Raw genomic sequence first — 56,807 nt, 5'->3', positions numbered from 1 at the left:
CTATGATGACGTCGACGTCCAGAGGCTTGCCATTGCGGATCACCGAGATGGTCAGCTTGGTGCCGGGGCGGCTCTCGACGATCTTGTCCATCACGGGGCGCACGCCGCTGATGGCCTCGCCGTTGATCTTGAGCAGCACATCCCCGCGCCTGAGGCCGGCCTTGGTGGCCGGTCCGTCGGGATCCAGACTTTCCACCACCAGACCCTGCAGATCCCCGAGATTCATCATGCGCGCGACTATGGGGTTGATCTCGACGCTGGAGATGCCGAGGTAGCCGCGAATGACACGGCCATTGGCGATCAGCTCGTCCATGATCCGCTTGGCCAGCTTGTAGGGGATGGCGAAGCTGATGCCGTAGCTCTCCTGATTGCCATTGAGGTGGTAGGCGGCGGTGTTGATGCCCACCAGGTCGCCACGGCCATTGACCAGGGCGCCACCCGAGTTGCCCTCGTTGATGGCTGCATCGGTCTGCAGCAGATCCTGCCGGCCGTTGCTGTCCGGCCCCATGCTGGAGAGACCTATGCGGCCGGTGGCACTGATGATGCCCTGGGTGATGGTCTGGCCGACGTTGTAGGGGTTGCCGATGGCGAGCACCACATCGCCCACGTCCGGTAACCGCTCCGGATCCTGCGGTATCACCGGCAGGTTGTCCGACTCTATGTAGAGCACGGCGAGATCGGTCAGCTTGTCGGTGCCGACCAGCTCGGCGCTGAAGACCCGGCCATCCTGCAGCGCGACTATGATCTGGTCCGCATCGGCGATGACGTGGTAGTTGGTCAGCACATGACCGCGCTGGTTCATGATGACCCCTGAGCCCAGCCCCTGTGGCCTCAGCTCTGCCTTCTCGCCGCGATTGCCGGCGAAACTGCGGGTGTAGATGTTGACGACGGCAGGACCGGCGCGGTGGGCGGCATAGGAGAAACTCAGCTCGCGGGCATTGGTGATGAGACCCGGCAGGGGGGCGCCGCCCCGAAAACTGGGGAACAGCAGCAACAGGAGCGCAGCCACGGTGAGGCCAAAGCCGACAGACTTGCCCAAGTAACTGATCAAAGGTGGGATTTTCATGTCATTCTCGTCCGTACATGCTGCGCGCAGAGAATAACATTATCGGTGGATAAAAATCACCCGCGGCGGTTGCCGCGGGTGTGAGGGACTTAACGGATCACCAAATAGAGCGAAGAGTCGCCGCGCTGTATGTTCAGCGCCAGCACTTCCGGCTTGTTCTTCAAGGCCTTGGTCAGCTCATCCATGGAGTTGATGCGCAGACGGTTGACCCCGATGATGATGTCGCCCTTCTGCAGGCCGGCAGCGGCGGCAGGGGAGCGCGGATCTATGTCGGCCACAGCTACGCCGGTCACCGGATCCGAGGTGGTGCTGAGCTTGGCCCCTTCCAGTGCCGGGTGCAGGGCGCTGGCGAGGATCTCGCTGTCATCTGCCTTCTTCAGGGTGACCTTGACGGTCTGCTCCTTGCCATCACGGATGAGGCCGAGTGCAACCTGCTTGTCGGCGCCCATGGTGGCGATCTTGGCCCGCAGTTCACCGAACGAGCGGATGGGCTTGCCATCTATGCTGATGATGATGTCGCCGGCCTTGATGCCCGCCTTGGCGGCGGCGGAGTCAGGCATGACCTGATTGACGAAGGCACCATCCTTCTTGTTGTAACCGAAGGACTTGGCGATGTCGGTGGTCAGCTCTGTGCCAGTGATCCCCAACTGGCCACGGCGCACTTCACCGTATTTCACGATCTGCTCGGACAGGTCGCGCACCATGTTGGAGGGGATGGCAAAGCCGATACCTATGTTGCCGCCGTTCGGGCCCAGGATGGCGGTGTTGATGCCGATAAGCTCCCCACGCAGGTTGAGCAGGGCGCCACCCGAGTTGCCCGAGTTGATGGCCGCATCGGTCTGGATGAAGTTCTCCAGGTTCTCGATGTTGAGGCCGCTGCGGCCCAGGGCGCTGACGATACCCGAGGTGACGGTCTGACCCAGGCCGAAGGGGTTGCCGATGGCCAGGGCATAGTCACCGACCCGCAGCTCGTCCGAGTCGGCGAACTTGATCTGCACCAGGTCCTCCGCCTTGATTTGCAGCAGGGCGATGTCGGACTGCTTGTCTTCACCTATCTTCTTGGCCGCGTATTCGCGGCCGTCTTTCAGGTTGACCTTGATCTCGTCCGCTTCGTGGACCACGTGGGCGTTGGTGATCACGTAGCCCTTCTTGGCATCTATGATGACGCCGGAGCCAAGGGCCTGGAAGGGCTGCTCGCTCACCTGCTCATCGGGCATGTTGGGGCCGAAGAAGAAGCGGAATTGTTCCGGCAGGCGCTGGCGGGTGATCTTCTTGCCAGAGACGGAGATGTTGACCACGGCAGGGGTCACCTGCTCGAGGACGGGGGCCAAGCTCGGCATATCCTGGCTGTTGCCCATCAGGGGCAGGGCGGCTTGTGCCGGCGCTGCTGACAGGGCGATACCGACACTGAGGGCTAACACACTGAATACAGAAAGAGATTTACGCATATGAGAAACAGCTCCCAGAAAAAGTTGCAATGCAATCGTCAAGGTCTGACCACGATAAGGCGTAATTAGTTCCACCAGAGGCTAACCGGGCTGCTTGAGCAGGCCGGAGGCACCGGCGTAGTCACGGGGCGGCTGGCCCGGCTCCTCGCTGGCGGAGTCAGCGTTGCCTTCTTCCACCTGAGGTTCGCGGAACAAGGGCTCCTGCGCCTTGGCGAGGAACTTGCTCTGTTCGGCCATGTGGCGATAGAGGGTCTGGTATTGATCGGCCAACTGCTCCATCAGGGCGGCGCTGTCGGCGAAGTGGGTGGTGATCTGGCCCTGGTAGCTTTCCAGCTCCTTGTGAGCCTTTTTCAGCTCCTGTTCCAGGCGCCCGGCATCCCGGCTGCGGACAGTGAAACGGCCGATCAACACGCCGATGATCAGGGCGGCTACCGCCAGCAGGATCCCGTTTAACAGAGTCATAGAAGCTCCTTGTTACAGCTAAATCGATGAGTTTGAGGCGGCCGGATTGACCGCGATGCCTCGTTGGCACTATACCGTGCACCCCGAGAGCGTGATACCATTTTGTCCCTCATTCAGGGACTTGGAGGCGGTTTACAGGATGACCCCGCAGCAAAAATACCAGCAGGATTTGCAGCGTCCCGGCTTTTTGGCCGACCCGGCCCAGGCGATGGCAGTGACCCGCCTGGAGCGACTCTATCAGGATTTGTGCGCCAGCCCGACTCCGACCAGATCCCGTGGCCTGCTGGGCTGGCTGCAAAAGCCGAAAGCCCGCGAGCCCATCCTGGGTCTCTATATGTGGGGCGGAGTGGGCAGAGGCAAGACCTGGCTGATGGATACTTTTTTCGACAGCCTGCCGGGGGAGCGCAAACTGCGCGTCCACTTCCACCGTTTCATGCATCGGGTGCACGATGAACTCAAGGGGCTGACCGGTCAGGCCGATCCGCTCAAGCTCATCGCCAGCAAGCTGGCCGGCGAGACAGACATCATCTGCTTTGACGAGTTTTTCGTCTCCGACATCACGGATGCCATGCTGCTGGGCACCCTGTTCCAGGAGCTATTTGGTCATGGCGTTGTGCTGGTGGCCACCTCCAACATCCCGCCCCGGGATCTTTATCGCAATGGACTGCAGCGGGCCCGCTTTCTGCCTGCTATCGCCCTCATAGAGCACCACTGCGAGGTACTCAATGTGGATGGTGGCGTCGACTACCGGCTGCGCACCCTGGAGCAGGCGGAAATCTATCACTTCCCGCTGGATCAGCAGGCCAAGTCCAATCTGGACCGCTATTTTGGGCAACTGACCGGGCTGGGGCAGATCGCGGCCGCCACGCTGGAGATCAACCATCGTCAGCTGAGCGCGCTGAGCGTGGGGGAAGGGGTGCTTTATATGGAGTTCGAGCAGCTCTGCTGCACCCCGCGATCCCAGGGGGACTACATAGAGCTGGCCCGGGAGTTTCACACCGTCCTGCTGGCCAACGTGCAGCCCATGGGCACAGGCACGGACGATGCGGCGCGCCGTTTCATCGCCATGGTGGACGAGTTCTATGAGCGGCACGTCAAACTCATTCTGTCGGCGGCGGTGCCCATGGCTGCGCTCTACGGAGATGGCCTGCTGAATTTCGAATTCAAGCGCTGTCTTTCGCGGCTTCAGGAAATGCAATCGCACGAATACCTTGCAAGAGTGCACCTTCCTTAGTCACAATACCGCGCCTGCCAGTCGGATGGGCATCTGCGGCAGGTAGGGCCGGGCGACATTTGCTAGCTTCATGGCAGTGAAATTAGCAGGTGATATTTAAGGCAACTTCACTTATAATCGCCCGGCCCACGTTACAGCTGTCGATAAGACAGCAACACTTTAAGCTTTACTTGTATTCGAAGGGGTACAGGTAGGCCATCGTTTGTTGTTTGTGGGAGAGCCCCCATAAGCAATTGGGTCTGTAACAGGTAATTGGGTTTAACTTAATGAAAACTTTCGTTGCCAAGCCAGAAACCGTAAAACGTGACTGGTACATTGTGGACGCAGAAGGTAAAACTCTGGGTCGTATCGCAACCGAGATCGCTGCTCGTCTGCGTGGTAAGCACAAAGCTGAATACACTCCGCACGTTGACACCGGTGATTACATCATCGTTGTAAACGCTGAGAAGGTACACGTAACCGGTAAGAAATTTACCGACAAAATGTACCATTCTCACTCCGGTTTCCCGGGTGGTATCAAGTCCATCAGCTTTGACAAGCTGATTCAGCGCAAGCCGGAAATGGTAATCGAAGCTGCCGTCAAGGGCATGCTGCCGAAGGGTCCGCTGGGCCGTGCCATGTTCCGTAAGCTGAAAGTTTACGCAGGCGCAGAGCACGCTCATGCTGCTCAGCAACCTCAAGTACTGGATATCTAACGGGAACTGGCAACATGGCAGAAAATCAATACTACGGTACCGGCCGTCGCAAAAGCTCCACTGCTCGCGTCTTTATCAAAGCGGGTAGCGGTAAAATCGTAATCAACCAGCGCTCCCTGGAGCAATACTTCGGCCGTCCGACTGCCCGCATGGTAGTTCGTCAGCCGCTGGAACTGGTTGAGATGACCGAGAAACTGGATCTGTACATCACCGTTAACGGTGGTGGCATCTCCGGTCAAGCTGGTGCGATCCGCCACGGTATCACTCGTGCTCTGATGCAGTACGACGAGACCCTGCGTGGCGAACTGCGTAAAGCTGGCTTTGTTACTCGCGATGCCCGTAAGGTTGAGCGTAAGAAAGTCGGTCTGCACAAAGCGCGTAAGCGTCCGCAGTACTCCAAGCGTTAATTCGCTTTTGGTACGCACTCTCACGAGTGTCAAAAAAGCCTGGCCATGTGCCAGGCTTTTTTTATTGGTAATATTACATACGCCAATGCTAACCATACGTCACAAAAGACAAAAATTTGTGTATTTATTGTTTTTGCCCATCGCTTCTCTTTCTTGTCAAATTGTTATCTTTTCTTTAAAATTTCCATGGTCTTTCTGTGTCAATTGCCACTCCGCTTCCGCCGCAGTTGTCAGAGGGAGAGGAGATAGGAAACGGGGACACTATAAGAATGAGCGGAGTCCACATGGGAGAGTTTTTGGATGAGCAATGCGCCAGTTGATACCGGTCGCCGCAGATTTCTTACCTGGTCAACGGTTGCCGTTGGCGGTGTAGGAGCTGCTTTTACCGCAGTGCCGTTTATAAAGTCATGGAATCCGAGTGCCAAAGCCAAAGCGGCCGGGGCACCGGTAGAGGTGGATATCAGCAAGTTGGAGCCGGGCCAGCTCATTCGCGTCGAGTGGCGCGGCAAGCCGGTCTGGGTGGTGAAGCGCACCAAGCAGACCCTGGATGCCCTGGCCACGCACGATGACAAACTGCGCGATCCGGCCTCCGATGAGCCACAGCAGCCGGACTATGCCCACAACGGCTACAGATCCATCAAGCCGGAGATCTTCGTGGCGGTCGGTATCTGTACCCATCTGGGTTGCTCCCCCTCCTACCTGCCGGACAGCTTCGGCGAGCAGGTGCAAGGGGTGACCTCCGGCTTCTTCTGCCCATGCCATGGTTCCAAGTTCGACATGGCCGGTCGAGTGTTCCAGGGCGTGCCCGCACCGCTGAACCTGGTCATTCCGCCATACCAATTTCTTAGCGACACCACCATTCTGGTCGGTGCCGATGGCAAGGAGGCCTGACCATGTTTGCCAAACTCATGGGCTGGATTGACGATCGTTTCCCGCTCACGGCCATGTACAACGACCACATGGCCAAGTATCCGGCTCCCAAGAACCTGAATTTCTGGTACTTCTTCGGTTCCCTTGCCATGTTGGTGCTGGTCAACCAGATCATCACCGGCATCTGGCTCACCATGAACTACAACCCGTCGGCGGAGGGGGCCTTTGCCTCCGTGGAATACATAATGCGGGACGTGGACTACGGCTGGCTGCTGCGTTACATGCACTCCACCGGCGCCTCCGCCTTCTTCGTTGTGGTCTATCTGCACATGTTTCGCGGCATGATCTACGGCTCCTATCAGAAGCCGCGCGAGCTGCTGTGGATCTTCGGCATGCTGATCTTCCTGGTGTTGATGGCCGAAGCCTTCATGGGTTACCTGCTGCCCTGGGGACAGATGTCGTTCTGGGGGGCCCAGGTCATCATCTCGCTGTTTGGCGCCATTCCGGTCATAGGTGACGATCTGACCCTGTGGATCCGGGGTGACTACGTCATCTCGGGGGCTACCCTGAACCGCTTCTTCGCGCTGCACGTGATCGCCCTGCCGCTGGTGCTGGTGATGCTGGTTGCCATGCATATCCTGGCGTTGCACGAAGTGGGCTCCAACAACCCGGACGGCATCGATATCAAGAAGCACAAGGATGAGAAAGGCTGGCCGCTGGATGCGGTGGCATTCCATCCCTACTTCACTGTGAAGGACATGATAGGGGTGGCGGGCTTCCTGTTCCTGTTCTGCGCCATTATCTTCTTCAAGCCGGATATGTGGGGCTACTTCCTCGAGAAACCGAACTTTGAAGTGGCGAACGGGCTGAAGACGCCGGCGCACATAGCCCCTGTCTGGTACTTCACCCCCTTCTACGCCATCTTGCGCGCAGTGCCGGACAAGCTGTTGGGGGTCATCATGATGGGGCTCTCCATAGTCGTGCTCTTCCTGCTGCCCTGGCTGGATCGCTGCAAGGTGCGTTCGGTGCGCTACCGCAGCACCCTGCACAAGCTGAACATCGCCCAGTTCGTGGTCTGCTTCGTCATCCTGGGTGTGCTGGGCGTTCTGCCATCGACGCCTATGCTGACGCTGATCGCGCAGCTCTGCACTCTGGGTTATTTCGGGTTCTTCGTCCTGCTGTTCTTCTACAGCAAGAATGAGAGCACCAAGCCGCTGCCGGAGAGGGTGACATTCAAATGAAAAGAATAATTTTTGCAGTGCTGGCCCTGCTGCCCGGTCTGGTATTGGCCGCTGGCGGTGGCTTCCCCCTCGACAAGGCAGAGTACGATCTGAGTGACAAGGCATCCCTGCAACGGGGGGCTGCGACCTTCATGAACTACTGCGCCGGCTGTCACTCCACCCAATACCAGCGCTATAACCGGGTGGCCGCCGACATCGGCATTCCGGAAGAGCTGATGAGGGAGAACCTGGTCTTCACCGGCGCCAAGATTGGCGATCTGATGAAGAGCGCCATGTCCGAGAAGGATGCGGCGCGCTGGTTCGGGGCGCCGCCACCGGATCTGACCCTGGTGGCCAGGGTGCGGGGCGCCGACTGGATATACACCTATCTGCGTTCTTTCTATGTGGACGAAACCCGGCCATTTGGTGTGAACAATGCGGTCTTCCCGTCCGTGGGCATGCCCCACGTATTGGAGCCGTTGCAGGGGACTCCCCGTGCCGAGTTCGAGACGCACACCCTGGATGGAGTGGAGATGCAGCAAGTCGTCAGCATCAAATCTGACGGCAATGGTGAAATGAACAACGAAGAATATGATCAGACGGTACTGGATCTGGTAAACTTCTTGGTCTACTCGGCTGAGCCGGTGCAGCAGGAGCGCGAACGCATGGGCTTCTGGGTGCTAGGTTTCATCGCAATCTTCTTCATCTTCACTGTGCTGTTGAAGAAGGAATTCTGGCGCGACGTTCACTAAGCGACCAGATCGGAGTAATATGACGCACGGCAATGGAGATCAAGATGCTTCATTGCCGTTTCTGCTTTTTAATGACGGGAGGGTTCAATGGCTGTAGCTGCCAATAAGCGTTCGGTAATGACGCTGTTTTCCGGTGCCAACGATATGTTCAGCCATCAGGTGCGTATTGTCCTGGCGGAGAAGGGTGTTAGCGTGGATATCTGCCAGGTTGACCCGAGCAACCTGCCGGACGAGCTGGCCGAGCTGAACCCGTACAACACTGTACCGACTCTGGTGGATCGCGAGCTGGCGTTGTACACCTCGCGCATCATCATGGAGTATCTGGACGAGCGCTTCCCGCACCCGCCCCTGATGCCTGTCTATCCGGTGGCTCGCGGCAACAGCCGTCTGATGATGCATCGCATCGAGCTGGACTGGTACTCGCTGGCCGACAAGATCATGGCGGGCACCGATACCGAAGCCGCCCGTGCCGAGCTGCGTGACAACCTGCTGGCCATAGCGCCGATCTTCGGTGAAATGCCCTACTTCATGAGCGAAGAGTTCGGTCTGGTTGACTGTTACATGGCTCCGCTGCTGTGGCGTCTGCCGAGCCTGGGCATCGACTTCACCGGTCGTGGTGCCAAAGAGCTGAAGGCTTACATGGTCCGCCTGTTCGAACGTGAATCCTTCCAGGCCTCCCTGACCGAGGCTGAACGCGAGATCCGTGCCAGCGTATGAGTAGTATGGAACCGACCATGACACCCAGTCGCCCCTATCTGTTGCGGGCATTTTTTGACTGGTTGCTGGATAACGACTTGACCCCGCATCTGGTGGTCAATGCCAATATCCCCCATGTGATGGTGCCGATGCAGTTCGTGCAGGATGGGCAGATCGTCCTGAACATAGCGCCTCGGGCCGTGGGCCAGTTCCACATGGATAATGATGCCGTCAGCTTCAGCGCTCGCTTCGGTGGCGTGTCACAGCAGGTCTACATTCCCATGGCGGCCATATTGGCCATTCATGCCAGGGAAAACGGCGTGGGAACCCTGTTCCCGCCCGAGCCTGGCTACGATCTCTGGCTGGAGCAGGCCGAGGCGCCGGTAGAACCCGAGCCGGAGCCACCGCGCCCGACGGGTCGTCCGACCCTGAAAGTCATCAAATAAAAAACGCAGCCAACTGGCTGCGTTTTTTTATCCCATCATTGCCCGCTTAGTTCTGGGCAAATTCGAAGGCCTTGATCACCTGCTTGACCCCGCTGACGTGGCGGGCGATCTCCACTGCCTGATCCCCTTCCTGACGGGTCACCAGGCCGATGAGAAACACCTCGCTGTTCTCGGTGACCACCTTGACCTTGGTGCTGTCGAAGTTCTTGGTGCCCAGCATGTCGGCCCGTACCTTGGAGGTGATCCAGGTATCGTTGCTGCGTACTCCTATGCTCACCGGCTTGCCGAGGCGCAGCTCATTGTAGACATGACGAACCCCTTCGATCCGGCCCACAATCTTGCCCGCTTCCTGCTTGTAAGCGTCAGACGGTGTCTGACCGACCAGCAAGACACGGCCGTTGTTGCTGTAGACGCTGATCTTGCTGGAGGCGCTCAGCGACTTGTTGTCGGCCAGCAGATTGGCCGCTTTCAGCTCTATGGTCTGATCGTCCCACTGGGCACCCAGGGTGCGACGATCCCCGGTCGCCTTGGCGGTACCGGCTGCACCACCCACTACCACGGCGGCACAGCCTTGCAGCAGCAGGGCGCCGGTCAGCAGGGCGAGTGCGAGAATAGGCTTCTTCATGGTTTCAATCTTCCTGTTGCGGGAAAAGTGTCTGGTCGATGAGATCACAGAGGCAGTGCAGGGTCAACAGATTCACTTCCAGAATGCGAGGACGGCGGGCGGATGGCACGCGGATCTCCACGTCATTGGGCCCGAGCAGGCCGGCTATCTCACCACCGTCGCCCCCCCCGAGCACTATGATGGTCATGTCGCGGGAGAGTGCCGCCTCAGCAGCCTTGATCAGGCTGCGGCTGTTGCCCGTGGTGGTGAGCACCACCAGGATGTCGCCGGGTTGACCCAGAGCCTTGATCTGCTTGGCATAGACCTCTTCGAAGCCGTGATCGGTGGCGATGGCGCTGATGGTGGCCATGTCGGGGGTCAGGGCCAGGCCGGGCAGAGAGGGGCGTGGTGTCTCGTAGCAGTTGACCAGCTCGGAGATGAACAGCTGTGCCAGGGCCGAGGAGGGGCCATTGCCGCATGCCATGACCTTGTGGCCATTGAGCAGGCAGATGGTCAGCATCTGGGCCGCGGTGTGGATGGCGTCCGGCAGCGCCTCGGCGGCGGCTATCTTGGTCTGGATGCTTTCGGTGTAATTCTCTTTGATGGGATCAGTCATGGGGTCCTCTTAAAAAGCGTTCTGGATCCAGTCTGGCTGGTCGCCCTCGAACGCGATCACATCGAATCGGCAGGCCTGGCTGGCCTCGTTGATGGCATGTTGCTTGAAATAGTGGCGCGCGGCCAGCACGATCTTGTGCTGCTTGCGCCGGGTGACCGAGCTGGCGGCTCCGCCATGGCTGGCCCGAGCGCGATATCTGACCTCGACAAACACCAGGGTATCCCCCTGGCGCATGACGAGATCTATTTCACCACCACGGCAGCGGTAGTTGCGGGTCACGGGTTGCAGGCCGCGGGCCTGCAACCAGCATTCCGCTACTTGCTCAAAGTGCTGTCCCTTGTTCGTCGCTGCCGACGGCAACAGGTTCAACCACTGCTGGTGCAGTTGTGCCAGTAGCCTCTTCATGGGTAGCGTCCTCCAGCTGGGGCACGGCGCTGTCGCTGACCAGCTTGCCGTTCTGGTAGGTGGCCCAGTCCAGCATGCGCACTATGTTGCCCTGGGGATCCACGCTCAGTTGCCCGCTCATGCCCGGTTGCTGCATGGCATTGAGCTTGCGCATCTGCGGCAGGTTGCCGGCCAGGCTGACCGCATCATAGCCGAGGGCAAACAGGCGCAGCAGGTCACCTTGGGTCTGTGGCCAGAGCAGGGCTATCTGTTCCCGTTGCTGCTCATAGCCTCCCAGCAGCAGCGGCATGTCGGAGATGTGCATGCCGTTGAGTTCGGAAGCCACCTCGGTTGCCCCGCTGTCATAGCCTCGCGAGCTGCTGTAGATGGGCAGGCTGCCCATGGGATTGACCGAGATGTCCACATAGGGCTTTATCATCCGGGTCTCCAGGCTGTTGGCCACCACATAGACGGCATCTATGCTGCGCGGCGCCGCATCAGAGAGCTGCACTATCTCCCCGGCCCGGGCGGTGGAACGACCACTCAGGGCATTCTTGACCATGCCCTGCACCTCGTTGCGCGCCCCGAAGGTGGCGACCACGGGTTTCTCCTGGCTGACGCCGGCCCAGGCCTGCTCGAATGCCTTGATGCTGCTGTAGCCAATCCGGCCTTGCGCCGCGATCAGCAGCGGCTTGCGGTAACCCTGACCATAGAGGTACTGGGCGGCCTGGCTCGCATCGGCGGCGGCGGAGAGGGAGAAGTAGAAGGTGTTGTCGTTGATGACTGGCTTGTCCAGCTCGTTGAGCGCCAGCACCGGCACGGCCGGGTTGGCCTTGAGCAGCTCCTCGACCTGATCTTTCAGCAGCGGGCCTATGATCATGTTGGCCCCCTCCTGGATCGCCTGCTTGTAGAGATCCCCCATCGCCTTGCCCTGAGTGTCATAGAAGTTCAGGGTGAATTGCCCCTGATTCTCCTTGTAGGACATCAGCATGCCGTTGCGGATGGCGGCGCCCTGCGCCTCCAGGTTGCCGGAGAGCGGCAGGAAGACGGCGACCTGCTGCAGTGCACCTGTATCCGTGGTGGCGAGATCCCCGAGGCCAGCCGGCATGTCAGTCTGGGCCGGGTGGTTCGGGAAGCTCTGCTTCCAGCCTGCGAGCTGGCGCGCGAGTTGACTTGGCTGGGCGCCAAACTCGTTCACCAGTGCCGCCAGTCGCAGCCAGCCGGTGGTCACGTCGGGGGCCGGCGCCTCTTCCAGCGCCTGCAGGGTGGAGGGGGTCATGCTTTTCAGCAGTGACCAGATCTGCTGGTGGTTGGTGGCCAGCTCATTCTTGGCCAGGTAAGGCTCCAGCAGGATCAGCGACTTGGCTGCACCAAACTTGTTGTTGATGTCCAGTTGCAGCACCACCCGCTGGCGATACCAATCCTTCTGGGTATCGGCATCGAGGGCCACTTCCGGCTTGCCTTCCAGCAGGATCAGCGCCTGATTGGCATTGCCCTGGGCCAGCAAGAGATGTGCCTGCAGCAGTTGCAGTTGTGCCTGCTGCACCGGGTTGCCGGCCTGCTTCTGCAACTGTTGATACAGGGCGGCGGCCGGTTTGGCCTGGCCGAGCGCCAGATAACTGCGCGCCGCCATCACCTGCCAGGTGAAGGCCTCGGCCGGTTTGGCGGGATCCACCTGCTCCAGATACCACTGGGCATTCTTGGTCAGATCCGAGAACGCCGACGGCATGCCGGGCTCCGCGGAAGATGGGTTGGGCTCCGACGCACAGGCGGCGAGCAGTACTGCCGCGAGTATGATGCCGAAGAGTCGTGATACACTTAGCTGCTTTGTAACCCGGTTCAAGTTCATTCCCCGACCAGTGTTGAAGTTCTCCATAGTGTAAACGGGCCAATATGGCGACACAATTGTCGGGACACTCGGAGATCCCATGAGTGACACCCCAACCCTGTATATAGTCCCCACTCCCATCGGTAATCTGGCGGATATCACCCAGCGTGCATTGGACATTTTACGCAGCGTCGATCTGGTGGCCGCCGAAGATACCCGGCACTCCGGCATCCTGCTCAGCCACTACCAGATCTCGGTGCCGACCTTCGCCCTGCACGATCACAACGAGCAGCAGAAGGCGGATGTGCTGATCGGCCGGATCAAGGAAGGCAAGAGCGTCGCCCTGGTCTCGGATGCGGGCACGCCGCTCATCAGCGACCCCGGCTATCACCTGGTCACCCGCTGTCGCGAGGCCGGGGTCAAGGTGGTGCCGCTGCCGGGCCCTTGCGCCGCCATCACTGCACTCTCTGCTGCCGGTCTGCCCACAGATCGCTTCGCCTTCGAAGGGTTTCTGCCGGCAAAAGCCAAGGGGCGCGACGACAGGCTGCAGGCCGTCATCGAGGATACCCGCTCCCTGGTGTTCTACGAGTCGCCGCGCCGGGTGCAGGATACGGTGGAGGCCATCGCTCGCATCCTCGGTGAACGCCAGGTGGTGGTGTGCCGCGAGCTGACCAAGACCTTCGAATCCATCCACGGTCTGCCTGCCTCCGAGATGCTGACCTGGCTTGGGGAAGACGATAATCGCTGCCGTGGCGAAATCGTGCTGGTGGTCGCCGGTGCCAGCAAGGTGGATGAAGAGCTGCCCGCCGAGGCTATCCGCACCCTGGGGCTGCTGGTGGCAGAGCTGCCGCTGAAAAAAGCGGCGGCCTTGACCGCCGAGATCCACGGCGTGAAGAAGAATGCCCTCTACAAATACGGTCTCGAGCACCACTGAGCCGTGCAAGCAGGTCAAATGAGCACCGCCAAGGCGTAAAAATAGGCAAAATGAGAGCGTTCTGACTGGTGCAAGCCAGGGGGCCCGCAAGAGTGGGCCCGGCTGGCAGGGGTTGGTGCACTATTAATTGCTGCAAACGGGAATTGCCGGTTTACCCCACTGTGTCACGAGGCTATAATCCGCGCCTCGGAGTCGGCTGGGCAATCGCTGCTTCGTCGTTGTGTCCCTCGGGACAGACGGGCGGAGGGGAGGAAAGTCCGGGCTTCATAGGGCAGGGTGCCAGGTAACGCCTGGGAGGCGCGAGCCTACGACCAGTGCAACAGAGAGCAAACCGCCGATGGCCCGCAAGGGATCAGGTAAGGGTGAAAGGGTGCGGTAAGAGCGCACCGCGCGACTGGCAACAGTTCGTGGCACGGTAAACTCCACCCGAAGCAAGACCAAATAGGCCCCTATTGGCGCGGCCCGCGTTGGGGGCGGGTAGGTTGCTTGAGCCAGTGAGCGATTGCTGGCCTAGAGGAATGATTGCTACCCGGGGCAACCCGGTACAGAACCCGGCTTACAGGCCGACTCCGACCTATTCCTGAAGAGCCTTGCGATTTATCGCGAGGCTCTTTTTTATAGCGGTAGAAATAGTAAAAAATTGAACGGCGATACTGGCCGACATGAGGAGCTTATAAAAATACCTTATAAATCAAGTTGTTGTTTTTTGTTTGCATACTTTTGTCATACACTAGTGTGTAAAAAGAGGGGAGACTCCAGCATGATTTACTTCTTTCACATTGTTCATTTTAAAAATGTTCGCAATTAATCCTATGGCTGTTAACACAAATAACTTGTGGAAAATCAACTCATTTAATCTGTAGCCTCCCCGCGCTGCGTCAATATGTTCCCCATGCCCGAGATCCTTGCTTGAAAAGCCCCCTGCTCGTCCTTAAACTTCATGGTGGAGAAAAGTGGATCAAAGTGGTTTTATTGGGCAATTTGCCTCCATAACTCACCTTCGGGGACTGCAATTTGTTGCGTGGCGCTCACGCCATCAGCCTGGACAGCAAAGGGCGACTGGCGATTCCGACCAAATATCGAGATTGGCTGCGCTCCGAGCGCGACGGCCAGCTGGTCTGCACCATCGACATAGCCCATCCCTGTCTGCTGCTTTACCCCCTGAGTGAATGGGAAGAGATAGAGCGCAAGCTCAAGACCCTTTCCAGTACCAATCCGGCGGAACGCCGCCTGCAGCGCATGCTGCTCGGACATGCCACCGAGTGCGAACTGGACGGCAATGGCCGTCTGCTGCTGAGCCAGCCACTGCGTAGCCACGCCGGGCTGGACAAGAAGATCATGCTGGTGGGCCAGCTCAACAAGTTTGAGTTGTGGGATGAAGCCCGCTGGCAACAACAGATCAATGACGACATCCTGGGCCTGCCCGAGGACGACTGGGCAAGTTCACCACGACTACAGGATTTTTCTTTATAAATGACCCAAGCCGCTGAACACATCACAGTGCTGTTGCACGAAGCCGTCGAAGGGCTGGCCATCAAGCCGGACGGTATCTACGTCGACGGTACCTTTGGCCGGGGTGGTCACTCTCGTCTCATTCTCCAGCATCTCGGTCCGCAGGGTCGACTGATCGCCATAGACAGGGATCCCCAGGCCATTGCCGAGGCGGCCAAGATCCAGGATCCCCGCTTCGAGATAGTGCACGGTCCCTTCTCCGGCATCACCACTTACCTGAGTGATCGCGGCCTGCTCGGCAAAGTCGACGGCTTCCTGCTGGATCTGGGGGTCTCTTCTCCCCAGCTCGACGACGCCGAGCGCGGTTTCAGCTTCATGAAAGACGGCCCCCTCGACATGCGGATGGACCCGACCACGGGCCAGAGCGCAGCGCAGTGGCTGGCCAAGGCCGATGTGGATGACATCGCCTGGGTGCTGAAGACCTTCGGCGAGGAGCGTTTTGCCAAGAAGATTGCCCGCGCCATCGTCCATGACCGCGTCACCGAACCCTATGTGCGCACTCGCCAACTGGCGGAGATGATTGCCCGGGTCAACCCGAGCAAGGAGAAGGGCAAGCATGCGGCGACCCGCAGCTTCCAGGCCATCCGCATCTATATCAACAGCGAGCTGGACGAGATCGAAACCGCGCTGAACGGTGCCCTGCAGGCGCTGGCGCCCGAGGGTCGCCTCTCCGTCATCAGCTTCCACTCCCTGGAAGACCGTCTGGTCAAGCACTTCATCCGCAAGCACGAGAAGGGGCCGGAAGTGCCCCATGGCATCCCGTTGACCGAGGCGCAACTGGCCGGTGGCCGCAAGTTGAAGTCGGTCGGCAAGGCGCTCAAACCTTCCGAACATGAAGTCACCGAAAACACCCGATCCCGCAGCTCAGTGCTGCGAGTCGCCCAGCGTCTGGCGGATTGAGTCATGAGCGAGGTACGCATTCATCTGTCCAGGGAGATCATCGGTGATCTCTGGCGCCACAAGCTGCAGGTCGTGCTGACCCTGGCCGTGCTGATCACCGCCTTTGCGGTGATCCTGGTGACCAACATGACCCGGGGGCTGACGGCAAAGCAGAATGACCTGATGGCGGAAGAGGACAGGCTCAACATCGAGTGGCGGCACCTGCTGCTGGAGCAGGGCACCCTGGCCGAACACTCCCGTGTCGCGAGTCTGGCCATGGATAAATTGCAGATGGCTCGCCCGCTGGTGACCACCGAGAAGGTAATTACACAACCATGACACGCAAGGCCGCCACCAAGGCTCCGGCAAAGGACAAAGCCAAGGCTAAAGCTCCGTCACTCTACCCGTGGCGCTTTCGCACCCTGGTGTTTTTCATCGGGATTGCGTTTGCCGGCCTGATCCTGCGGCTGGCCTGGATCCAGGTGATAGATCCGGACAGGCTGCGCCAGGAGGGGGACATGCGCTCCCTGCGTACCACCTCCACCCAAGCGGTGCGCGGCATGATCACCGATCGCAACGGCGAGCAGCTGGCGGTCTCTGTGCCGGTCGAGGCGGTCTGGGCCGATCCCAAGACGGTGCACGAGTCCGGCGCTATCCACAACGAGCGCGCCTGGCTGGCGCTCTCCGCCGTGCTCAAGCTCGACATCAACACCCTCAAGCATCGCATCTCTAACCCCAGCAAGCGCTTCGTCTATCTGCAGCGTCAGGTAACCCCTGCCGTGGCGGAATACATCAAGGGCTTGAAGCTGGGGGGCATCTACCTGCGCCCCGAGGCGCGCCGTTTCTACCCGACCGGCGAGATCAGCGCCCACCTGGTGGGGGTGACCAACATAGACGGCAGCGGCATCGAGGGGATAGAGCGCAGCTACAACGAATGGCTGACCGCGACCCCTGGCGAGATGCGGGTGCGCAAGGACAGGCAGGGCCGGGTCATCGAGCGGCTCGGGTTGGTCAAAGAGGGCAAGCACGCCAACGATCTGCAACTGAGCATAGATCAACGGGTACAGGCGCTGGCCTACCGTGCCCTCAAGCGCGCCACCGACGAGAACAAGGCGACCTCCGGCTCCATGGTGATGCTGGATGTGAAGACCGGCGAAGTGCTCGCCATGGTCAATACCCCCTCCTACAACCCGAACAACCGTGGTCAGTACCAGAGCTTCCGGGTGCGCAACCGGGTGGTGACCGACACCTACGAGCCGGGTTCTACCGTCAAGCCGCTGATCCTGTTGAGCGCCCTGCAGGCGGGCGTCACCAGCTGGAAGGACACCATACCCGGTGGTCCCCTGTTCATCGGGGCCAAGCAGATCCGCGATGTGAGCATTCACAAGGCGACCAACCTGTACGACATACTGCGCTACTCCTCCAACATCGGCATGTCGCGCATCGCGCTGCGGATGCCGGCCCAGGAGATGATCAACACCCTCAGCATGGTCGGCTTCGGAATGGACACCGGCAGTGGCCTGATGGGAGAGAGCGGCGGCATGCTGCCCCAGCGCCGCCGCTGGTCCGACATCGAGCGGGCGACCCTGTCGTTCGGCTATGGCCTGCGGGTCACCCCGCTGCAGCTGGCTTCCGCCTACGCGACCCTGGCCAACAAGGGCAAGCGGGTGCCGCTTTCCATCATCAAGGTGACCACGCCGCCCAAGGGTGAGCAGGTCATCGATCACAACAACGCCACCGCCATGCTGCAGGCGCTGGAGTACGTGGTGAGCAATGCCATTCCCAAGGCGCAGATCCCGGGTTATCGGGTCGGCGGCAAGAGTGGGACCGCCAAGGTCGCCGTCGCCGGTGGCTACGGCAAGGATTACATGGCCTGGTTTGCCGGTTTCGCCCCGGCCAGCAACCCCCGCTTCGTCATGGTGGTGGTGATCAACGAGCCCAAGGGCGATGCCTATTACGGCGGTGCCGTGGCGACCCCGCCATTCGCCGAGGCCATGGGGGGCGTGCTGCAGCTCTTCAACATTCGTCCCGACGCCATCCCCCCCGAGGTGCCGGCGAAGCTTGCCCGTACGGAGGCCGCCCATGGCGCACCTCGTACCTGATTGGCATCCGTTTCTCTCTGTCGACCCCGCGACTGTCGGGGTGTTTTCCATGGCGCCGCATTCCCTGAGCGCTTGCATTCCTGCCCATTCGGAGGCTTCCCATGTTGCCGCCCCGCGCACTTGATCAACTCATGAGCCATTTTGGCATCCATGCTCCGGCGCTCGCGCTCACCGACATCCAGCTCGACAGCCGGCGAGTCGGGCCCGGTTCTCTCTTCGTGGCAATCCGGGGCCACCAGATGGATGGCAGGCGTTTCATCGAACAGGCGGTGGCTCAGGGAGCGACCGCCGTCCTGTTTGAGGAGGATGGGGAATTCGTGGCCCCCGCCACCTCGATCCCCTGTTTCGGGATCAAGGATCTGCCCGCTCGTCTCTCCGAACTGGCCGGCCATTTCTATGACTATCCGGCGCAGAAGTTGCAACTCGTGGGCATCACCGGCACCAACGGCAAGAGCACCACTGCCCTGCTGGTCGCCAACTGGCGCACCCTGCTGGGAGGCAAGGCCGGGGTGATGGGCACCATAGGCAACGGCCTGTTCGGTGAACTGGTGGAAGCGGAAAACACCACAGGCAGCGCCGTCCAGGTGCAGGCCAATCTTGCCGCCCTGCAACAGCAGGGGGCCGATCTGGTGGCGATGGAGGTCTCCAGCCACGGTCTGGTGCAGCACAGGGTGGCGGCCCTGCCGTTTTCCGCGGCCGTGTTCACCAACCTGAGCCGGGATCACCTCGATTATCACGGCACCATGGAGGCCTATGGCGCCGCCAAGGAAGAGTTGCTGAAACTGGTGGACGAGCCCTGCGCCGTCATCAATGCCGACGACCGTCTGGGGCGCCAGTGGCTGGCAGCCTACCCCGGCGCGGTGGCCTTCGGCGTGCATGGCCCGATTGAAAACCATGCAGGGCGACAGTTGACGGCGCAGGATCCCCATTTCCACCAACAAGGATTTGACACGCACATTAACTCCAGCTGGGGGAATGGTGTATTATCCGCCCCCTTGCTCGGCCGCTTCAACGTCAGCAATGTGCTGGCCGCCATGGGCGCCATGCTGGTACTGGGTTATGACTTCGATGCACTGCTGGCCAGTGCCCCGAAACTGCAACCCGTGACCGGTCGCATGGAGTGCTTCGGTGGTGGCAAGGCGCCGCTGGCGGTGGTCGATTATGCCCATACCCCGGATGCGCTGGAGAAGGCATTGCAGGCCCTGCGGGTGCACTGCGAAGGTCGGCTCTGGTGCCTGGTGGGCTGTGGTGGCGACCGGGATCGTGGCAAGCGGCCCATGATGGCCGCCATGGCGGAGCAACATGCGGATCGCGTGATCCTGACCGACGACAATCCCCGTACCGAGGCGCCGGAGCAGATCATGGCGGACATGGTGGCGGGCCTTCGCGATCCTGCTGCCGTGCAGATCGAACACGACAGGGTCAAGGCGATCCGGCTGGCCCTCAGTCAGGCGAGCAAGCAGGACATCATCCTGGTGGCCGGTAAGGGCCACGAGGATTATCAGATCATTGGAACCGACAAGCGGCACTACAGCGACCGGGAAACCGTCGCGGCCGCCTTGCACACATTAATGGAGTCATTCAGATGATGACCCTCAGGCTTGCCGACCTGGCACAGGTGCTCGATGCCCGTCTGATCGGCGGCGATCTCGAGATCACGGCAGTCAGTACCGACACCCGCACCCTGGGCAAGGGGGCGCTGTTCGTCGCCCTGCGTGGCGAGCGTTTCGATGCCCACGATTTCTGCGACCAGGCCCTGGCCGCCGGGGCCTCCGCCCTGCTGGTGGAGCGCGAGCTGCCGCTCGCCATACCGCAACTGGTGGTTGCCGATACCCTCAAGGGACTGGGCCGCCTCGGCAAGCTGGTGCGCGAGCGCATCAATCCTAAAGTACTGGCCATCACCGGCAGCTGTGGCAAGACCACGGTGAAGGAGATGGCGACCGCCATCCTGCGCGGTGAGGGGGAGGTGCTGGCCACCGCCGGCAACTTCAACAATGAAGTGGGGGTGCCGCTCACCCTGCTGCGCCTCGAGCCGCAGCACCAGTTTGCGGTGATGGAGCTGGGTGCCAACCACCCGGGGGAGATCGCCTGGACCACCTCCCTGGCCCGGCCCGATGCCGCCCTCATCAACAACGTGGCCGCCGCCCATCTGGAAGGCTTCGGCTCCCTGGAAGGGGTGTTCCACGCCAAGAGCGAAATTTTTGAGGGCCTGGACGAGGGTGGCACCGCCATCGTCAATGCCGACAACGAGTTCTGGCCCAAGTGGCAGGCGAAGGGCATTCGGTGCGCCTTCTCCCTCGAAGATCAGAGCCAGCCCTTCCATGCCCGTGACATAGCGCTCAACGGGCAGGGCTGCGCCGAATTCGTGATGGTGACCCCGCAGGGAGAGTTGACCCTGACCCTGGCCATTCCCGGTCGCCACAACGTGGCCAATGCCCTGGCTGCCGCCGCCGGCTGTCTGGCGCTAGGCGCCTCCCTCGCGTCCGTCAAGGCGGGGCTGGAGCAGATGGCACCGGTCAAGGGCCGCTTCTGCGTGCAACGCTGGGGTGGTCTCACCCTGGTGGATGACACCTACAACGCCAGCGTGGAGTCCGTGCTGGCGGGCATCGATGCCCTGACCTCCATGGGCGGCTACAAGGTGCTGGTGTTCGGTGACATGAAGGAGTTGGGTGAGGAGTCCGCGGCCCAGCACGCCCGGGTCGGACACCACGCCCGCGAGCAGGGCCTCGACGCCGTGCTGACGGTAGGGGAACAGAGTCGTCACACCGCAGATGCCGCGGCGGGTCGACATTTCGATAACAAGGCGTCGTTGTTTGAAGTGCTTGCGCAAATGATAAATACACATCAAGAAATCTCGATCCTGGTCAAGGGTGCCCGCGGTTCCCGCATGGAAGATATCGTCAAGATGGTCGTTGACCGTCAGGAGTCAGCCACATGCTAGTCTGGCTGGCGGAACTGCTCACCCCGCACTTCACCTTCTTCAACGTCTTCTCCTACCTGACGTTCCGCGCCATCCTGTCGATCATCACGGGTCTGGTGGTGGCGCTCTGGATGGGGCCGCGCCTCATCCGCCGCCTGCAGATCCTGAAATTCGGTCAGGTGATCCGCAACGACGGCCCAGAGTCACACCTCAGCAAGAAGGGCACCCCGACCATGGGGGGCCTGATGATCATTGCGGCCATCTTCATCTCTGTGCTGCTCTGGAGCCGCCTCGACAACCCCTATGTCTGGCTGGTGCTGTTCGTGCTCGGTGCCTACGGCGCCATCGGCTTTGCCGACGACTACCTCAAGGTGGTGCGCAAGAATACCGACGGCCTGATCGCCCGCTGGAAGTACTTCTGGCAGTCGGCAGTCGCCCTGGCCGTGGCGGTGTTCCTCTATGCCACCGCGACCCATGACGGCCAGACCCAGCTGGTGGTGCCCTTCCTCAAGGATGTGATGCCGCAGCTCGGTCTGATGTTCATAGTGCTGACCTACTTCGTCATCGTCGGTACCTCCAATGCGGTCAACCTGACCGACGGTCTGGATGGCCTTGCCATCATGCCGACCGTGATGGTGGCGGGGGGCTTCGCCTTTGTCGCCTGGGCCACCGGCAACGTGAACTTCGCGAACTACCTGCACATTCCCTACGTGCCCTACACCTCCGAGCTGGTGATCGTCTGTACCGCCATCGTGGGTGCGGGGCTTGGCTTCCTCTGGTTCAACACCTATCCGGCCCAGGTCTTTATGGGGGATGTAGGATCATTGGCATTGGGCGGGGCGCTCGGCACCATAGCCGTGCTGGTGCGTCAGGAGTTCCTGCTGGTGATCATGGGGGGTGTCTTCGTGATGGAGACAGTCTCGGTGATCCTGCAGGTGGGTTCCTACAAGCTGCGCGGCGTGCGCATCTTCCGTATGGCACCCATCCATCACCACTATGAGAAGAAGGGCTGGCCGGAGCCGCGCGTCATAGTGCGCTTCTGGATCATCACCCTCGTGCTGGTGCTGCTCGGCCTCGCCACCCTGAAGGTGAGGTAAGCCATGGTCATCATCATAGGACTCGGCAAAACCGGACTCTCCTGCGTCGACTACTTCCTCGGTCGTGGTGTCACGCCCCTGGTGATGGACACCCGCGCCAATCCCCCGGGCAAGGAGCAACTCCCCCCCGAGGTGGAGCTGATCCACGGGCTGGACGGCGATCTGCTCAAGCAGGCGCACATGATAGTGGCGAGCCCGGGTATCGCCCTGGCAACTCCCGAGCTGAAAGCCGCGGCCGAGTTCGGGGTGCGCATCGTCGGCGACATAGAGCTGTTCGTGCGCGAGACCCAGACCCCAGTCATTGCCATCACAGGCTCCAACGGCAAGAGCACAGTCACCACCCTGGTCGGTGAGATGATCGCCGAGGCGGGCCTCAAGGTGGGGGTGGGTGGCAACATCGGCACCCCGGCGCTGGAGCTGCTCAAGCAGCCCATGGATCTCTGCGTTCTGGAGCTATCCAGCTTCCAGCTGGAGACCACTTACAGCCTGCGTGCCGCGGCATCCGTGGTGCTAAACCTCAGTGAAGATCATATGGATCGCTATCAGGGCATGGCGGATTACCGCGCCGCCAAGCAGGAGATCCATCAGCACTCCCAGCACATCCTGGTCAACCGGGACGATCCCCAGACCCTGCCCGACGTGGGTCAGGTGTGGCAGAGCTTCGGGCTGGATTGCAACGGCTACGGCCGCTGCGAGCTGGCGGGTCGCCACTGGCTGACCCTGCACGGGGAGCCGCTGCTGGCGGTGGACGAGATGAAGATAGTCGGCGCCCACAATCAGGCCAACGCCCTGGCGGCCATGGCCCTGTGCGATGCGGTCGGCATTCCCCGCGAGCCGCAACTCGCCGTGCTGCGCCGCTTCGAAGGCCTGCCCCACCGTGCCCGCTTCGTGCGGGAGGTAAACGGGGTGCGCTGGATCAACGACTCCAAGGCCACCAACGTGGGGGCAACCCTGGCCGCCGTGTCCGGGGTGCGTGAATCGGTCAGGGGGCGCCTGCTGTTGCTGGCCGGTGGTCAGGGCAAGGGGCAGGATTTCGGCCCTGTGCAGGCGCTGCTCGGCAACCAGATCGATCACATGTACTGCTTCGGTCAGGACGCGGACATACTGCTCGCCCTGGGTGAGCAGACCGAGCAGGTCGCCTCCCTCGACGACGCCGTCGCCAAGGCTGCCGCCGATGCCAAGCCCGGTGACTGGGTGCTGCTGGCGCCGGCCTGTGCCAGTCTGGATCAGTTCAAGTCCTTTGAAGCGCGCGGTGATCGTTTCACCGAGCTGGTACAAAAGTTATGAACGCCCTTCGCGCCGTCGCAGGCTTCTTGCAGCGCTGGTTGTTGCCGGCGCGTCCCGCCGGTCTCTACGACAGGCAACTGGTGGTGCTGGCGCTGGCGCTGATGTCGGTGGGCCTGGTGATAGTGGCCTCTGCCTCCATTCCCGAAGGGATTGCCCTGGGCGATGACCCCTTCATGTTCGTGAAGCGGCACGGCCTCTTCCTGGTGATGGCGCTCGGCATCTCCTGGTTCGTGCTGCAGGTGCCCATGGCGCGCTGGCAGCAGTACAACGGCCCCATGCTGCTGCTCGCCATAGTGATGCTGGTGCTGGTGCTGCTGGTGGGGCGCAGCGTCAACGGCTCGGTGCGCTGGTTGCCGCTCGGCCCCTTCAACCTGCAGCCGGCGGAATTCGGCAAGCTGGCGCTGTTCGTCTATCTGGCTGGCTATCTGGTACGCCGCCAGAGCGAGGTGCGCGAGCGCTTCATCGGCTTCATGAAACCCATGGCGGTGCTGTTCGTGGTGGCCACCTTGCTGCTGGCCCAGCCCGACCTGGGGTCCGTGGTGGTGATGTTCGTCACCTCCCTCGGGATGCTGTTCCTGGCGGGGGCCCGCATGGTGCAGTTCATCGGTCTCATCCTGGTGGGGGTGAGCGCCGTGGTGACCCTGATCATCGCAGAACCCTACCGGATGCGGCGGGTCACCTCCTTCCTGGATCCCTGGGCCGATCCCTTCGGCAGCGGCTATCAGCTGACCCAGTCCCTGATGGCGTTCGGCCGTGGCAGCTGGTTTGGCGAGGGGCTAGGCAACTCCATCCAGAAGATGGAGTACCTGCCGGAGGCCCACACCGACTTCGTGTTCGCCATCCTTGGCGAGGAGCTGGGCTACGTGGGTGTGCTGGGTGCGCTCTTCCTCATCTTTGCGCTGGCGGTGAAGGCGCTCAAGCTCGGTCACCAGGCGCTGGTGTCCGAACGGCTCTATGAAGGCTATCTGGCCATAGGCATCGGCATCTGGTTCAGTTTCCAGACCTTCGTCAACGTCGGCGCGGCCAGCGGCATGATGCCGACCAAGGGGCTGACCCTGCCGCTGGTCAGCTACGGCGGCTCCAGTCTCATCATCATGATGGTGGCGGTGAGCATGTTGATTCGTATCGATTTCGAGTTGCGCCAGGCCAGTGCCCAGGCGCGTGTGCGGGAGGTTTCGTGAGCAAGACGTTACTGGTGATGGCGGGTGGTACCGGGGGCCATGTGTTCCCCGGGCTGGCCGTGGCCGATCGCCTCAAGGCCCAGGGCTGGACCATTCACTGGCTCGGTACCGCCGACCGGATGGAGGCCGAGCTGGTGCCCGCCCACGGTTACCCCATCTCCTTCATCGACATTCAGGGGGTGCGTGGCAACGGCATCAAGCGACTGCTGGTCGCCCCCTATCGCATCGTGAAATCCGTGCTGCAGGCACGTCGCGTGCTGAAAAACATTCGTCCTGATGTGGTGCTCGGCATGGGGGGCTTCGCCTCAGGCCCGGGCGGCGTGGCGGCCTGGCTGTCCGGTATTCCCTTGCTGCTGCACGAGCAGAACGCGGCGGCCGGCCTCACCAACAAGCTGCTGGCCCGCCTCGCCAAACGGGTGCTGATGGCCTTCCCCGGCGCCTTCGCGCCGAGTGCCCGCACCGCAGTGGTCGGTAATCCGGTGCGCCCCGAAGTGGTGGCCCTGCCGGATCCCCAGCTGCGCAGCAGCAGCGAACCGCTGCGCCTGCTGATCGTCGGTGGCAGCCTGGGGGCCCGGGTGCTCAACGAACAGGTGCCGCCAGCGGTGGCGGCGGCTGGCGTGCCGATTGAAGTGCGTCACCAGTGTGGCAAGGGCAACCGGGAGACTGTCGCCCAGGCCTATGCCGAGCTGGGCGTCGAGGCCGAGGTGAGCGAGTTTATCAAGGACATGGCCGATGCCTATGCCTGGGCCGATCTGGTAGTGTGCCGCGCCGGGGCCCTGACGGTCTCCGAGGTGGCTGCCGCCGGTGTGGCCGCCATCTTCGTGCCGCTGCCCCATGCGGTGGATGATCACCAGACCCGCAACGCCCTGACTCTGGTCGACGGCGGGGCGGCCGAATTCCTGCCCCAGTCCGAGCTGACCCCGGCCTCATTGGCTGCGCGTCTCTCCTGGCTCGCCGGACGCAGGGAGACACTGTTGAACATGGCCCAGGCCGCCCGTCGCGTGGCCATCATAGATGCCGCCGAGCGGGTTGCCGATGAGTGCAAGCGGCTCGCCAGCGGGCGGAGCGAGAAAGCATGTTGAGCCAGATTGCACAGGCCAGGCCGTGCAGTCTTGTCCCCGTATTTATTGATGCCGCCGAGCGCAAACCGCTGACGGCAGACTTGAAGAGAGAGCTATGACCAAGGTTGAACTGGCAAAACTGCGTACCGTGATCCCCGAAATGCGCCGCGTGCGTCGCATCCACTTCATCGGCATAGGTGGTGCCGGTATGGGCGGGATCGCCGAGGTGCTTGCCAACGAGGGCTATCAGATTTCCGGCTCCGATCTGTCCCGCAATGCGGTGACAGAGCGGCTCGCGTCACTGGGGGCTCATATCTTCGTGGGGCACAGTGCCGAGCACGTGAACGAGGCGAGCGTGGTGGTGGTCTCCACCGCCATCAAGCAGGACAACCCCGAGTTGCTGGCTGCCCGTGAGCTGCGCATTCCCGTGGTGCGCCGTGCCGAGATGCTGGCCGAGCTGATGCGCTTCCGCCACGGGGTTGCCGTCGCCGGCACCCACGGCAAGACCACCACCACCAGCCTGGTGGCGAGCATCTATGCCGAAGCCGACCGTGACCCTACCTTCGTCATCGGCGGTCTGCTCAACAGCGCCGGCACCAACGCCCGCCTGGGCAGCAGTCGCTATCTGATCGCCGAGGCGGACGAGAGCGACGCCTCCTTCCTGCATCTGCAACCCATGGTCTCCATCGTGACCAACATCGAAGCGGATCACATGGACACCTATGGCGGCGACTTCTCCAAGCTGAAGGCCACCTTCATCGACTTCCTGCACAACCTGCCGTTCTACGGTCTGGCCGTGGTGTGCGTGGATGATCCCGTGATCCGTGGCATGCTGCCGGAAATCGCCCGTCCGACCCTGACCTACGGCCTTGCCGAGGATGCCGATGTGCAGGTGCTGGACTTCGTGCAGACCAGCAACCGCAGCCGCTTCCGGGTGCGCCGCAAGGATGCCGGCGAGCTGACCGTCACCCTGAATCTGCCTGGCATCCACAACGCCCTCAACGCTGCCGCCGCCATCGCGGTGGCGACCGAAGACGGCATTGGCGACGAGGCCATCATCCAGGCGCTCGCCAAGTTTGAAGGTGTGGGTCGCCGCTTCCAGCAATATGGCGAGTTCGAGACGGGCCGTGGCAAGGCCATGCTGGTGGACGACTACGGCCACCACCCGAGCGAAGTCAAGGTGACCATCAATGCCGCCCGCGCCGGCTGGCCCGAGAAGCGACTGGTCATGGTGTTCCAGCCGCACCGTTACAGCCGGACCCGGGATCTCTATGAAGATTTCGCCGACGTGCTCTCCAAGGTGGATGTGCTGGTGATGCTGGAGGTGTATGCCGCCGGTGAAGAGCCGATCCCGGGGGCCGATGGCCGTGCCCTGTGCCGCTCCATCCGCTCTCGCGGCACCCTGGAACCCATCTTTGTCGCAACCCCTGACGATGTGCCGGCCGTGCTGGCCGACCTGATCGGCGAGGGGGATCTGGTGCTGACTCAGGGCGCCGGTAACGTTGGGGCACTGGCCCGCCGTCTCGGTGAGATGAAATTGAGCGTGGATAGCATGAAATCCGGTGCCTGAGGGCCCAATGAGTATTTTGACCGCCAAGCCGAGGCCTATATAATGGCGAACCGGTCTGCAAGTGGCCGGCATGGCGCGTTATACGGGGATAGATCGGGTGGAGGCAAGGGCACAAGGGCGCACCAAGGGGGGCTTCATCGCCGGGGTGGCATTTTTCATCCTGGTCATGTGGGGGCTCTACCAGACTGCGCTGGATGTTAAAGACTGGCTGACAGATGCCAGTCGGTTGCCCATGAGCGAGCTGTTGCTGCAGGGGCAACACGAATATTTGAAAGCCGATGAGTTGCGCGCCGCCGTGCTGGATGGCGCCGAGTTGCGCAACTTCTTCGAGTTGGACGTGAACGAATTGCAGGGGCGGTTGAACGCCCTGCCCTGGGTGGCTCAGGTCTCTGTACGCAAGAAGTGGCCGAACAAGATCAAGGTCTACCTCACCGAACAGGCGGTGGCGGCACGCTGGAACGGCAACCGCTTCGTCAACACCAAGGGTGAGGTGTTCAGTGCACCGGACAGGGTGACGAAACCCCTGATGCAGTTGTCCGGGCCCGATGATCAGGCCGCCAAGGTGCTGGAAGCCAGCCATCAGTACGAGACGCTGCTGGCGGCCAAGGGATACAAGTTGTTGGGGGTGAATCTGACTCCCCGCCATGCCTGGGAACTGACCCTGGATGGCAACATTCAGCTGTTCGTGGGGCGCTCGGATATCGCGCTTCGCCTGCAGCGGTTTATCGATGCCTTTCCGGTCATCGAACCCCGTGAGCGGGTTGCTTACGTGGATCTTCGATACGACACCGGAATGGCAGTTGGCTGGAAGAAAAGCGAAGAGAAAGTGAATGACCAACACCGCAGATAGAAATTTGATTGTCGGACTGGATATCGGCACGACCAAGGTGGCGGTACTGGTTGGCGAAGTATTGCCCGATGGCGAACTCAATGTCATCGGCATGGGCAGCCACGCTTCTCGCGGGATGGAGAAGGGCGGGGTCAATGACCTCGACTCCGTGGTCAAGTCCCTGCGCCGCGCGGTGGAAGAGGCCGAGATGATGGCCGACTGCCAGATAAGCTCCGTCTATCTGGGGCTGTCCGGCAAGCACATCGATTGCCGCAACGAAACCGGCATGGTGCCCATCTCCGATGAAGAGGTGACCCAGGAGGACGTGGACAACGTCATCCACACCGCCAAGTCGGTGCGACTGTCGGACGAACTGCGGGTGCTGCACGTGCTGCCCCAGGAGTTCGCCATCGACTATCAGGAAGGCATCAAGAATCCGGTCGGTCTCTCCGGCGTGCGGATGGCGGCCAAGGTGCACCTGATCACCTGCCACAACGACATGGCTCGCAACATCGAGAAATGTGTGGAGAAGGTGGGTCTGCGAGTGGATCAGCTGATCTTTTCGGCCCTGGCTTCCAGCTATGCCGTGCTGACCGAAGACGAGAAGGAGCTGGGTGTCTGCGTGGTGGACATAGGTGGCGGTACCATGGACATGTCGCTGTTTACCGGCGGTGCCCTGCGTCACACCAAGGTGATCCCGTACGCCGGCAGCACTGTGACCAGCGACATCGCCTACGCCTTCGGCACACCGCCGCTGGACGCCGAAGCGATCAAGGTGCGCTACGGTTGCGCCCTCGGCCGCCTGGTCAGCAAAGAAGACAATATTGAAGTCCCCAGTGTCGGCGGTCGCCCGGCGCGTAGCCTGCAACGGCAGACACTGGCTGAAGTGATTGAACCCCGTTACACGGAATTGCTCTCCATGGTGAATGACGAGCTGGTACGGGTGCAGAGCGAATTGAAGGCACAGGGGGTCAAGCATCAGCTGGCGGCCGGTGTGGTATTGACCGGTGGCGCGGCCCAGATCGAAGGCATTGTGGAGTGTGCAGAGCAGATCTTCCAGAGCCAGGTCCGGGTGGGCGAACCCATGAACATTCGGGGATTGAGCGATTACGTGCAGGCACCTGTGTACTCGACCGCGGTCGGGCTGCTGCAGTACGGCCGTACCAATCAATCCACCGGCAGTAGCAAGGAATATGCCGCCAAGGCAAGCGTAGGTGGGCTGGTCAAACGGGTCAGCAACTGGTTGCGTGGCGAGTTCTAAAGATTTTGCGTCAGTCAGCAAATAAAGCGGAGAGACAACATGTTTGAATTTATGGATAGCCACACTGACGAAGCCGTCATCAAGGTGATAGGTGTGGGTGGCGGCGGCGGCAACGCAGTCGAACACATGGTTCGTCAAAACATCGAGGGTGTTGAGTTCATTACCGTCAACACCGACGCCCAGGCACTGCGCAACTCCAGTGCCAACACGACTCTGCAGATCGGCGGTGGCATCACCAAGGGTCTGGGAGCCGGAGCCAATCCGGAAGTGGGCCGTGATGCTGCCATGGAAGACAGGGAAGCGCTGCGTGAGCTGCTGACCGGTTCAGACATGGTATTCATCGCTGCCGGCATGGGCGGTGGTACAGGTACAGGTGCCGCACCTATCGTGGCCGAAGTGGCCCGCGAGATGGGTATCCTGACCGTCGCCGTGGTGACCAAGCCGTTCTCCTTCGAAGGGAAGAAGCGGATGGGCTTCGCCGCTCACGGTATCGAGGAGCTGTCCAAGAACGTCGACTCCCTGATCACCATCCCCAACGACAAGTTGCTGAAAGTGCTGGGTCGTGGCATCTCCCTGCTGGATGCCTTCAAGGCCGCCAACGATGTACTGCTGGGTGCGGTACAGGGCATTGCCGAGCTGATCACCCGTCCGGGCTTGATCAACGTCGACTTCGCGGACGTGCGTACCGTGATGCGTGAAATGGGTACCGCCATGATGGGTACAGGCTCCGCCTCCGGCGATGACCGTGCCGAAGAAGCGGCCGAGAAGGCCATCTCCAGCCCGCTGCTGGAAGACGTGGATCTGGCCGGTGCCCGTGGCATCCTGGTCAATATCACCGCCGGCATGGACATGACCATCGAAGAGTTCGAAACCGTGGGTAACGCGGTCAAGGCCTTCGCCTCCGAGAACGCCACAGTAGTGGTGGGTACCGTAATCGACCCGGAAATGCACGACGAACTGCGGGTCACCGTGGTGGCTACCGGCATCGGTGCCGAGCGCAAGCCCGACATCACGCTGGTCAAGAACAACATGGTACAAGAGCGTCCGGCCCGTCAGCCCCTGATCAGCGAAGCCCTGCAGTCTCGCGTGATGGAAGAGGCCCCGGCCAAGGTGGTGAATGCCGAGCCGCAAGCTCGTCGCGAACCGGATTATCTCGATATTCCTGCGTTCCTGCGCAAGCAAGCTGACTAAGTCTCGCATGGACCTGGTTTGTTTGTTGCTTAAGGATTGTGCTAAGATGGCCCGGCAACGACCATCTGGTCAGGAATTTGAGCTGTTAAGCGGATACGCCCATGATTAGACAAAGAACCTTGAAAACGAGTGTCCAGGCCACCGGTGTGGGCCTGCATTCGGGCCGGAAAGTCACAATGACGTTCCGTCCGGCGCCTGTGAACACAGGGATCGTTTACTTGCGTACCGATCTGAATCCTGTGGTCGCGCTGCCAGCCAACGCCGATCAGGTGCGTGATACCGTGCTTTGTACCGCTCTGGTAAACGAAGCCGGTGTCCGCGTGTCAACCATCGAACACCTCTCTGCCGCCCTGGCCGGGATGGGGATCGACAACCTCTATGTCGAGGTTGATGCTCCCGAGATCCCGGTGATGGATGGCAGTGCGCACCCGTTCATCTACCTGCTGCAAGAAGTGGGTATACGTGAACAGAATGCGCCCAAGCAGTTCGTGCGGATCAAGCAGAGCGTGCGGGTTGAAGACGGCGACAAGTGGGCGGAATTCCACCCCTATCGCAACGGCTTCAAGATGGATCTCGAGATCGATTTCCAGCATCCGGTATTTGAAGGCCGCAACCAGCGTTGCGTGCTGGATTTCTCCGGTGCCTCTTTCGTGAAAGAGATCAGCCGTGCCCGTACCTTCGGCTTCATGCGTGACATCGAGTACCTGCGTTCCCAGAACCTGGCCCTGGGCGGAAGCCTGGAAAACGCCGTGGTACTGGATGACTACCGGGTGCTGAACGAAGATGGTCTGCGTTACGAGGACGAGTTCGTCAAGCACAAGATGCTGGATGCCATCGGTGACCTTTATATGTGCAACCGCAGCATCATCGGCGAATTCCGTGCCTACAAGACGGGCCATGCCCTGAACAACAAACTGCTGCGTGCCTTGCTGGCCAAGCAGGAGGCCTGGGAACTGGTTACCTTCGAGGGTGAGGGCGACAAAGCGCCTATCGCTTACTACGATAACGGTCTGGTTCTGGCCTGATAGCTGTGCAACAGGACGTCGGTCATCTCTCCGCACCGACGTCCTGTCATTTGTTTATTCCATCCTTTAATACCGATTATCTCCCGGTTTTATTGCCCGTGCAGGCTCCTGGCCTCACCTGACCGAGAAGACAGATTTCTATGAGCATTACCCTGATCCTCAATGGTAAGCAGCGCCGCAAGTTGCACTTACCCAAACAACGTCTGGCCTGGGTCGGCGGTATCCTCTTCACTGTATTGGCACTGAGTGGTGGTTGGCTCTGGCAGAGCTGGCACCAGAAAATGGAGGCGCTGGAAGTCGCGCTGGCCATGGCCGAACAGCAAAAATCCACGCAAGGGGCCGATGAAGCCCGTGAACAGCTTGCCATGCTGGCCGCCCAGGTGGGCACCATGCAGGGGCAGCTAGGTCGCCTCAACGCGCTCGGCGAGCGTCTGACCGAGAAGGCAGACCTCGATCCCGACGAGTTCAATTTCAAGGAGCTGCCCCCCATGGGCGGCCCTTCCTATGACGAAGAGCTGGAAGTGAACCTGGGCGAGCTGCAAGCCTCCATGAAACACCTCAGCCAGCAGCTCAGCAGCCGTGAAGAACAGCTGTCGGTACTTGAATCTTTCATCATGAATCACCATATCACCGATGCCGGTTTCATCTCGGGTTCACCGGTGAAGCAGGAGCGAGTCTGGATCTCCTCCGGGTTCGGCGGACGGGTTGACCCGTTCAACGGTCGCGCCAAGATGCACAAGGGGGTGGATTTTCGTGGCAAGCCCGGCACTCCCATCCTGGCGACCGGCAAGGGGATCATCAGCTGGGCAGGCCGCCACCCGCAATTTGGCAACATGGTGGAGATAGACCATGGCAATGGTCTGGTGACCCGTTATGCCCACAACTCCAAGTTGTTGGTGGATGTGGGCACCCTGGTCGATGAGGGCCAGAAGATTGCTTTGATGGGGCGTACCGGTCGTGCGACCGGGGTCCATCTGCATTACGAAGTGTTGAAAGATGGTCGTCAGGTCAACCCCGCGCGCTTTCTGAATGCCAGACGGGGTTAGGTTTTTTCTTCAGGTTCCAGTGACGGAACGCTTATATAACCAAAACAGTTGGTACACATGATTAGCACACTGCTCACCAAGATTATCGGCAGCCGGAACGACAGAACGCTCAAGGCTTTGCGTAAAATTGTTAAACAGATCAATGCGATGGAGCCTCAGTTCGAGGCCTTGTCCGATGGCGAGCTGCAGGCGAAGACCGCCGAGTACCGTCAGCGCCTGGAGCAGGGTGAGACCCTGGAGCAGCTGTTGCCGGAAGCGTTCGCCACAGTGCGCGAGGCGTCCCGCCGGGTGTTCGGCATGCGTCACTTCGACGTGCAGCTGATCGGCGGCATGGTGCTGAACTCCAACCGCATCGCCGAGATGAAGACGGGTGAAGGCAAGACCCTCACCGCGACGCTGCCTGCCTATCTGAACGCGTTGACCGGTCGCGGTGTGCACGTGGTGACGGTGAACGACTATCTGGCCAAGCGTGATGCGGAGGCGAACCGCCCGCTGTTCACCTTCCTCGGCATGACGGTCGACTGCAACGTGCCCGGCATGGATGCGTCCCAGAAGCGCGACGCCTATGCCGCCGACATCACTTACGGTACCAACAACGAATTCGGTTTCGACTACCTGCGCGACAACATGGCGTTCTCGCCGGAGCAGCGCGTGCAGCGTCCGCTCAACTACGCGCTGGTGGATGAGGTGGATTCGGTGCTCATCGATGAAGCCCGTACCCCGCTGATTATCTCGGGTCCGGCGGAAGACAGCTCCGCCATGTATACCCAGATCAACAAGCTGATACCGCTGCTGGTCAAGCAGGACAAGGAAGACTCGGAAGAGTATACCGGCGACGGCCACTACACTGTGGACGAGAAGAACCGCCAGGCGCTGCTGACCGAAAACGGTCAGATCTTCGTGGAAGAGCTGCTCAAGAAAGAGGGGCTGCTGGCGGAAGAGGACTCCCTGTTCTCCGCCACCAACATCAGCCTGTTGCACCACGTCAACGCCGGCCTGCGTGCCCATACCCTGTTTGAACGCAACGTCGACTACATAGTCCAGAAGGACGAGATCGTCATCGTCGACGAGCACACCGGCCGTACCATGCCGGGTCGTCGCTGGTCCGACGGCCTGCACCAGGCGGTCGAGGCGAAGGAGGGGGTCAAGATCCAGAACGAGAACCAGACCCTGGCCTCCATCACCTTCCAGAACTACTTCCGTCTCTATGACAAGCTGGCGGGGATGACCGGGACTGCGGATACCGAAGCCTTTGAATTCCAGCAGATTTATGGTCTGGATACCGTAGTCATTCCGACCAACAAGCCGATGGTGCGCAAGGACATGGGCGATCTGGTCTACCTGACCGCCCAAGAAAAATACGCCGCCATCGTCGAAGACATCCGTGGTTGCGTCGAGCGTGGTCAGCCGGTGCTGGTCGGTACCGTCTCCATCGAGAACTCCGAACTGCTGTCCGGCATCCTGACCAAGGAGAACATCCCGCACAAGGTGCTGAACGCCAAGTTCCACGCCATGGAAGCGGAAATTGTTGCCCAGGCCGGTCAGACTGGCGCTGTCACCATAGCCACCAACATGGCCGGTCGTGGTACCGACATAGTGCTGGGGGGTAACTGGCAGGCCGAGATCGCCGCGCTGGAGAACCCGACCAGCGAGCAGATTGCCGAGCTGAAAGCGGCCTGGCAGGTGCGTCACGACGCAGTGCTGGCCTCTGGCGGCCTGCACATTATCGGTACCGAGCGTCACGAATCCCGCCGTATCGACAACCAGCTGCGCGGCCGTTCCGGCCGTCAGGGTGACCCGGGCTCCTCCCGCTTCTATCTCTCCATGGAAGATACCCTGATGCGGATCTTCGCCTCCGATCGCGTAACTGGCATGATGAAGAAGCTGGGCATGGAAGAGGGAGAGGCCATCGAGCATCCCTGGGTGACCAAGGCCATCGAGAATGCTCAGCGCAAGGTGGAAGGTCGCAACTTCGACATCCGTAAAAACCTGCTCGAATTCGATGACGTGGCGAACGACCAGCGCAAGGTGGTCTATGAGCAGCGCAACGAGCTGCTGGACACCAACGACATCTCCGACACCATCCACGTCATCCGCGATGACGTCTATGGCAGCGTGATCGACGAGTACATTCCGCCCCAGTCTCTGGAAGAGATGTGGGATGTGCCGGGTCTGGAGGCGCGCCTGAAGTCCGATTTCGCGCTGGATCTGCCGCTGCAGCAGTGGCTGGCGGAAGATGACAAGCTGTATGAAGAGAAGCTGCGCGAGCGCATCCTGGAAGAGGCCACCAAGCTCTATGCCCACAAGCAGGAGCTGGTCGGCGTCGATGTGCTGCGCAACTTCGAGAAGGCGGTGATGCTGCAGACCCTGGATGGCCTCTGGAAGGAGCATCTGGCGGCCATGGATCACCTGCGTCAGGGCATTCATCTGCGCGGCTACGCCCAGAAGAACCCCAAGCAGGAGTACAAGCGCGAGTCCTTCGATCTGTTCACCCAGATGCTGGAAACCCTCAAGCGCGACGTGGTCAGCATCCTGAGCCGGGTTCAGGTGCAGGAGCGCGACGTGGAGGCGATGGAAGAGCAGCAGCGCCAGCAGGCGGAAGCGGCTCCCCGCACCTATACCCATGCCGCCGCCGAGAATCAGCTGGCCGACGAAGAGACCCAGGCCGATGCGGCGCCGGTGACCTTCGTGCGCGACGAGCAGAAGGTCGGTCGCAACGATCCCTGCCCTTGTGGTTCCGGCAAGAAGTACAAGCATTGTCACGGTCAGTTGACCTGATTGACGTGATGCCATGACAAGGCGGGCCCGGTGCCCGCCTTGTTTTTGTCAGATGGCGACGCGAAATCGGATGTTAGGCATCATCGGCAGCTCACCCCGCCGGGTGTTGGGGTCATAGAGCAACCCGATCAGGCATTGAGTGCAAAGGTAACAAGATGGAACAGAAAAAGCGGATCTGGGTGGCGGTCGGCGTCATCGAGAATGAACGGGGCGATATCTTCATCGCCAAGCGCTCCTCCGATCGCCATCAGGGTGATCGCTGGGAGTTTCCCGGGGGCAAGGTGGAGTCGGGGGAAGATCTGCTCACCGCGCTGGATCGGGAGCTGTGGGAGGAGATAGGCATCCGGGTGCAGGATTGCGCCCCCTTCATGGAGCTGCACCACGACTATCCGGACAAGCAGGTGCTGCTGGATATCTGGAAGGTGACCCGCTTCCTGGGCGAGCCCTTTGGCAAGGAAGGGCAGGAGTGCCGCTGGGTGCCGCTGGCATCACTGCATGAATACCAGTTCCCCGATGCTAATGGCCCCATAGTGGCGCGGCTGCAGGCCGCGCTGGCGTGAGCCGGTAGCAAGACAATGAAAAAGGGCCAATCGGCCCTTTTTCATTTTGCAGAGGTGAGTGCTACCACTGACTTATAGCCACTGGTCGCCCTCTTCCGGATCCGGCAGCAGATCCGGATTGATCTCCCCCGGGATCCGCTTCTCTTCATCGGCCCACTCGCCGAGATCGATCAGCTGGCAGCGCTTGCTGCAGAAGGGACGAAACGGGCTCTGGGGACCCCATTCCAGTTCAGTCTGGCAGGTCGGGCATTTTACCTTGGTTACCATGGGCGCTCCTTAGCAGCAGGCAAGCTGGAAAGGCACATCGCCGATCGGCTGTTCTGCGGTGGGCAGAAAACGCAGGGCGAAGCGGTTCTTGTGGCCGCTCAGGGTCGGGTAGCAGGACTGGGAGCCGATCAGACGGATGCGGATCAACTCGGCCCCCTCGGCGGTATCCTGGAAGAAGCCGTTGGTGGCAACCTGATCGCTGAAGTGCCCCGATTCACGCCACAGTCGCAGCAGCAGGGAGATGGCGTTCATCAGCAGGTTGATGTCGCTAAGCCATTGCTGCATCTGTTGATGGCGAGCCACGGCAGGCGTCACCAGCCAGTAGTGCAGTTGTGGCACGTCGAAGGCGCACAGGCCACCGGGAATGGAGAAGCGCTGGCGGATGGAGCCGAGCAGACGATCCTCTTTCAGGCGGGCGCCGGGGCGAGGGGAGTTGAGCAGGCTGCGGGAAAGCTGGGTGCTCTCCTGCTGCATCCGCTGGATCTGCTCAAGGTCAACGTCCGGCAGGCTGGCCCAATGGCTCAGACGCTGGCCGAGACGCTCCAGATCCTTGATCAGATCGGCACGCAGATCACCGCGCTCCAGCAACTCCTGCAAATCGAACAACCCCTTGAAGAAGGCGATGTGTGCCCAGGACTGGTCACTCTCCAGATTGTCGCGGATCTGGGAAAACAGGGACTCCAGACGAAGATAGGTCCGGCTTTTTTCGTTGAGGGGAAAATCGTAAATCATGCCTAATCCTGGCCAGCCATAAACCGGCCTAGTGTACTCACACTTGGGGGGCTTGTTGAGAGGCAAATGCCAGATATGTCTCGTGCAGCGCTAAAATTCGCTCCCGTATGGTCTCAGTCGTGCCACTCTGGTTGTCCAGCACGTCATCGGCCATCGCCAGACGCTCGCTGCGGCTCGCCTGGGATGCCAGTATGGCCTGGGCCTGCTCCCGGTTGACCCCGTCCCGGCGACAGGTTCGCTCGATCTGGGTCGCCTCATCCACGTCGATGACCAGCACTCTATCGGCCAGCCCGGTGAGCCGGTTCTCGACCAGCAAGGGCACCACCAGCAGGCAGTAGGGGGAGTTGGCTGCCGCGCACTGACGCAGCATTTCGCTGCGGATGATCGGGTGTAGCAAGGCATTGAGCCAGGACTTGGCCGCCGGATTGCTGAAGATTCGCTCGCGCAGGGCCCGCCTGTCCAGTCGCCCCTGTTCATCCAGGATGCCGGGACCAAAATGGCTGGCGATGGCGGCCAGGGCCGGGGTGCCGGGCTCCACCACTTCGCGGGCAATCAGGTCGGCATCGACCACCTCTATCCCCAGGGTCGCAAACTGGTTGGCGACGGTCGTTTTGCCGCTGCCTATACCGCCGGTGATGGCTACTACATACATAGATTTGTGATCCCCTTGCTAGAGAACTATGTCCAGATACCAGCGGGTGATGTTATCCCCCCACAGCAGCGCTATCCAGCCCGCGATGGCGAGATAGGGGCCAAAGGGGATGGGTTTGCCCTGATGATGGTTGCGCAGCAGTATGAGCCCTATGCCGATGATGGCGCCGACCAGTGACGAGAGCAGCAGCACTATGGGCAGCGCCTGCCAGCCCAGCCAGGCACCGAGCGCCGCCAGCAGCTTGAAGTCGCCATAGCCCATCCCCTCCTTGCCTGTCAGCAGCTTGAACGCCCAGTAGAGGCTCCAGAGAACCAGATAGCCAGCCATGGCACCGATCACCGCATCGGCCAGTGGCACAAAGCCCCCCGCCAGATTGAACAGCAGACCGCCCCACAGCAGCGGCAGGGTGAGCTGGTCCGGCAGCAACATCTTGTCCAGATCGATGAAGGTGAGGGCCACCAGTACCCAGGTCAGCAAGAGCGCGGCCAGGGTGCCCCATCCCGGGGCCAGGGTCGCGGCGACGGCGACCGACAACAGGGCGGTCAGCAGCTCGACCATGGGATAGCGAGCAGAGATAGGCGCCTTGCATTGCCGGCAGCGCCCCTTGAGCCAGAGCCAGCTCAGCAGGGGGATGTTCTCCAGCGCGCCTATGGGGTGGTTGCACTGCGGGCAGCGGGAGCGCGGCACCATCAGGTTGTAGGGTTCGCTGGGGGAGGCCGCCACTTCGCTGCCGAAGTAGTCACTGTATTCGGCCTGCCACTCCCGCTCCAGCATGATGGGCAGGCGATGGATCACCACGTTCAGAAAGCTGCCAACCATCAGGGAAAAGAGAAAAACCAGGGAGAGATAGAGCCAGGGCAGGCCCTGGGCCAGTTCGATCAGAGGCACCATAAATCAACCGCTTGCGTTGAGAATCAGGATGGAAGAGGACCAGAACGAGCCATGCTCGCTGGTCACTCTGCCGAAGGGGCTCAGTGTATCACAGAGCCCAGCTTGAAGATGGGGAGGTACATGGCGACGACCATGCCGCCGACCAGCACCCCCAGCACCACCATTATGATGGGCTCGAGCAGGCTGGTGAGACCATCGACCATGTCGTCCACCTCCTGCTCGAAGATGGCGGCGACCTTGGAGAGCATGTCATCGATGGCGCCGGACTCTTCACCTATCATCACCATCTGGATCACCATGTCGGGGAACAGATCCACGGTGCGCATGGCGACGTTGATCTGCATGCCAGCCACGACCTCGTTGCGAATGGCCAGGGTAGCCGTGCGATAGACATAGTTGCCCGAGGCCCCGGCAGCGGAGACCAGGGCATCCACCAGGGGAATACCGGCGGAGAAGGTGGTGGAGAGGGTGCGGGCGAAACGGGCCATGGCCGCCTTGTGCAGTATGTTGCCAACGACCGGAATGGAGAGGATGAACTTGTCGGTGTTGTCACGTACCTTCTGAGAGCTGCGCCAGGCGCGCACATAGAGGAATACTGTCAGGGCTATGCCGCCGAAGATGGCGTACCACCAATCCTGCATGAAGCGGGAGATGGCAATGATGAATCGGGTGAAGGCGGGCAGCTCGGCACCGAAGCTCTTGAAGATCTCTTCGAACTGGGGGATGACGAACAGCAACAGTATGGAGGTCACTATGATGGCGACCAGGATGACCATGGCGGGATAGAACATGGCCTTCTTTATTTTGGATTTGAGCGCCTCGCTCTTTTCACGATAGATGGCAATCCGGTCGTAGATGGTTTCCAGCGCGCCTGACTGCTCCCCCGCCTCCACCAGATCACAGTAGAGGGCATCAAAGTGGCGGGGATGGCGGCGCAGCGCATCCGACAGGGGGGTGCCTGTCTCCACATCGGCGGCGATCTGGCCGATCAGCTCGCGCACCGCTGCTTTTTCGTGGCCGCGGGCAATGATCTGCAGGCTCTGCACCAGCGGCACACCGGCGGAGAGCATGGTGGTGATCTGGCGGGAGATGACGGCGATGTCCATCGGCTTGATCCTGGCGCCGCCCTTGGAAAACATCCCCTGGCCCTGCTTGCTGACCCTGGTGACATTGACGCCCTGCTTGCGCAGCTCCGCCTTGACGGTCGTGATGCTGTCGGCCTGCAACTCACCGGAAACCTTTTGTCCCTTGCGATTGACGCCGTGCCAGCGGAAGGAGAAGACCTTTTTTGGTGCATTCTGTTTTTGAGCTAATGTTGCCATCACTGCATCCTGCAATTGGGCGACGGTGGCCGGATGAGGGTGTTGCCTGTCCGGCTCATCTTGGCTTGAAGAACATCAAAAGGGTGACTGCATGGGCCTCACCCGGCTTGATGACTCGAACACTGCGTATTCAGTTCGTGGTGATCCTGTTGATCTCGGCCAGGCTGGTGACCCCCAGACGGGCCTTCTCCAGGCCGGAGATGCGCAGGGTGCGCATGCCCTCCTTCTGGGCGATGGCGGCGATTTGTAGCGAATTAGCCCCCTGCATGATCAGCTTGGCGATGTTGTCCGACATCAGCATGATTTCATAGATGCCGACCCGTCCTCTGTAGCCTCCCGAACACTCCTTGCAGCCGACCGGCTTGAACAGCCGCAGTCCGGCGGCCAGCTGCTGCTGGGTAAAGCCCAGCTCCTGCAGTTCGGCGTCGGGCACCACCTCAGGGGCCTTGCAGTGATCGCACAGCTTGCGGGCGAGACGCTGGGCCATGATCAGGGTCACCGAGGAGGCGATGTTGAAGGCGGGCACCCCCATGTTCATCATCCGGGTCAGGGTCTCGGCCGCTGAATTGGTGTGCAGGGTCGACAGCACCAGGTGACCGGTCTGGGCGGCCTTGATGGCAATTTCGGCGGTTTCCAGATCCCGGATCTCCCCCACCATGACGATGTCGGGATCCTGGCGCAGGAAGGAGCGCAGGGCGCTGGCGAAGGTGAGCCCCGCCTTGGGATTGATCTGCACCTGGTTGACGCCGGGCAGGTTGATCTCCACCGGATCCTCGGCGGTGGAGATGTTGACCTCGCTGGTATTGAGAATGTTGAGACCTGTATAGAGCGACACCGTCTTGCCAGAGCCCGTGGGGCCCGTGACCAGTATCATGCCCTGTGGCTTGGAGAGCGCATGCAGGTATTGCGCCTTCTGGCGGTCGTCGAAGCCGAGCTGATCGAGGTTGAGGCGGGCGGCTGACGAGTCCAGCAAGCGGATGACTATCTTCTCACCCCACATGGTGGGCAGGGTGTTGACCCGCATGTCCATGGATCTGCTGCGTGAGATCTTCAGCTTGATCCGTCCATCCTGGGGCAGGCGTCGCTCGGCGATATCGAGTCTCGCCATCACCTTGAGACGGGCCGCGAAACGGTTCGCCAGATTGACCGGCGGGGTGGCGACTTCATGCAGTATGCCGTCGATCCGGAAGCGGATCCTGTACTTGGTCTCATAGGGTTCGAAATGCAGGTCGGATGCGCCACGCTTGATGGCATCCATCATGATTTTATGGATGTATTTGACTATGGGGGCATCGTCATCGGCGGTATTGACGCTCTCGTCAAGGCGCGAACCCTCATCGGAAACCTCGAGCTCCGAGATCTCGGCCTCGTCGATGTGATCCATGCCCAGGGTGTCCTGCTCGGTGTCCATCAGCTTGCCGAGGGCGGCGGTGAGCTTGCTCTCCTCGACCAGCAAGGCTTCAGTGTGCAGGCCGAAGCTGAAGCCGAAATCCTCCAGGGCCGACACATTGGTCGGGTCCGACATGGCGATATAGAGGGTGTGGCCCTGGGTGTAGATGGGCAGCACATGATGTTTCTCGATAAGCTTCTGATTGAGGTACTTCTGCGGGATCTCGGCCAGGTCGAAGGCGGCAAGATCCAGCAGAGGTACCCCATATTCCAGCTCGCAGAAATCCGCCAGCGCCTTGCTGTCGAGGATGTCGTTTTCAATCAGGAAGGTGACAAAGGGCTTGCGCTGCGCCCTGGCCTGGCTCAGATAGCGCTGTGAGTCCGGCTCACTGAGGAGAGAAGAGGCGGCCAGGCTGGTCGCCAGGCCGCTATTAAGGCTAGAGGTCATGCGTTAGCACATGCCGGCAGCAGCACAGGTTCCTGAATTTCTCGTCCAGTTGACCTGTTTGGAGGGGGCTATCTCACCATGTAGAATAAAATTCGGATTTACACCACCAACAGCTAAAGTGGCAAAATCTGTGCCACTTCCAACCGTAATATCTATCCCTGCGGTGGCGCTAGCAGGGACAACATTGGTTCCTGTAGTTGCAGTACCTACAGCAGCTACTGCAGCGGTCTTTGTGGCTGAACTAGCAGTATCGATACGATCTGGATTGGCACTCAGAATCGCAGCGGCTAGGGCAGCATTTGCGGCATCCACGCATTCCTTCCCGACGTTTGCGGTAGCAGTGTTAATATTCGCCGCAGTAACATCTAATCCCTGGGCACACACTTCAAACGCGGTCTTTGCTGGCCCTGCAGCGGCAATAACCTCAGCAAATTTGGCTCGTAATGTATAGGTCTGATAAGCCGGCAAGGCGATGGCAGCCAGAATGGCGACGATCGCAACGACTATCATCAATTCGATTAGCGTAAACCCTGACTGTCTTTTCATGTCAAATATCCTTTTGTCCATGGTTCCTGAAAAGTGCCGGTGGAAATCTATCCACACTCCAGCATCTTATCCGAGCGCTTCGGGTTGGCAACAGAGGCAGGGCCCTTGTTAACCACTTTTCTGTCATTTAGTGAAAATGATAGCAAAATCAAGGATTAAACGGTCTCTAATGACGCTTCTCAAGATTGGGGAGGGCCCATCTTCACACTCCTTATGTCGTGGGATCCTGCATATAGAAAAGGCGCCGATGGCGCCTTTTGCAAGTTTCGAGCCCTGTAATATTTTTGGGCCAGGCGGACTCGTTCTACTCGCTCAGCTTTCGATGAAGCGCATCGAGAGGTCCTGCGCCCGCACGTGCTTGGTCAGGGCTCCCACCGAGATAAAGTCGACGCCGGTGGCTGCATAGTCGGCCAGCGTCTCCAATGTGACGTTGCCGGAGACCTCCAGCTTGGCGCGGCCCTGGTTCAGGCGGACGGCCTCTTTCATCATGGGCACGTCGAAGTTGTCCAGCATTACTATATCGGCCCGAGCGGTCAGCGCCTGCTCCAGCTCGACCAGGGACTCCACCTCCACCTCCACCGGTTTGCCCGGGTTGAGGCGGCGTGCCTCGGCAATGGCTTCCCGGATGCCGCCGCAGGCGAGGATGTGGTTCTCCTTGATGAGGTAGGCATCAAACAGACCGATACGGTGGTTTTTGCCGCCGCCGCAGGTGACGGCATATTTCTGGGCGCTGCGCAGGCCGGGCAGGGTCTTGCGGGTGTCGAGCAGGCGGCACTCGGTCCCTTCCAGCTCGGCCACGTAACGGGCGGTCAGGGTGGCGACCCCGGACAGGGTCTGCACGAAGTTCAGGGCATTGCGCTCGCCGGTCAGCAGCGCCCGGGCCGGGCCGTGAAGGCGGAACAGCTCCTGATTGGGTGAGAGGCGCTCGCCATCCTGAACCTTCCACTCCACCTTGACCTCGCCGCCGAGCTGGGCAAACACCTCGTCGACCCAGGGCTGACCGCAGAATACGCCGGCCTCGCGGGTGATGACGCGCGCCGTCGAGATGCGATCGGCCGGGATCAACTGGGCCGTGATATCGGCGCTGGCATCCGGTTGATCCAGTGCGGTGAGGGCATCGCCCAAGTCTTCGAGTAGTGCGGCGCGCACGGCGCGGCTGATGTCCTGTTGTAACATGCCTTATTCCTGCAAGGGTCTGAGAAGCAACTGCCTGTCTTTCTGACGTAATTCCAGCCGGCCCAGGGCATTCATGCCCACCAGGATCTCCTCCCCGTCGGCAGCCGGATTGATAAAGACGGACAAATCGTACAGGGTCAGTGGGCCCATCGCCAGGCTTTCGATCCGGCCTGTCTCGACCAGGATCTGGCCCGCCGCCGTATTGACCCGGCTGCGACCGGTGGCGACGAGGCCGAGGCGCGACGCCACCTGGCTCGGTATGGTCACTCGGGTGGCCCCCGTGTCCAGCAGCAGTTGCACCGGCTGGTCGTTGATGGCACCCTCCAGACGATAGTGACCACTGGCATCGGCCTTGAGCAGCAGCTCGCCGTTGGCGGTCACGCTAGGTTTGGCGCTGGAGTAGAAGTAAAGGGTCAGCAGACCCAGCAGTGAGAGCCAGGCCAGCAGCCAGAGACGGCGCGCCATCGGGTGCATATGGGGTCCAGTGCCTTGCAAGTGATGGCTCAGCCTAACACAGCTTTACCCATGGATTCAGAGGCTTGTTTCCGGTTTCTTGCGGCGGCGGGCACAGTCCATGGCGTCCCTCTCCCCATTGTGAGTCGAGTAGACGATGACTGAACCCACAACCATTTTTTCCATCGATCGCGCAGGGTGGTGTGAACAGGCCCGCAGGGTGCCTTCGCCCCATCACAATGAACGGATCGGCCCCAACGACATCTCCCTGCTGGTGATACACGGCATCAGTCTGCCGCCGGGAGAATTTGGTGGCCCCTGGATCGACGACCTGTTTCTCGGTCGCCTCGATCCCTATGCTCACCCTTACTTTGCCGGCATTCATCAGCTGAGGGTCTCGGCCCACTGCCTGATCCGTCGCGATGGCGAACTGGTGCAGTATGTGCCGTTCACTGCGCGAGCCTGGCATGCGGGAGTATCGAGCTGGGAGGGGCGGGAGGCGTGCAACGACTTCTCCATCGGCATCGAGCTGGAAGGTACCGACGAGCTGCCGTACAGCGATGCACAGTATGAGGTGCTGGCAAGTCTCAGTCGTGCCATCTCTGTTCAGTATCCCGAGGTGACGGCATCACGCATCGTCGGCCATTGTGACATAGCGCCGGGTCGCAAGACGGATCCTGGCACCAGTTTCGAATGGCAGCGCTATCGTGGGATGCTCAACTTTGAGTAAAAAATCCAAACATTAGTTTGTGTTTTTAAAATCAATGGCTTGCCTTTTGGGTGAGCCATTTTTCATGCTGTTGGCCAAATGTTATCTGTGAGCAAGCTCATAAATATTGGTCAGACCATTTTCTATGAGCTATATCATGATTTCGCTTTTTTACCCCTAAAGTGGCAAGCATCGTTCTTGATGCAGATCATATTTTGGGTGGACTTTTTCCAAGCCCTCTGCTAATTTTCGCCCCAATCATAGAATTGGTAATACCAATTTAACAAAGTAGCCTCATGCCCTATATCAAGATAACTCAGCCCAAGCTGGCCGACGCCATCGTCGCCGAGCTGGAAAGCATGATTCTGGAAGGCAGCTTGCAGCCGGGGCAGAAGCTGCCCCCCGAGCGGGAACTCGCCATCCAGTTTCAGGTGTCGCGGCCTTCCCTGCGCGAAGCCATCCAGCGCCTGGAAGCGAGGGGACTCTTGTATCGCCGTCAGGGCGGCGGCACCTATGTGCAGAATGCCTTGAGCAAGGGGATCGCAGATCCCCTGTTCGAACTGCTCAGTACCCACCCGGAAGCCCAGTATGACCTGCTGGAGTTTCGTCACGCGCTGGAAGGCATCTGTGCCTACTATGCCGCGCTGCGGGGGACTGAGGCCGATTTCGAGCGGATCCGCCTGGCGCAGTCCGCCATCGAAGAGGCGGGTCAGCAGGGGTCGCTGGTGGTCGAGTCGACCGCCGTCACCCAGTTCTATCTGGCGGTGGCGGAGGCGTCCCACAACGTGGTGCTGCTGCACTTGCTGCGGGCCATGGGCCCCATGCTCGAACAGAACATTTTACGCAATAACGAAATTTTGAATCGCCGTCCGGGAGTGGTAGCCAAGATCCGTCGCCATCGTGCGAGCCTGATCGAGGCTATCCTGTCGGGGGCTCCGGAGCGGGCCAGGGCTGCTTGTCATGAGCACCTGGCCTTTATCGAGGACACCTTGTTGGATATGCAGAGGGAAGACAGCCGGATCCAGCGATCCATGCGTCGGATCCGTCAGCAGGATAACTAATCCCACAAGGCTCTATTGTCGAATGCTTGCGCCCTTCGCCGTGCAATGCCGTGCAATCACAACAAAATAGGAACCAGCCATGTCTGATATCCTGAAGAACGATGTGGACCCGATAGAAACGCTGGAGTGGCTTGCCTCTCTGGAATCCCTGCTGCGTGAAGAGGGTCCGCAACGCGCTCAGTTCATCCTTGAACAACTGGCCGAGAAAGCCCGCATCAGCGGTGTTGACGTGGCTGAGAAGGCGAATCGCGACTACATCAACACCATTCCTGCCAGCGACGAACCGGCTTACCCGGGCGACCTGGAGATGGAACGTCGCATCCGCGCCATCATCCGCTGGAATGCCATGATGATAGTGCTGCGCGCCTCCAAGAAAGACCTGGACCTCGGTGGTCACATGTCTTCCTTCGCCTCTTCCGCGACCATCTACGAAGTCTGCTACAACCACTTCTTCCGCGCTCGCAGCGAGAAGGACGGTGGCGATCTGGTCTACTTCCAGGGTCACATCTCCCCGGGCATCTACGCCCGTGCATTCGCCGAAGGTCGTCTGACCGAAGAGCAGCTGGACAACTTCCGTCAGGAAGTGGACGGCAAGGGCATTCCTTCCTACCCGCACCCGAAACTGATGCCGGACTTCTGGCAGTTCCCGACCGTTTCCATGGGTCTGGGCCCCATCGCCGCCATCTATCAGGCTCGCTTCCTGAAGTACCTGACCGACCGTGGCATCAAGGATTGCTCCGAGCAGACCGTTTACGCCTTCCTGGGTGACGGCGAGATGGACGAGCCGGAAGCCAAGGGCGCCCTGACCGTTGCCGTGCGTGAAAAGCTCGACAACCTGGTGTTCGTGGTCAACTGCAACCTGCAGCGTCTGGACGGTCCTGTTGTCGGCAACGGCAAGGTCATCAACGAGCTGGAAGGTCTGTTCGCAGGTGCCGGCTGGGATGTCACCAAGGTCATCTGGGGTCGCAAGTGGGATGAGCTGCTGAAGAAAGACACGTCCGGCAAGCTGATCCAGCTGATGAACGAAACCGTGGACGGTGACTATCAGACCATGAAGTCCCGTGACGGCGCTTACGTCCGTGAGCAGTTCTTCAACCGTTATCCGGAAACCGCCGCCCTGGTCAAAGACATGACCGACGAGGAGATCTTCGCCCTGAACCGCGGTGGTCACGACCCCCGTAAACTGTTCGCCGCCTTCTCCAAGGCCGCAGCGACCAAGGGCAAGCCGACCGTCATCCTGGCCAAGACCATCAAGGGTTATGGCATGGGCGAAGCGGCCGAAGGCAAGAACATCGCTCACCAGGTCAAGAAGATGGATCTGGGCTCTGTTCGTCACCTGCGCGATCGTTTCAGCCTGCCGGTCACCGACGAGCAGCTGGAAAATCTGCCGTACCTGAAGATCGAAGAGGGTACCGAAGAGCACAAGTACCTGCATGCTCGCCGTGCCGCGCTGAAGGGCTATGTACCGACCCGTCTGCGCGAGAGCACCACCAAGCTGGAAATCCCGGCGCTGGATGCCTTCGGCCCGCTGCTGGGTGAGCAGGCGCGCGAGATCTCCACCACCATGGCGTTCGTGCGTTCCCTGAACGTGCTGCTGAAAGACAAGTCCATCGGCAAGCGCATCGTTCCGATCCTGGCCGACGAAGCCCGTACCTTCGGTATGGAAGGTCTGTTCCGTCAGATCGGCATCTACAGCCCGCACGGTCAGCAATACACCCCGCAAGACCGCGACATCGTCTCCTACTACAAGGAAGACAAGCAGGGTCAGGTTCTGCAAGACGGTATCAACGAGCTGGGCGCCATGTCCTCCTGGCTGGCTGCTGCGACCTCTTACAGCACCAACGACTGCCCGATGATCCCGTTCTACATCTACTACTCCATGTTCGGCTTCCAGCGGATCGGCGACATGGCGTGGGCAGCCGGTGACCAGCAAGCCCGTGGCTTCCTGCTGGGCGCGACCTCCGGTCGTACCACCCTCAACGGTGAAGGTCTGCAGCACGAAGATGGTCACAGCCACATCCTGGCCGGCACCATCCCGAACTGCATCTCCTATGACCCGTCCTACGCCTATGAAGTAGCGGTGATCGTACAAGACGGCCTGCGTCGCATGTACGGTGAGAAGCCGGAGAACGTCTTCTACTACATCACCACTCTCAATGAAAATTATGCGATGCCGGCCATGCCGGAAGGCGCCGAGGAAGGCATCCGCAAGGGTATCTACAAGCTGGAATCCGTGGCCGGTAGCAAGGCCAAGGTACAGCTGTTGGGTTGTGGCTCCATCCTGGGTCACGTCCGTACCGCCGCCCAGATCCTGGCGAGCGAGTACGGCGTGGGTTCCGACGTGTTCAGCGTGACCTCCTTCAACGAGCTGGCTCGTGATGGTCAGGACGCCGATCGCTGGAACATGCTGCACCCGACTGCTGCCGCCCGCGTACCTTACATCACCTCGGTGCTGGGTTCCGAAGCCACTATCGCCGCGACCGACTACATGAAGTCCTTCGCCGAGCAGGTGCGTGCCTTCGTGCCGACCGAGAACTACCGTGTACTGGGTACCGATGGTTATGGCCGTTCCGACAGCCGTGCCAACCTGCGTCGTCACTTCGAAGTGAACGAGTTCTATGTCGTCGTTGCTGCCCTGACCGAACTGGCCAAGCGCGGTGAGATCGACAAGCAGGTTGTGGCCGACGCCATCGCCAAGTACGGCATCGATGCCGACAAGGTTAACCCGCTGTACGCGTAAGAGGATTGAGCGCCCTGTCCGGACTTGCGTGCCGGACAGGGCCTTGCCCAGGTTAATGCGACATAAGGGTAAGAGGACACACAGGGTCCGGACGGCAACAACGAGCCGGAACCTGCTCTTGCCAAGGTTAACGCGATAAACGTACGCGTAAGAGGATAAAGCACAATGTCCAAACAGATTATGGTGCCGGATATCGGTGCCGATGAAGTTGAAGTGACCGAGATCATGGTCGCCGTGGGTGACAAGGTCGAGCTCGACCAGTCCCTGATTGCCGTGGAAGGTGACAAGGCCTCCATGGAAGTCCCGGCTCCGGCCGCGGGTATCGTCAAAGAGATCCTGATCAAGGTGGGCGACAAGGTTGCCACCGGTTCCCAGATCATGATCTTCGAAGCGGAAGGCGCCGCCGCCGCCGCTCCGGCTCAGGCTGCCGCTCCGGTTGCCGCCGCTCCGGTTGCCGCCGCACCGGCTGCCCCTGTTGCTGCCGCTGCCAAAGACGTGCACGTACCTGACATAGGTGACGACGAAGTCGAAGTGACCGAGATCATGGTTGCCGTGGGCGACATGGTTGAAGCCGACCAGTCCATCATCGCCGTGGAAGGTGACAAGGCCTCCATGGAAGTGCCGGCGCCGTTCGCAGGCCGCGTGGTTGAGATCAAGGTCGCCGCCGGCGCCAAGGTCTCTACCGGTTCCCTGGTGATGGTATTCGAAGTGGCTGGCGCTGCGCCTGCTGCTGTGGCTGCTCCGGCTCAAGCCGCCGCTCCCGTGGCTGCGGCCCCGGTTGCCGCCGCTGTCAAAGAGGTCAACGTACCTGACATCGGCGGTGACGAAGTGGAAGTCACCGAGATCATGGTCGCCGTGGGTGACAAGGTCGAAGCCGACCAGTCCCTGATCGCCGTGGAAGGTGACAAGGCCTCCATGGAAGTCCCTGCGCCGTTCGCCGGTGTGGTCAAGGAGATCAAGGTGAAGGCGGGTGACAAGGTCTCCACCGGTTCCCTGATCATGGTGTTTGAAGTGGCTGGTGCTGCCCCTGCCGCCGCCCCGGTTGCGCAAGCTGCTGCCCCCGTTGCCGCACCTGTTGCTGCCGCTGCGCCGGTTGCTCAGGCTGCTGCCCCGGCTGCCGCCTCCTCCGACTTCGTGGCCAACGATGCCTATGTTCACGCCTCCCCGGCGGTTCGCCGTCTGGCTCGCGAGTTCGGCGTCAACCTGGCCAAGGTGAAGGCCTCCGGTCGCAAGGGCCGCATCGTCAAAGAAGACGTGCAGGCTTACGTGAAGGATGCGGTCAAGCGCGCCGAGTCCGCTCCTGCTGCCGGTACCGGTAATGGCAACGGCATGAACGTGCTGCCATGGCCGAAGGTAGACTTCAGCAAGTTCGGTCCGGTCGAAGAGCTGGAACTGACCCGGATCCAGAAGATCTCCGGTCCTGCCCTGCACCGCAACTGGGCCATGATCCCTCATGTCACCCAGTTCGACGAAGCCGATACCACGGATCTGGAAGCCTTCCGCAAAGAGCAGAACATGCTGGCCGAGAAGCAGAAGCTGGATGTGAAGATCACCCCGCTGGTGTTCATCCTGAAAGCCGCCGCCAAGGCCCTGGAAGCGCACCCGCGCTTCTGCAGCGCCCTGTCCGAAGACGGCAGCAAGCTGATCATGAAGAAGTACATCCACATCGGTGTGGCGGTTGACACTCCGGGGGGCCTGGTCGTACCGGTCGTTCGCGACGTCAACAAGAAGGGCATCTATGAGCTGTCCCGCGATCTCGCCGAGATCTCCAAGAAGGCCCGTGCCGGCAAGCTGACCGCTGCCGACATGCAGGGCGGTTGCTTCACCATCTCCAGCCTGGGTGGCATCGGCGGTACCAGCTTTACCCCGATCGTCAACGCGCCGGAAGTGGCCATCCTGGGCGTTTCCAAGTCCGAGATGAAGCCGAAGTGGAACGGCAAGGAGTTCGTGCCGCGTCTGATGCTGCCGCTGGCACTGAGCTATGACCACCGCGTCATCGACGGTGCCGACGGTGCTCGCTTCGTCACCACCCTGAGTGGTGTGCTGTCCGACATTCGTCGACTGGTTCTGTAAATGTAAATGAGAGGGCGAGCACAGAGCTCGCCCTTTTCACTTCTCATTTCATTAACAAAATTATAAACTTGCCCCGTTTTTTTCACGGCTGCAGCCGCCTTCTTTGGCATAAGACTGTGCTGTCCGGGGATATAGAACGACAAAGAGGTCATGATGAGTAAAGAAATCAAAACTCAGGTCGTAGTACTGGGTGCTGGCCCTGCCGGTTATTCCGCTGCTTTCCGTGCCGCCGATCTGGGTCTGGATACCGTTATCGTCGAGCGCTACTCCACCCTGGGTGGCGTCTGCCTGAACGTGGGCTGCATCCCCTCCAAGGCGCTGCTGCACGTTGCCAAAGTGATCGAAGAAGCCAAGGCGCTGGCCGAGCACGGCATCGTCTTCGGTGCCCCGCAGACCGACATCGACAAGGTGCGTCTGTGGAAAGAGAAGGTCATCAACCAGCTGACCGGCGGTCTGGCCGGCATGGCCAAGATGCGTAAAGTCCAGGTTGTGAACGGCTTCGGCAAGTTCACCGGCCCGAACACCCTCGAAGTGGAAGGCGCCGACGGCAAGACCACAGTCACCTTCGATAACGCCATCATCGCGGCCGGTTCCCGTCCGGTGAAGCTGCCCTTCATCCCCCACGATGACCCCCGCGTCTGGGATTCAACCGATGCGCTGGAACTGACCACAGTACCGGGCAAGCTGCTGGTTATCGGCGGTGGCATCATCGGTCTGGAGATGGGTACCGTTTACTCCTCCCTGGGTTCCGAGATCGACGTGGTGGAATTTGCCGATCAGCTGGTACCGGCTGCGGACAAAGACATCGTCAAGATCTACACCAAGCGCGTTGCCAAGAAATTCAACATCATGCTGGAGACCAAGGTCACCGCAGTTGAAGCCCGTGAAGACGGCCTGTACGTCTCCTACGAAGGCAAGCACGCCCCGGCCGAGCCGGTTCGCTACGACAACGTGCTGGTCGCGGTCGGCCGTGTGCCGAACGGCAAGCTGATGGATGCCGAGAAAGCCGGTGTTGCCGTCAACGAGCGCGGTTTCATCGAAGTGGACAAGCAGCTGCGTACCAACGTGGCTCACATCCACGCCATCGGTGACATCGTCGGTCAGCCGATGCTGGCTCACAAGGGTGTGCACGAAGGTCACGTGGCGGCCGAAGTCATCGCCGGCAAGAAACACTACTTCGACCCGAAAGTGATCCCGTCCATCGCCTACACAGAGCCAGAGATGGCTTGGGTCGGTCTGACTGAGAAGGAAGCCAAGCAACAGGGCCTGAACTTCGAAGTCGCCACCTTCCCCTGGGCTGCTTCCGGCCGCGCCATTGCCTCCGATTGCGCCGACGGCATGACCAAGCTGATCTTCGACAAGGACAGCAACCGCGTCATCGGTGGTGCCATCGTCGGTACCAACGGTGGTGAGTTGCTGGGCGAGATCGGTCTGGCCATAGAGATGGGTGCCGACGCCGAAGATCTGGCGCTGACCATCCACGCTCACCCGACTCTGCACGAGTCCGTGGGCCTGGCAGCCGAAGTGTTCGAAGGTTCCATCACCGACCTGCCGAACGCCAAGGCCAAGAAGAAGAAGTAAGTCTCTTCTCTCCGCCAAGATGAAAAAGCCGCTCGAGTGAGCGGCTTTTTGCTTTTCCAGGATCAGGTGGCCGTTCAGCAGCGCCCCTTCTTGGCCTGTCCCGGTGGACAGAAGGTGCCGTAGCCCCCGCGATCCCCGTCGCTGACCCGGATCCGGGTATCGTCCACGCTCACATCGGCGCCGTGCCCCCGCACCGGCCCGCTGCTGCAGGCAGCAAGCAGCCCACCCAGCACTATCATCACCACACGCTTGCCCATAACACCTCCTCTCGTTTTCCTGATTATGAGGTATGTGGCAGGGCGGTTGGATACGGCGCAAAGCCCGTGCGTCATGGCTTGCCGTGGTTATGACGAAGGGCGCCGCAGCGCCCTTGTATGGGTCAGAAAGAGGCGCTGGAAGATTACAGGCGGAAGTTGCCGACCAGCTTGTCGAGCTCGCCGGAGAGCTGCTGCAGACTGCGGCTGGACGCGGTCAGTTGGTGGGCTATGTCGGCTGTCTCTGTGGTGAGCTGGTTGATGTCCTCCACGTTGCGGTTGATCTCGCCCACCACGCTGGACTGCTCCTCGGTGGCGGTGGCGACATGGATGTTCATGTCGCTGATCTGGGTGATGTGGGCGGTGATCTGGCCGAGCGCCCCGTTGGCGGCGTCGGCCTGGGTCACCACTTCCAGACTCTGGTTGCGGCCCTGGGTCATGGCGCTGACGGCGCGGGCGCTCTGCTCCTGGAGGCGGTTGATCATGCCCTGGATCTCGGCGGTGGAGGCGGCGGAGCGGCTGGCGAGGTTGCGCACCTCGTCGGCCACCACGGCGAAGCCGCGGCCCTGTTCACCGGCGCGGGCGGCCTCGATGGCGGCGTTGAGCGCCAGCAAATTGGTCTGCTCCGAGATGCTGCGGATGGTGTCGAGTATGCTGCCGATGGAGTCGGTCTGGCTCGCCAGTGACTCAATGACTCCGGCCACCTGCTCGATCTCACCGGAGAGGCCGACGATGCCGTGGCGGGCCTGCGCCACCACGACCGCACCCGCATCGGCCTGATCGTTGGCCTGTTTGGCCACGTCGGCGGCGAGGGACGCATTGCCGGCGATCTCGCTGACGGTGGCGCCCATCTCGTGGATGGCGGTGGCGACCTGGACGGTGCGATCCCGCTGGGCGGTGCAGTTGTGCTGGGTCAGCTGGGCCTTGGCGGCCACCTCGTTGGCGGTGGCGGCGAGCTGGCGGGAGTTGCTCGCCACCTGCTCGATAGCGCCGTGGATGCGGGCAACGAACTGATTGAAGCTGCTGGCTATCTCGGCCAGCTCGTCCTTGCCGGTGAGGCTGGCACTGCTGTCGAGGGCGAGATGGCGGGCGGCATCCCCGATGTGCAGTTGCAGGAAGGAGACCCGGCGGCGCAAGCCGATCAGGATGAGGGTCGAGACCAGCAGCGAGATGGCAATGGCGATGACTATGATGGCGATCATCTGGTTGCGGCCGCTGTCATAGCTGCTCTGGCTCAGCTCGTTGCGGTGCTGGGCCTGGCCGATGAGACCGTCGAGCAGGGCGTTGGCCCCCTTGCGCATCTCCCCATAGGTCTGGCTGTAGCTATCCCGATAAATGGTACGGGCCACCTCCATCTCATCCTTCTCCAGCGCCTGCAGCATGGGGATCAGCTCCTCACGCTCCATCTTCTCGAACTGGCCGAGCAGCCGTTCGGCCTCGGCCCGGGCGGCGGGATCGACCTGGGCCGCCACCGCCTGCTGCATGGCCTGACGCATCTCGGGAATATCTTCCTCGCGGGTCTCCTTGACCCGGGTCAGCACCCCCTTCTCGTCGCGCAGCGAGCTGTCTTGCAGCAGCATCATGTCGATGCCGACGCGCATGCGCGGGATGCGGGAGGCCACTTCCGCCATGGCCCGCATGGGGGTGGCGGTATTCTGGAACAGCTCATCGGCCTGCTGCTTGATGTGGCCCATGCTGCGCAGGCTGGCGGCGCCGACCAGCAGCAGGGCGAGACAGGGCACGGTAACGGCCAGGATGAGTTGGGTTTTGATCGTGATCTTGCCTGCCAGCATGATGGCTCCTTGGTGTGTTGCTATGTCGCTAATGTAGCGGCTTGTCATGACGGTTTGCCGTCATGCCCGGGCCGACACTCCCTGCCGACCCGGACGAAAAAGAGCGCCGAAGCGCTCTTTCATCTCATAGCCGGAAGTTGCCGACCAGCTTGTCGAGCTCGCCGGAGAGCTGCTGCAGACTGCGGCTGGACTCCGTCAGCTGGTGGGCTATGTCGGCTGTCTCCATGGTGAGCTGGTTGATGTCCTCCACGTTGCGGTTGATCTCGCCCACCACGCTGGACTGCTCCTCGGTGGCGGTGGCGACCTGGATGTTCATGTCGCTGATCTGGGTGATGTGGGCGGTGATCTGGCCGAGCGCCCCGTTGGCGGCGTCTGCCTGAGTGACCACCTCCAGACTCTGGTTGCGGCCCTGGGCCATGGCGCTGACGGCGCGGGCGCTCTGCTCCTGGAGGCGGTTGATCATGCCCTGGATCTCGGCGGTGGAGGCGGCGGAGCGGCTGGCGAGGTTGCGCACCTCGTCGGCCACCACCGCGAAGCCGCGACCCTGTTCACCGGCGCGGGCGGCCTCGATGGCAGCGTTCAGCGCCAGCAGGTTGGTCTGCTCCGAGATGCTGCGGATGGTGTCGAGTATGCTGCCGATGGAGTCGGTCTGGCTCGCCAGGGATTCGATGACTCCGGCCACCTGCTCGATTTCACCGGAGAGACCGACTATGCCGTGGCGGGCCTGCGCCACCACGACCGCACCCGCATCGGCCTGATCGTTGGCCTGCTTGGCCACGTCGGCGGCGAGGGACGCATTGCCGGCGATCTCGCTCACGGTGGCGCCCATCTCGTGGATGGCGGTGGCGACCTGGACGGTGCGATCCCGCTGGGCGGTACAGTTGTGCTGGGTCAGCTGGGCCTTGGCAGCCACCTCGTTGGCGGTGGCGGCGAGCTGGCGGGAGTTGCTCGCCACCTGCTCGATGGAGCCGTGGATCTTGGCGACGAAGTTGTTGAAGCCGGTGGCGACCTGGCTCAGTTCGTCCCGTCCTTCCACCTTGAGGCGCTGGGTCAGATCCCCGTCACCACTGCCCAGTTCCCGGAACAGGCGAGCCAGTTCGTTGAGGGGGCGACTGACGGAGCCGGCCAGCAGGACGCCAAGCAGCCCCATGCCGACGGCGATGAGCAGGCTCACCAGCACTATGTGCAGCCGCGCCTTGTCCAGCTCGGCATAGATCTCGGCTTCCGGCACCTGGGCCACCAGATACCAGTCGAGCAGGGGGATATAGCTGGTGGCGAGCACCACGGGCTGGCCATCTATTTCGGCGTGGGTGGCGGCAAAGGGCTGCTTGGTCATCAGCGCGCCGGCGCCCGGGCCTGCCAGCTGACTCAGGCTGTCTCTGTCGATGCGGGCGGCGTCCGGGTGCAGCTTCACCTTGCCGCTGCCATCTGTCATGAAGACGAAGCCGCTGTCGCCGATGCGGAAGTTGGCGAGCATGCTGACCATGCTGTCGAGAGACTTGGCAAGCCCGGCCAGGCCGCGCCCGTCGAGCTGCTGGAAGTTGACGAACAGCTTCACCTCGCCATTGCTCTCGCGAAAGATGCTGAGCATCAGGTCCTGGCCGCTCTTGGTGTAGTCGTAGAACCAGTTGTCCTGCTCATGATTCAGGATGCGCAGGAAGCCCTCCTGGTTGTAGTAGGCGGCGCTCTGGCGATCGGCGAAGGAGGCGGTGACCAGGCCATACTGGCTCGTCATGTCCTTGAGCTGGTCGATGAGGATGGACTCCTGCTCCTTGGGCATGCCGCGGGCCACCCAGTCAAGCACGAAGCGGTCATTGGCCAGCTGTCTGGCGGCGCTCGCGACCGAGGTGAGATCCTTCTCGATCTCCTTGCCGATGCGCTGGGTCAGGTTGGGCAGCTCCTGCTCGAACATGCGGGTCTCGATCAGCTGCTGGGCCGAGCGCTGGCTGAAGTAGCCCACCAGCAGGCAGGAGAGAGCCACGGCGAGGATGACGGTGGCCAGAATTTTCTGTTTGAGTGTCAGGCTTGCGAACATAAGGGTGACTCGGGGTGTGGGCCTAAGGTTGAGTACATATTAACGGCTGATCTGGCGCGCTCTTGAGGTGGTGGCGGCGATTATTGCCGATTAACGTTTGCGCTCACATCAGGACGGGACTGGATTGGAGCCCGTTATCCCTGGCTCTGGGGCCCCGGGGGGTGATGACATCTCGCCAGCAGGGACGCTTGCAGTTAAAGTTCTGGAACTTATAGTTGGCAGCACTCATGTCGGCGGGCTGCTCGCTCGACTCGCACGGATCAATGGACACTCATATGCGCATCTTTCATCGTGGATGGACCCATCTGCTAATGCTTCTGCTGGCAACTCTGCCATTGGCGGGGATAGCCCAGGCCAGTGACACCGGGCCCAAGGCCAGGGTGCACGGCGGCGAAGGCAAGGCGGAGAGACCCAGGATAGCCTTGGTGCTGAGCGGCGGCGGCGCCAAGGGGGCGGCCCACATAGGGGTGCTCAAGGTGCTGGAAGAGAAGCGGATCCCGGTCGACATCGTCGTCGGCACCAGCATGGGCTCCTATGTGGCGGGCATGTACGCCATGGGGCTCAGTGCCGAGGAGGTGGAGCGCATGACCCTCGCCATCGACTGGAACAAGGGTTATCAGGACAAGGTTGGTCGTGACGAGCTCTCCCTGCGCAAGAAGCAGCAGAGCGAGAAGTACCAGCTGCGCACCGACATAGGGGTCAACGGGGACTCCACCCAGTTGCC

The 56,807-nt window shown here is 61.0% G+C and carries 52 protein-coding genes and 1 other RNA gene (2 of these 53 cut by a window edge); 34 read left to right on the top strand and 19 right to left on the bottom strand.

From position 1 onward, the window contains the following. The 3 genes from degS to OC537_RS14235 form a co-directional block, all read right to left on the bottom strand. Positions 1-1,066, bottom strand: partial view of an outer membrane-stress sensor serine endopeptidase DegS gene (gene degS / locus OC537_RS14245; protein WP_106885636.1) — the 5' portion only. It extends 56 nt beyond the left edge of the window; 1,066 of the gene's 1,122 nt are visible here — the first part of the coding sequence; the start codon lies at positions 1,064-1,066; its stop codon lies beyond the left edge, outside the window. An 89-nt stretch (positions 1,067-1,155) separates the two neighbouring features. Further along, positions 1,156-2,514, bottom strand: a complete 1,359-nt coding sequence (locus OC537_RS14240) for a Do family serine endopeptidase (RefSeq protein WP_262112148.1) — start codon at positions 2,512-2,514, stop codon at positions 1,156-1,158. 81 nt (positions 2,515-2,595) lie between these two features. Next, complete coding sequence (locus tag OC537_RS14235; protein WP_163148904.1) at positions 2,596-2,976, bottom strand: YhcB family protein; 381 nt, start codon at positions 2,974-2,976, stop codon at positions 2,596-2,598. 139 nt (positions 2,977-3,115) lie between these two features. Here OC537_RS14235 and zapE point away from each other — a divergent pair, with 139 nt between their 5' ends. The 8 genes from zapE to OC537_RS14195 all read left to right on the top strand — a co-directional run bounded on the left by zapE (position 3,116) and on the right by OC537_RS14195 (position 9,296). After that, a complete protein-coding gene (gene zapE, locus OC537_RS14230) occupies positions 3,116-4,210 on the top strand; it encodes a cell division protein ZapE (protein WP_139745544.1) in 1,095 nt (364 codons plus the stop codon). Between the two features lie 266 nt (positions 4,211-4,476). Beyond that, the gene (rplM, locus tag OC537_RS14225; RefSeq protein ID WP_033132308.1) at positions 4,477-4,905 is read left to right on the top strand and encodes a 50S ribosomal protein L13; all 429 of its coding nucleotides are present in this window, start codon (positions 4,477-4,479) and stop codon (positions 4,903-4,905) included. A 14-nt stretch (positions 4,906-4,919) separates the two neighbouring features. Beyond that, a complete protein-coding gene (gene rpsI / locus OC537_RS14220; RefSeq protein ID WP_005891084.1) occupies positions 4,920-5,312 on the top strand; it encodes a 30S ribosomal protein S9 in 393 nt (130 codons plus the stop codon). 300 nt (positions 5,313-5,612) lie between these two features. After that, entirely contained in the window at positions 5,613-6,203 is a 591-nt protein-coding gene (gene petA, locus OC537_RS14215; protein WP_025328515.1) for a ubiquinol-cytochrome c reductase iron-sulfur subunit, read from the top strand. 2 nt (positions 6,204-6,205) lie between these two features. Further along, positions 6,206-7,423, top strand: a complete 1,218-nt coding sequence (locus tag OC537_RS14210) for a cytochrome b (RefSeq protein WP_005331374.1) — start codon at positions 6,206-6,208, stop codon at positions 7,421-7,423. After that, on the top strand, positions 7,420-8,154 hold the full coding sequence (locus OC537_RS14205) for a cytochrome c1 (protein ID WP_025328514.1): 735 nt from the start codon (positions 7,420-7,422) through the stop codon (positions 8,152-8,154). The genes OC537_RS14210 and OC537_RS14205 overlap by 4 nt, the downstream gene beginning before the upstream one ends. Positions 8,155-8,241: 87 nt before the next feature. After that, positions 8,242-8,871 (top strand): stringent starvation protein SspA, encoded by a 630-nt coding sequence (gene sspA, locus OC537_RS14200; protein ID WP_025328513.1) that lies wholly within the window; start codon positions 8,242-8,244, stop codon positions 8,869-8,871. Between the two features lie 17 nt (positions 8,872-8,888). After that, complete coding sequence (locus tag OC537_RS14195; protein ID WP_025328512.1) at positions 8,889-9,296, top strand: ClpXP protease specificity-enhancing factor; 408 nt, start codon at positions 8,889-8,891, stop codon at positions 9,294-9,296. Between the two features lie 46 nt (positions 9,297-9,342). Here OC537_RS14195 and dolP read toward each other — a convergent pair whose 3' ends face one another. The 4 genes from dolP to OC537_RS14175 are packed head-to-tail and all read right to left on the bottom strand — an operon-like array spanning position 9,343 to position 12,629. Then, on the bottom strand, positions 9,343-9,921 hold the full coding sequence (gene dolP / locus OC537_RS14190) for a division/outer membrane stress-associated lipid-binding lipoprotein (protein ID WP_106885641.1): 579 nt from the start codon (positions 9,919-9,921) through the stop codon (positions 9,343-9,345). Between the two features lie 4 nt (positions 9,922-9,925). Beyond that, positions 9,926-10,516 carry an SIS domain-containing protein gene (locus OC537_RS14185; protein WP_262112134.1) on the bottom strand — a complete coding sequence of 197 codons (591 nt, stop codon included), beginning with the start codon at positions 10,514-10,516 and terminating at the stop codon, positions 9,926-9,928. Positions 10,517-10,525: 9 nt separating this feature from the next. Then, positions 10,526-10,921, bottom strand: coding sequence for a YraN family protein (locus tag OC537_RS14180; RefSeq protein ID WP_262112132.1), 396 nt, complete (start codon positions 10,919-10,921; stop codon positions 10,526-10,528). Next, positions 10,839-12,629, bottom strand: a complete 1,791-nt coding sequence (locus OC537_RS14175) for a penicillin-binding protein activator (RefSeq protein WP_234690666.1) — start codon at positions 12,627-12,629, stop codon at positions 10,839-10,841. The genes OC537_RS14180 and OC537_RS14175 overlap by 83 nt, the downstream gene beginning before the upstream one ends. A gap of 199 nt (positions 12,630-12,828) precedes the next feature. Between OC537_RS14175 and rsmI the strand changes: the two genes are divergently transcribed. From rsmI to mutT, 20 genes are all read left to right on the top strand, one after another. Continuing rightward, positions 12,829-13,662, top strand: a complete 834-nt coding sequence (gene rsmI, locus OC537_RS14170; protein ID WP_139745541.1) for a 16S rRNA (cytidine(1402)-2'-O)-methyltransferase — start codon at positions 12,829-12,831, stop codon at positions 13,660-13,662. A gap of 188 nt (positions 13,663-13,850) precedes the next feature. After that, positions 13,851-14,237, top strand: an RNA gene (gene rnpB, locus OC537_RS14165) — RNase P RNA component class A. Between the two features lie 439 nt (positions 14,238-14,676). Then, entirely contained in the window at positions 14,677-15,135 is a 459-nt protein-coding gene (mraZ, locus tag OC537_RS14160) for a division/cell wall cluster transcriptional repressor MraZ (RefSeq protein WP_005332092.1), read from the top strand. Beyond that, entirely contained in the window at positions 15,136-16,074 is a 939-nt protein-coding gene (gene rsmH, locus OC537_RS14155) for a 16S rRNA (cytosine(1402)-N(4))-methyltransferase RsmH (RefSeq protein WP_111911138.1), read from the top strand. Between the two features lie 3 nt (positions 16,075-16,077). Then, on the top strand, positions 16,078-16,392 hold the full coding sequence (ftsL, locus tag OC537_RS14150) for a cell division protein FtsL (protein ID WP_025328463.1): 315 nt from the start codon (positions 16,078-16,080) through the stop codon (positions 16,390-16,392). Then, on the top strand, positions 16,389-18,155 hold the full coding sequence (locus OC537_RS14145; protein ID WP_106885645.1) for a penicillin-binding transpeptidase domain-containing protein: 1,767 nt from the start codon (positions 16,389-16,391) through the stop codon (positions 18,153-18,155). Before ftsL ends, OC537_RS14145 begins: the two co-directional genes overlap by 4 nt. A gap of 101 nt (positions 18,156-18,256) precedes the next feature. Continuing rightward, a complete protein-coding gene (murE, locus tag OC537_RS14140) occupies positions 18,257-19,744 on the top strand; it encodes a UDP-N-acetylmuramoyl-L-alanyl-D-glutamate--2,6-diaminopimelate ligase (protein ID WP_410050477.1) in 1,488 nt (495 codons plus the stop codon). After that, positions 19,741-21,096, top strand: a complete 1,356-nt coding sequence (murF, locus tag OC537_RS14135; RefSeq protein WP_262112123.1) for a UDP-N-acetylmuramoyl-tripeptide--D-alanyl-D-alanine ligase — start codon at positions 19,741-19,743, stop codon at positions 21,094-21,096. The genes murE and murF overlap by 4 nt, the downstream gene beginning before the upstream one ends. Continuing rightward, complete coding sequence (gene mraY / locus OC537_RS14130; RefSeq protein ID WP_262112121.1) at positions 21,090-22,172, top strand: phospho-N-acetylmuramoyl-pentapeptide-transferase; 1,083 nt, start codon at positions 21,090-21,092, stop codon at positions 22,170-22,172. Before murF ends, mraY begins: the two co-directional genes overlap by 7 nt. Before the next feature lie 3 nt (positions 22,173-22,175). Further along, on the top strand, positions 22,176-23,459 hold the full coding sequence (gene murD / locus OC537_RS14125; RefSeq protein ID WP_262112119.1) for a UDP-N-acetylmuramoyl-L-alanine--D-glutamate ligase: 1,284 nt from the start codon (positions 22,176-22,178) through the stop codon (positions 23,457-23,459). Then, entirely contained in the window at positions 23,456-24,640 is a 1,185-nt protein-coding gene (ftsW, locus tag OC537_RS14120; RefSeq protein WP_162627267.1) for a cell division protein FtsW, read from the top strand. The genes murD and ftsW overlap by 4 nt, the downstream gene beginning before the upstream one ends. Beyond that, entirely contained in the window at positions 24,637-25,722 is a 1,086-nt protein-coding gene (gene murG, locus OC537_RS14115) for an undecaprenyldiphospho-muramoylpentapeptide beta-N-acetylglucosaminyltransferase (RefSeq protein ID WP_262112117.1), read from the top strand. Before ftsW ends, murG begins: the two co-directional genes overlap by 4 nt. Before the next feature lie 94 nt (positions 25,723-25,816). Beyond that, a complete protein-coding gene (gene murC / locus OC537_RS14110) occupies positions 25,817-27,271 on the top strand; it encodes a UDP-N-acetylmuramate--L-alanine ligase (protein ID WP_171276948.1) in 1,455 nt (484 codons plus the stop codon). Positions 27,272-27,368: 97 nt separating this feature from the next. Next, the gene (locus tag OC537_RS14105; RefSeq protein WP_262112242.1) at positions 27,369-28,121 is read left to right on the top strand and encodes a cell division protein FtsQ/DivIB; all 753 of its coding nucleotides are present in this window, start codon (positions 27,369-27,371) and stop codon (positions 28,119-28,121) included. Further along, positions 28,102-29,361, top strand: a complete 1,260-nt coding sequence (ftsA, locus tag OC537_RS14100; RefSeq protein ID WP_025328454.1) for a cell division protein FtsA — start codon at positions 28,102-28,104, stop codon at positions 29,359-29,361. The genes OC537_RS14105 and ftsA overlap by 20 nt, the downstream gene beginning before the upstream one ends. Positions 29,362-29,400: 39 nt before the next feature. Further along, entirely contained in the window at positions 29,401-30,552 is a 1,152-nt protein-coding gene (ftsZ, locus tag OC537_RS14095; RefSeq protein ID WP_005305686.1) for a cell division protein FtsZ, read from the top strand. A 101-nt stretch (positions 30,553-30,653) separates the two neighbouring features. Continuing rightward, the gene (lpxC, locus tag OC537_RS14090; RefSeq protein ID WP_041204903.1) at positions 30,654-31,577 is read left to right on the top strand and encodes a UDP-3-O-acyl-N-acetylglucosamine deacetylase; all 924 of its coding nucleotides are present in this window, start codon (positions 30,654-30,656) and stop codon (positions 31,575-31,577) included. Positions 31,578-31,717: 140 nt separating this feature from the next. Beyond that, the gene (locus OC537_RS14085; protein ID WP_025328452.1) at positions 31,718-32,623 is read left to right on the top strand and encodes a M23 family metallopeptidase; all 906 of its coding nucleotides are present in this window, start codon (positions 31,718-31,720) and stop codon (positions 32,621-32,623) included. Between the two features lie 57 nt (positions 32,624-32,680). Beyond that, entirely contained in the window at positions 32,681-35,401 is a 2,721-nt protein-coding gene (secA, locus tag OC537_RS14080) for a preprotein translocase subunit SecA (RefSeq protein ID WP_111911128.1), read from the top strand. Positions 35,402-35,556: 155 nt separating this feature from the next. After that, on the top strand, positions 35,557-35,961 hold the full coding sequence (gene mutT / locus OC537_RS14075; RefSeq protein ID WP_262112108.1) for an 8-oxo-dGTP diphosphatase MutT: 405 nt from the start codon (positions 35,557-35,559) through the stop codon (positions 35,959-35,961). A 72-nt stretch (positions 35,962-36,033) separates the two neighbouring features. Here mutT and yacG read toward each other — a convergent pair whose 3' ends face one another. The 9 genes from yacG to OC537_RS14030 form a co-directional block, all read right to left on the bottom strand. Beyond that, positions 36,034-36,228 carry a DNA gyrase inhibitor YacG gene (yacG, locus tag OC537_RS14070; protein WP_025328449.1) on the bottom strand — a complete coding sequence of 65 codons (195 nt, stop codon included), beginning with the start codon at positions 36,226-36,228 and terminating at the stop codon, positions 36,034-36,036. A 9-nt stretch (positions 36,229-36,237) separates the two neighbouring features. After that, complete coding sequence (gene zapD, locus OC537_RS14065) at positions 36,238-36,960, bottom strand: cell division protein ZapD (protein WP_234690305.1); 723 nt, start codon at positions 36,958-36,960, stop codon at positions 36,238-36,240. Positions 36,961-36,997: 37 nt separating this feature from the next. Next, positions 36,998-37,612: a dephospho-CoA kinase gene (gene coaE / locus OC537_RS14060; RefSeq protein WP_262112101.1), complete on the bottom strand. Its 615-nt coding sequence runs from the start codon at positions 37,610-37,612 to the stop codon at positions 36,998-37,000. Positions 37,613-37,630: 18 nt separating this feature from the next. After that, the gene (locus OC537_RS14055; protein WP_262112099.1) at positions 37,631-38,503 is read right to left on the bottom strand and encodes a prepilin peptidase; all 873 of its coding nucleotides are present in this window, start codon (positions 38,501-38,503) and stop codon (positions 37,631-37,633) included. A gap of 80 nt (positions 38,504-38,583) precedes the next feature. Then, complete coding sequence (locus tag OC537_RS14050) at positions 38,584-39,825, bottom strand: type II secretion system F family protein (RefSeq protein ID WP_106885656.1); 1,242 nt, start codon at positions 39,823-39,825, stop codon at positions 38,584-38,586. A 130-nt stretch (positions 39,826-39,955) separates the two neighbouring features. Further along, entirely contained in the window at positions 39,956-41,662 is a 1,707-nt protein-coding gene (gene tapB / locus OC537_RS14045; RefSeq protein WP_163137996.1) for a PilB family type IVa pilus assembly ATPase TapB, read from the bottom strand. 3 nt (positions 41,663-41,665) lie between these two features. Beyond that, complete coding sequence (locus OC537_RS14040; RefSeq protein WP_111911116.1) at positions 41,666-42,208, bottom strand: prepilin-type N-terminal cleavage/methylation domain-containing protein; 543 nt, start codon at positions 42,206-42,208, stop codon at positions 41,666-41,668. 312 nt (positions 42,209-42,520) lie between these two features. Then, on the bottom strand, positions 42,521-43,384 hold the full coding sequence (nadC, locus tag OC537_RS14035) for a carboxylating nicotinate-nucleotide diphosphorylase (protein ID WP_262112094.1): 864 nt from the start codon (positions 43,382-43,384) through the stop codon (positions 42,521-42,523). A 3-nt stretch (positions 43,385-43,387) separates the two neighbouring features. Further along, positions 43,388-43,858: a TIGR02281 family clan AA aspartic protease gene (locus OC537_RS14030; protein ID WP_139745612.1), complete on the bottom strand. Its 471-nt coding sequence runs from the start codon at positions 43,856-43,858 to the stop codon at positions 43,388-43,390. A 136-nt stretch (positions 43,859-43,994) separates the two neighbouring features. Here OC537_RS14030 and ampD point away from each other — a divergent pair, with 136 nt between their 5' ends. The 5 genes from ampD (at position 43,995) to lpdA (ending at position 52,001) form a co-directional block, all read left to right on the top strand. Beyond that, entirely contained in the window at positions 43,995-44,567 is a 573-nt protein-coding gene (ampD, locus tag OC537_RS14025; protein ID WP_262112093.1) for a 1,6-anhydro-N-acetylmuramyl-L-alanine amidase AmpD, read from the top strand. A 275-nt stretch (positions 44,568-44,842) separates the two neighbouring features. Then, the gene (pdhR, locus tag OC537_RS14020; RefSeq protein WP_106885661.1) at positions 44,843-45,607 is read left to right on the top strand and encodes a pyruvate dehydrogenase complex transcriptional repressor PdhR; all 765 of its coding nucleotides are present in this window, start codon (positions 44,843-44,845) and stop codon (positions 45,605-45,607) included. Between the two features lie 79 nt (positions 45,608-45,686). Then, positions 45,687-48,347: a pyruvate dehydrogenase (acetyl-transferring), homodimeric type gene (aceE, locus tag OC537_RS14015; RefSeq protein WP_262112092.1), complete on the top strand. Its 2,661-nt coding sequence runs from the start codon at positions 45,687-45,689 to the stop codon at positions 48,345-48,347. Positions 48,348-48,512: 165 nt separating this feature from the next. Next, complete coding sequence (gene aceF, locus OC537_RS14010) at positions 48,513-50,420, top strand: pyruvate dehydrogenase complex dihydrolipoyllysine-residue acetyltransferase (RefSeq protein WP_262112091.1); 1,908 nt, start codon at positions 48,513-48,515, stop codon at positions 50,418-50,420. Between the two features lie 153 nt (positions 50,421-50,573). Next, entirely contained in the window at positions 50,574-52,001 is a 1,428-nt protein-coding gene (gene lpdA / locus OC537_RS14005; RefSeq protein WP_106885664.1) for a dihydrolipoyl dehydrogenase, read from the top strand. A gap of 74 nt (positions 52,002-52,075) precedes the next feature. Here the strand turns inward: lpdA and OC537_RS14000 are convergent, their stop codons facing one another. The 3 genes from OC537_RS14000 to OC537_RS13990 form a co-directional block, all read right to left on the bottom strand. Next, complete coding sequence (locus OC537_RS14000) at positions 52,076-52,258, bottom strand: hypothetical protein (protein WP_262112087.1); 183 nt, start codon at positions 52,256-52,258, stop codon at positions 52,076-52,078. Between the two features lie 143 nt (positions 52,259-52,401). After that, positions 52,402-54,048, bottom strand: coding sequence for a methyl-accepting chemotaxis protein (locus OC537_RS13995; protein WP_262112085.1), 1,647 nt, complete (start codon positions 54,046-54,048; stop codon positions 52,402-52,404). A gap of 124 nt (positions 54,049-54,172) precedes the next feature. Next, positions 54,173-56,083 (bottom strand): methyl-accepting chemotaxis protein, encoded by a 1,911-nt coding sequence (locus OC537_RS13990; protein WP_262112083.1) that lies wholly within the window; start codon positions 56,081-56,083, stop codon positions 54,173-54,175. Positions 56,084-56,358: 275 nt separating this feature from the next. On the opposite strand from OC537_RS13990, the gene OC537_RS13985 reads away from it, so the two are divergent. Then, positions 56,359-56,807, top strand: the beginning of a protein-coding gene (locus OC537_RS13985) for a patatin-like phospholipase family protein (RefSeq protein ID WP_111911098.1). The gene runs 1,858 nt beyond the window's last position; only the first 449 of its 2,307 coding nucleotides appear in the window; it begins with the start codon at positions 56,359-56,361; its stop codon lies off the right edge, out of view.

Origin of the sequence: Aeromonas sp. Marseille-Q5825 (assembly GCF_946892685.1) — a bacterium.
GTDB classification, from domain to species: Bacteria; Pseudomonadota; Gammaproteobacteria; order Enterobacterales; family Aeromonadaceae; genus Aeromonas; species Aeromonas rivipollensis.
Note: the sequence above shows the minus strand (reverse complement) of the source record. Positions and strands in the feature narration are given on the sequence as shown.

Bases quoted from the DNA above. Each gene is read 5' to 3' on its own strand.
- ftsL (WP_025328463.1), top strand. From the start codon at position 16,078: ATGAGCGAGGTACGCATTCATCTGTCCAGGGAGATCATCGGTGATCTC.
- OC537_RS14000 (WP_262112087.1), bottom strand. From the start codon at position 52,258: ATGGGCAAGCGTGTGGTGATGATAGTGCTGGGTGGGCTGCTTGCTGCC.
- OC537_RS14210 (WP_005331374.1), top strand. From the start codon at position 6,206: ATGTTTGCCAAACTCATGGGCTGGATTGACGATCGTTTCCCGCTCACG.
- yacG (WP_025328449.1), bottom strand. From the start codon at position 36,228: ATGGTAACCAAGGTAAAATGCCCGACCTGCCAGACTGAACTGGAATGG.
- ampD (WP_262112093.1), top strand. From the start codon at position 43,995: ATGACTGAACCCACAACCATTTTTTCCATCGATCGCGCAGGGTGGTGT.
- ftsA (WP_025328454.1), top strand. From the start codon at position 28,102: ATGACCAACACCGCAGATAGAAATTTGATTGTCGGACTGGATATCGGC.
- OC537_RS14085 (WP_025328452.1), top strand. From the start codon at position 31,718: ATGAGCATTACCCTGATCCTCAATGGTAAGCAGCGCCGCAAGTTGCAC.
- ftsW (WP_162627267.1), top strand. From the start codon at position 23,456: ATGAACGCCCTTCGCGCCGTCGCAGGCTTCTTGCAGCGCTGGTTGTTG.
- murE (WP_410050477.1), top strand. From the start codon at position 18,257: ATGTTGCCGCCCCGCGCACTTGATCAACTCATGAGCCATTTTGGCATC.
- lpxC (WP_041204903.1), top strand. From the start codon at position 30,654: ATGATTAGACAAAGAACCTTGAAAACGAGTGTCCAGGCCACCGGTGTG.
- rsmH (WP_111911138.1), top strand. From the start codon at position 15,136: ATGACCCAAGCCGCTGAACACATCACAGTGCTGTTGCACGAAGCCGTC.
- nadC (WP_262112094.1), bottom strand. From the start codon at position 43,384: ATGTTACAACAGGACATCAGCCGCGCCGTGCGCGCCGCACTACTCGAA.
- OC537_RS14030 (WP_139745612.1), bottom strand. From the start codon at position 43,858: ATGCACCCGATGGCGCGCCGTCTCTGGCTGCTGGCCTGGCTCTCACTG.
- OC537_RS14240 (WP_262112148.1), bottom strand. From the start codon at position 2,514: ATGCGTAAATCTCTTTCTGTATTCAGTGTGTTAGCCCTCAGTGTCGGT.
- murC (WP_171276948.1), top strand. From the start codon at position 25,817: ATGACCAAGGTTGAACTGGCAAAACTGCGTACCGTGATCCCCGAAATG.
- murF (WP_262112123.1), top strand. From the start codon at position 19,741: ATGATGACCCTCAGGCTTGCCGACCTGGCACAGGTGCTCGATGCCCGT.
- OC537_RS14055 (WP_262112099.1), bottom strand. From the start codon at position 38,503: ATGGTGCCTCTGATCGAACTGGCCCAGGGCCTGCCCTGGCTCTATCTC.
- OC537_RS14145 (WP_106885645.1), top strand. From the start codon at position 16,389: ATGACACGCAAGGCCGCCACCAAGGCTCCGGCAAAGGACAAAGCCAAG.
- murD (WP_262112119.1), top strand. From the start codon at position 22,176: ATGGTCATCATCATAGGACTCGGCAAAACCGGACTCTCCTGCGTCGAC.
- zapE (WP_139745544.1), top strand. From the start codon at position 3,116: ATGACCCCGCAGCAAAAATACCAGCAGGATTTGCAGCGTCCCGGCTTT.
- OC537_RS14195 (WP_025328512.1), top strand. From the start codon at position 8,889: ATGACACCCAGTCGCCCCTATCTGTTGCGGGCATTTTTTGACTGGTTG.
- aceF (WP_262112091.1), top strand. From the start codon at position 48,513: ATGTCCAAACAGATTATGGTGCCGGATATCGGTGCCGATGAAGTTGAA.
- mraY (WP_262112121.1), top strand. From the start codon at position 21,090: ATGCTAGTCTGGCTGGCGGAACTGCTCACCCCGCACTTCACCTTCTTC.
- rplM (WP_033132308.1), top strand. From the start codon at position 4,477: ATGAAAACTTTCGTTGCCAAGCCAGAAACCGTAAAACGTGACTGGTAC.
- OC537_RS14235 (WP_163148904.1), bottom strand. From the start codon at position 2,976: ATGACTCTGTTAAACGGGATCCTGCTGGCGGTAGCCGCCCTGATCATC.
- OC537_RS14205 (WP_025328514.1), top strand. From the start codon at position 7,420: ATGAAAAGAATAATTTTTGCAGTGCTGGCCCTGCTGCCCGGTCTGGTA.
- ftsZ (WP_005305686.1), top strand. From the start codon at position 29,401: ATGTTTGAATTTATGGATAGCCACACTGACGAAGCCGTCATCAAGGTG.
- coaE (WP_262112101.1), bottom strand. From the start codon at position 37,612: ATGTATGTAGTAGCCATCACCGGCGGTATAGGCAGCGGCAAAACGACC.
- rpsI (WP_005891084.1), top strand. From the start codon at position 4,920: ATGGCAGAAAATCAATACTACGGTACCGGCCGTCGCAAAAGCTCCACT.
- OC537_RS14175 (WP_234690666.1), bottom strand. From the start codon at position 12,629: ATGCCGTCGGCGTTCTCGGATCTGACCAAGAATGCCCAGTGGTATCTG.
- tapB (WP_163137996.1), bottom strand. From the start codon at position 41,662: ATGACCTCTAGCCTTAATAGCGGCCTGGCGACCAGCCTGGCCGCCTCT.
- OC537_RS14050 (WP_106885656.1), bottom strand. From the start codon at position 39,825: ATGGCAACATTAGCTCAAAAACAGAATGCACCAAAAAAGGTCTTCTCC.
- secA (WP_111911128.1), top strand. From the start codon at position 32,681: ATGATTAGCACACTGCTCACCAAGATTATCGGCAGCCGGAACGACAGA.
- OC537_RS14180 (WP_262112132.1), bottom strand. From the start codon at position 10,921: ATGAAGAGGCTACTGGCACAACTGCACCAGCAGTGGTTGAACCTGTTG.
- pdhR (WP_106885661.1), top strand. From the start codon at position 44,843: ATGCCCTATATCAAGATAACTCAGCCCAAGCTGGCCGACGCCATCGTC.
- lpdA (WP_106885664.1), top strand. From the start codon at position 50,574: ATGAGTAAAGAAATCAAAACTCAGGTCGTAGTACTGGGTGCTGGCCCT.
- zapD (WP_234690305.1), bottom strand. From the start codon at position 36,960: ATGATTTACGATTTTCCCCTCAACGAAAAAAGCCGGACCTATCTTCGT.
- sspA (WP_025328513.1), top strand. From the start codon at position 8,242: ATGGCTGTAGCTGCCAATAAGCGTTCGGTAATGACGCTGTTTTCCGGT.
- petA (WP_025328515.1), top strand. From the start codon at position 5,613: ATGAGCAATGCGCCAGTTGATACCGGTCGCCGCAGATTTCTTACCTGG.
- OC537_RS13995 (WP_262112085.1), bottom strand. From the start codon at position 54,048: ATGCTGGCAGGCAAGATCACGATCAAAACCCAACTCATCCTGGCCGTT.
- OC537_RS14040 (WP_111911116.1), bottom strand. From the start codon at position 42,208: ATGAAAAGACAGTCAGGGTTTACGCTAATCGAATTGATGATAGTCGTT.
- rsmI (WP_139745541.1), top strand. From the start codon at position 12,829: ATGAGTGACACCCCAACCCTGTATATAGTCCCCACTCCCATCGGTAAT.
- OC537_RS14185 (WP_262112134.1), bottom strand. From the start codon at position 10,516: ATGACTGATCCCATCAAAGAGAATTACACCGAAAGCATCCAGACCAAG.
- aceE (WP_262112092.1), top strand. From the start codon at position 45,687: ATGTCTGATATCCTGAAGAACGATGTGGACCCGATAGAAACGCTGGAG.
- mutT (WP_262112108.1), top strand. From the start codon at position 35,557: ATGGAACAGAAAAAGCGGATCTGGGTGGCGGTCGGCGTCATCGAGAAT.
- dolP (WP_106885641.1), bottom strand. From the start codon at position 9,921: ATGAAGAAGCCTATTCTCGCACTCGCCCTGCTGACCGGCGCCCTGCTG.
- OC537_RS13990 (WP_262112083.1), bottom strand. From the start codon at position 56,083: ATGTTCGCAAGCCTGACACTCAAACAGAAAATTCTGGCCACCGTCATC.